This window comes from Bradyrhizobium sp. LLZ17 (genome assembly GCF_041200145.1).
Classification (GTDB): domain Bacteria; phylum Pseudomonadota; class Alphaproteobacteria; order Rhizobiales; family Xanthobacteraceae; genus Bradyrhizobium.
Window position 1 is genome coordinate 4,390,150 of sequence record NZ_CP165734.1, and the last position, 55,705, is coordinate 4,445,854.

The 55,705-nt window shown below is 64.5% G+C and carries 52 protein-coding genes, 1 tRNA gene and 3 pseudogenes (3 of these 56 only partly in view); 29 read left to right on the forward strand and 27 right to left on the reverse strand.

All coding sequences use genetic code 11. The features are described from left to right. On the forward strand, nt 1–18 hold the 3' end of the coding sequence (locus AB8Z38_RS21160; RefSeq protein WP_369719774.1) for a hypothetical protein. It extends 663 nt beyond the left edge of the window; only the last 18 of its 681 coding nucleotides appear in the window; its start codon lies beyond the left edge, outside the window; its stop codon occupies nt 16–18. On the opposite strand, the gene AB8Z38_RS21165 is transcribed toward AB8Z38_RS21160, so the two are convergent. Continuing rightward, on the reverse strand, nt 1–2,395 hold the 5' portion of the coding sequence (locus AB8Z38_RS21165) for a ThiF family adenylyltransferase (RefSeq protein WP_369719775.1). 11 nt of this gene lie to the left of the window's left edge; the window shows 2,395 of its 2,406 coding nt (coding positions 1–2,395); it begins with the start codon at nt 2,393–2,395; the stop codon falls past the left edge of the window. The genes AB8Z38_RS21160 and AB8Z38_RS21165 overlap by 29 nt on opposite strands. After that, on the reverse strand, nt 2,388–3,530 hold the full coding sequence (locus tag AB8Z38_RS21170; RefSeq protein ID WP_369719776.1) for a hypothetical protein: 1,143 nt from the start codon (nt 3,528–3,530) through the stop codon (nt 2,388–2,390). The genes AB8Z38_RS21165 and AB8Z38_RS21170 overlap by 8 nt, the downstream gene beginning before the upstream one ends. Before the next feature lie 260 nt (nt 3,531–3,790). On the opposite strand from AB8Z38_RS21170, the gene AB8Z38_RS21175 reads away from it, so the two are divergent. Beyond that, a complete protein-coding gene (locus tag AB8Z38_RS21175) occupies nt 3,791–4,924 on the forward strand; it encodes a DUF2235 domain-containing protein (RefSeq protein WP_369719777.1) in 1,134 nt (377 codons plus the stop codon). A gap of 157 nt (nt 4,925–5,081) precedes the next feature. Here the strand turns inward: AB8Z38_RS21175 and AB8Z38_RS21180 are convergent. The 3 genes from AB8Z38_RS21180 to AB8Z38_RS21190 all read right to left on the reverse strand — a co-directional run bounded on the left by AB8Z38_RS21180 (nt 5,082) and on the right by AB8Z38_RS21190 (nt 6,946). Further along, nucleotides 5,082–5,158: transfer RNA gene (locus AB8Z38_RS21180), tRNA-Arg, on the reverse strand. A 95-nt stretch (nt 5,159–5,253) separates the two neighbouring features. Further along, nucleotides 5,254–5,892, reverse strand: coding sequence for an RraA family protein (locus AB8Z38_RS21185; protein ID WP_369719778.1), 639 nt, complete (start codon nt 5,890–5,892; stop codon nt 5,254–5,256). 25 nt (nt 5,893–5,917) lie between these two features. Next, on the reverse strand, nt 5,918–6,946 hold the full coding sequence (locus AB8Z38_RS21190; protein WP_369726558.1) for an alpha/beta hydrolase: 1,029 nt from the start codon (nt 6,944–6,946) through the stop codon (nt 5,918–5,920). Nucleotides 6,947–7,150: 204 nt separating this feature from the next. Here AB8Z38_RS21190 and AB8Z38_RS21195 point away from each other — a divergent pair, with 204 nt between their 5' ends. Next, nucleotides 7,151–7,765 carry a hypothetical protein gene (locus AB8Z38_RS21195; RefSeq protein WP_369719779.1) on the forward strand — a complete coding sequence of 205 codons (615 nt, stop codon included), beginning with the start codon at nt 7,151–7,153 and terminating at the stop codon, nt 7,763–7,765. A gap of 237 nt (nt 7,766–8,002) precedes the next feature. Here the strand turns inward: AB8Z38_RS21195 and AB8Z38_RS21200 are convergent, their stop codons facing one another. Together AB8Z38_RS21200 and AB8Z38_RS21205 are read right to left on the reverse strand one after the other, a co-directional pair. Next, nucleotides 8,003–8,218 carry a hypothetical protein gene (locus AB8Z38_RS21200; protein ID WP_369719780.1) on the reverse strand — a complete coding sequence of 72 codons (216 nt, stop codon included), beginning with the start codon at nt 8,216–8,218 and terminating at the stop codon, nt 8,003–8,005. A gap of 27 nt (nt 8,219–8,245) precedes the next feature. Then, nucleotides 8,246–9,247, reverse strand: a complete 1,002-nt coding sequence (locus tag AB8Z38_RS21205; RefSeq protein ID WP_369719781.1) for a 2-dehydropantoate 2-reductase — start codon at nt 9,245–9,247, stop codon at nt 8,246–8,248. Between the two features lie 144 nt (nt 9,248–9,391). Between AB8Z38_RS21205 and AB8Z38_RS21210 the strand changes: the two genes are divergently transcribed. Both AB8Z38_RS21210 and AB8Z38_RS21215 read left to right on the forward strand, forming a co-directional pair. Then, a complete protein-coding gene (locus tag AB8Z38_RS21210; RefSeq protein ID WP_369719782.1) occupies nt 9,392–9,967 on the forward strand; it encodes a YidB family protein in 576 nt (191 codons plus the stop codon). Between the two features lie 28 nt (nt 9,968–9,995). Continuing rightward, nucleotides 9,996–10,268, forward strand: coding sequence for a GlsB/YeaQ/YmgE family stress response membrane protein (locus AB8Z38_RS21215; protein ID WP_197087151.1), 273 nt, complete (start codon nt 9,996–9,998; stop codon nt 10,266–10,268). 193 nt (nt 10,269–10,461) lie between these two features. Here the strand turns inward: AB8Z38_RS21215 and AB8Z38_RS21220 are convergent, their stop codons facing one another. After that, nucleotides 10,462–11,247, reverse strand: a complete 786-nt coding sequence (locus tag AB8Z38_RS21220; protein ID WP_369719783.1) for an SDR family NAD(P)-dependent oxidoreductase — start codon at nt 11,245–11,247, stop codon at nt 10,462–10,464. A 277-nt stretch (nt 11,248–11,524) separates the two neighbouring features. On the opposite strand from AB8Z38_RS21220, the gene AB8Z38_RS21225 reads away from it, so the two are divergent. From AB8Z38_RS21225 to AB8Z38_RS21235, 3 genes are all read left to right on the forward strand, one after another. Next, the gene (locus tag AB8Z38_RS21225; RefSeq protein WP_369719784.1) at nt 11,525–12,589 is read left to right on the forward strand and encodes an acyl-CoA dehydrogenase family protein; all 1,065 of its coding nucleotides are present in this window, start codon (nt 11,525–11,527) and stop codon (nt 12,587–12,589) included. Nucleotides 12,590–12,605: 16 nt separating this feature from the next. Beyond that, nucleotides 12,606–13,766, forward strand: a complete 1,161-nt coding sequence (locus tag AB8Z38_RS21230; protein ID WP_369719785.1) for an acyl-CoA dehydrogenase family protein — start codon at nt 12,606–12,608, stop codon at nt 13,764–13,766. Between the two features lie 90 nt (nt 13,767–13,856). After that, on the forward strand, nt 13,857–14,675 hold the full coding sequence (locus tag AB8Z38_RS21235; RefSeq protein WP_369719786.1) for an enoyl-CoA hydratase/isomerase family protein: 819 nt from the start codon (nt 13,857–13,859) through the stop codon (nt 14,673–14,675). 279 nt (nt 14,676–14,954) lie between these two features. Here AB8Z38_RS21235 and AB8Z38_RS21240 read toward each other — a convergent pair whose 3' ends face one another. The 3 genes from AB8Z38_RS21240 to AB8Z38_RS21250 form a co-directional block, all read right to left on the reverse strand. After that, a complete protein-coding gene (locus AB8Z38_RS21240; protein ID WP_369726560.1) occupies nt 14,955–15,719 on the reverse strand; it encodes a hypothetical protein in 765 nt (254 codons plus the stop codon). 2 nt (nt 15,720–15,721) lie between these two features. Beyond that, nucleotides 15,722–16,513: an enoyl-CoA hydratase gene (locus tag AB8Z38_RS21245; RefSeq protein WP_369719787.1), complete on the reverse strand. Its 792-nt coding sequence runs from the start codon at nt 16,511–16,513 to the stop codon at nt 15,722–15,724. A gap of 124 nt (nt 16,514–16,637) precedes the next feature. Further along, on the reverse strand, nt 16,638–17,843 hold the full coding sequence (locus tag AB8Z38_RS21250) for an ABC transporter substrate-binding protein (protein ID WP_369719788.1): 1,206 nt from the start codon (nt 17,841–17,843) through the stop codon (nt 16,638–16,640). A 254-nt stretch (nt 17,844–18,097) separates the two neighbouring features. On the opposite strand from AB8Z38_RS21250, the gene AB8Z38_RS21255 reads away from it, so the two are divergent. Together AB8Z38_RS21255 and AB8Z38_RS21260 are read left to right on the forward strand one after the other, a co-directional pair. Then, on the forward strand, nt 18,098–18,949 hold the full coding sequence (locus tag AB8Z38_RS21255) for a thermonuclease family protein (RefSeq protein WP_369726561.1): 852 nt from the start codon (nt 18,098–18,100) through the stop codon (nt 18,947–18,949). 131 nt (nt 18,950–19,080) lie between these two features. Further along, complete coding sequence (locus AB8Z38_RS21260; protein ID WP_369726562.1) at nt 19,081–20,472, forward strand: M48 family metalloprotease; 1,392 nt, start codon at nt 19,081–19,083, stop codon at nt 20,470–20,472. Between the two features lie 177 nt (nt 20,473–20,649). Here AB8Z38_RS21260 and AB8Z38_RS21265 read toward each other — a convergent pair whose 3' ends face one another. Beyond that, nucleotides 20,650–21,978: an MFS transporter gene (locus tag AB8Z38_RS21265; protein ID WP_369719789.1), complete on the reverse strand. Its 1,329-nt coding sequence runs from the start codon at nt 21,976–21,978 to the stop codon at nt 20,650–20,652. 182 nt (nt 21,979–22,160) lie between these two features. On the opposite strand from AB8Z38_RS21265, the gene cyoA reads away from it, so the two are divergent. From cyoA to AB8Z38_RS21305, 8 genes are all read left to right on the forward strand, one after another. Beyond that, nucleotides 22,161–23,321 (forward strand): ubiquinol oxidase subunit II, encoded by a 1,161-nt coding sequence (cyoA, locus tag AB8Z38_RS21270; RefSeq protein ID WP_369719790.1) that lies wholly within the window; start codon nt 22,161–22,163, stop codon nt 23,319–23,321. A gap of 25 nt (nt 23,322–23,346) precedes the next feature. Further along, nucleotides 23,347–25,344: a cytochrome o ubiquinol oxidase subunit I gene (gene cyoB / locus AB8Z38_RS21275; RefSeq protein WP_369719791.1), complete on the forward strand. Its 1,998-nt coding sequence runs from the start codon at nt 23,347–23,349 to the stop codon at nt 25,342–25,344. After that, nucleotides 25,345–25,974, forward strand: coding sequence for a cytochrome o ubiquinol oxidase subunit III (gene cyoC, locus AB8Z38_RS21280; RefSeq protein ID WP_369719792.1), 630 nt, complete (start codon nt 25,345–25,347; stop codon nt 25,972–25,974). It abuts the gene before it with no gap. Further along, nucleotides 25,971–26,345 carry a cytochrome o ubiquinol oxidase subunit IV gene (gene cyoD, locus AB8Z38_RS21285; protein WP_369719793.1) on the forward strand — a complete coding sequence of 125 codons (375 nt, stop codon included), beginning with the start codon at nt 25,971–25,973 and terminating at the stop codon, nt 26,343–26,345. Before cyoC ends, cyoD begins: the two co-directional genes overlap by 4 nt. Further along, nucleotides 26,342–27,190: an SURF1 family protein gene (locus AB8Z38_RS21290; RefSeq protein ID WP_369719794.1), complete on the forward strand. Its 849-nt coding sequence runs from the start codon at nt 26,342–26,344 to the stop codon at nt 27,188–27,190. Before cyoD ends, AB8Z38_RS21290 begins: the two co-directional genes overlap by 4 nt. Beyond that, nucleotides 27,162–28,577 (forward strand): ATP-binding protein, encoded by a 1,416-nt coding sequence (locus AB8Z38_RS21295; protein ID WP_369719795.1) that lies wholly within the window; start codon nt 27,162–27,164, stop codon nt 28,575–28,577. Before AB8Z38_RS21290 ends, AB8Z38_RS21295 begins: the two co-directional genes overlap by 29 nt. After that, nucleotides 28,567–29,100: a response regulator transcription factor gene (locus tag AB8Z38_RS21300; protein ID WP_369719796.1), complete on the forward strand. Its 534-nt coding sequence runs from the start codon at nt 28,567–28,569 to the stop codon at nt 29,098–29,100. The genes AB8Z38_RS21295 and AB8Z38_RS21300 overlap by 11 nt, the downstream gene beginning before the upstream one ends. 138 nt (nt 29,101–29,238) lie before the next feature. Then, nucleotides 29,239–30,630, forward strand: coding sequence for an adenylate/guanylate cyclase domain-containing protein (locus AB8Z38_RS21305; RefSeq protein WP_369726563.1), 1,392 nt, complete (start codon nt 29,239–29,241; stop codon nt 30,628–30,630). A gap of 88 nt (nt 30,631–30,718) precedes the next feature. On the opposite strand, the gene AB8Z38_RS21310 is transcribed toward AB8Z38_RS21305, so the two are convergent. The 5 genes and pseudogenes from AB8Z38_RS21310 to AB8Z38_RS21330 form a co-directional block, all read right to left on the reverse strand. Next, complete coding sequence (locus tag AB8Z38_RS21310; RefSeq protein WP_369719797.1) at nt 30,719–31,558, reverse strand: CarD family transcriptional regulator; 840 nt, start codon at nt 31,556–31,558, stop codon at nt 30,719–30,721. 344 nt (nt 31,559–31,902) lie between these two features. After that, nucleotides 31,903–32,241, reverse strand: a complete 339-nt coding sequence (gene fdxA, locus AB8Z38_RS21315; RefSeq protein ID WP_369719798.1) for a ferredoxin FdxA — start codon at nt 32,239–32,241, stop codon at nt 31,903–31,905. 136 nt (nt 32,242–32,377) lie between these two features. Continuing rightward, nucleotides 32,378–32,644: pseudogene (locus AB8Z38_RS21320) on the reverse strand (RNA-binding S4 domain-containing protein); the annotation flags it as partial. A 24-nt stretch (nt 32,645–32,668) separates the two neighbouring features. Further along, nucleotides 32,669–36,082, reverse strand: coding sequence for a helicase-related protein (locus AB8Z38_RS21325; protein ID WP_369719799.1), 3,414 nt, complete (start codon nt 36,080–36,082; stop codon nt 32,669–32,671). A gap of 741 nt (nt 36,083–36,823) precedes the next feature. Continuing rightward, nucleotides 36,824–37,633 carry a DUF3108 domain-containing protein gene (locus AB8Z38_RS21330; protein WP_369726564.1) on the reverse strand — a complete coding sequence of 270 codons (810 nt, stop codon included), beginning with the start codon at nt 37,631–37,633 and terminating at the stop codon, nt 36,824–36,826. Nucleotides 37,634–38,174: 541 nt separating this feature from the next. On the opposite strand from AB8Z38_RS21330, the gene rpmB reads away from it, so the two are divergent. The 3 genes and pseudogenes from rpmB (at nt 38,175) to AB8Z38_RS21345 (ending at nt 40,020) form a co-directional block, all read left to right on the forward strand. Further along, the gene (gene rpmB, locus AB8Z38_RS21335) at nt 38,175–38,486 is read left to right on the forward strand and encodes a 50S ribosomal protein L28 (RefSeq protein WP_369719800.1); all 312 of its coding nucleotides are present in this window, start codon (nt 38,175–38,177) and stop codon (nt 38,484–38,486) included. 220 nt (nt 38,487–38,706) lie between these two features. Beyond that, nucleotides 38,707–39,144: pseudogene (locus AB8Z38_RS21340) on the forward strand (lysozyme inhibitor LprI family protein); the annotation flags it as partial. A 189-nt stretch (nt 39,145–39,333) separates the two neighbouring features. After that, nucleotides 39,334–40,020, forward strand: a complete 687-nt coding sequence (locus AB8Z38_RS21345) for a hypothetical protein (protein ID WP_369726801.1) — start codon at nt 39,334–39,336, stop codon at nt 40,018–40,020. A gap of 87 nt (nt 40,021–40,107) precedes the next feature. Here AB8Z38_RS21345 and AB8Z38_RS21350 read toward each other — a convergent pair whose 3' ends face one another. The 3 genes and pseudogenes from AB8Z38_RS21350 to AB8Z38_RS21360 all read right to left on the reverse strand — a co-directional run bounded on the left by AB8Z38_RS21350 (nt 40,108) and on the right by AB8Z38_RS21360 (nt 41,109). Further along, on the reverse strand, nt 40,108–40,386 hold the full coding sequence (locus AB8Z38_RS21350) for a DUF1488 family protein (RefSeq protein WP_369719801.1): 279 nt from the start codon (nt 40,384–40,386) through the stop codon (nt 40,108–40,110). A gap of 167 nt (nt 40,387–40,553) precedes the next feature. Continuing rightward, a pseudogene (locus AB8Z38_RS21355) lies at nt 40,554–40,849 on the reverse strand (hypothetical protein). Next, nucleotides 40,846–41,109 (reverse strand): hypothetical protein, encoded by a 264-nt coding sequence (locus AB8Z38_RS21360; protein WP_369719802.1) that lies wholly within the window; start codon nt 41,107–41,109, stop codon nt 40,846–40,848. Before AB8Z38_RS21360 ends, AB8Z38_RS21355 begins: the two are co-directional and overlap by 4 nt. A gap of 345 nt (nt 41,110–41,454) precedes the next feature. Here AB8Z38_RS21360 and AB8Z38_RS21365 point away from each other — a divergent pair, with 345 nt between their 5' ends. The 3 genes from AB8Z38_RS21365 (at nt 41,455) to AB8Z38_RS21375 (ending at nt 43,717) form a co-directional block, all read left to right on the forward strand. Then, a complete protein-coding gene (locus AB8Z38_RS21365; protein ID WP_369719803.1) occupies nt 41,455–41,589 on the forward strand; it encodes a hypothetical protein in 135 nt (44 codons plus the stop codon). A 250-nt stretch (nt 41,590–41,839) separates the two neighbouring features. Then, a complete protein-coding gene (locus AB8Z38_RS21370; protein WP_369719804.1) occupies nt 41,840–43,165 on the forward strand; it encodes a DUF2235 domain-containing protein in 1,326 nt (441 codons plus the stop codon). A gap of 306 nt (nt 43,166–43,471) precedes the next feature. Further along, nucleotides 43,472–43,717 carry a PilZ domain-containing protein gene (locus tag AB8Z38_RS21375; protein ID WP_369719805.1) on the forward strand — a complete coding sequence of 82 codons (246 nt, stop codon included), beginning with the start codon at nt 43,472–43,474 and terminating at the stop codon, nt 43,715–43,717. Between the two features lie 203 nt (nt 43,718–43,920). Here AB8Z38_RS21375 and AB8Z38_RS21380 read toward each other — a convergent pair whose 3' ends face one another. The 5 genes from AB8Z38_RS21380 to cobS form a co-directional block, all read right to left on the reverse strand. Continuing rightward, on the reverse strand, nt 43,921–44,328 hold the full coding sequence (locus tag AB8Z38_RS21380) for a hypothetical protein (protein ID WP_369719806.1): 408 nt from the start codon (nt 44,326–44,328) through the stop codon (nt 43,921–43,923). A gap of 276 nt (nt 44,329–44,604) precedes the next feature. Next, on the reverse strand, nt 44,605–45,717 hold the full coding sequence (locus AB8Z38_RS21385) for an NADH:flavin oxidoreductase/NADH oxidase (RefSeq protein WP_369719807.1): 1,113 nt from the start codon (nt 45,715–45,717) through the stop codon (nt 44,605–44,607). 298 nt (nt 45,718–46,015) lie between these two features. Beyond that, on the reverse strand, nt 46,016–47,077 hold the full coding sequence (locus tag AB8Z38_RS21390) for an esterase-like activity of phytase family protein (RefSeq protein WP_369719808.1): 1,062 nt from the start codon (nt 47,075–47,077) through the stop codon (nt 46,016–46,018). Next, complete coding sequence (gene cobT, locus AB8Z38_RS21395; RefSeq protein ID WP_369719809.1) at nt 47,074–48,978, reverse strand: cobaltochelatase subunit CobT; 1,905 nt, start codon at nt 48,976–48,978, stop codon at nt 47,074–47,076. The genes AB8Z38_RS21390 and cobT overlap by 4 nt, the downstream gene beginning before the upstream one ends. A 145-nt stretch (nt 48,979–49,123) precedes the next feature. Further along, entirely contained in the window at nt 49,124–50,122 is a 999-nt protein-coding gene (gene cobS, locus AB8Z38_RS21400; protein WP_369719810.1) for a cobaltochelatase subunit CobS, read from the reverse strand. A 297-nt stretch (nt 50,123–50,419) separates the two neighbouring features. Between cobS and AB8Z38_RS21405 the strand changes: the two genes are divergently transcribed. From AB8Z38_RS21405 to AB8Z38_RS21420, 4 genes are all read left to right on the forward strand, one after another. Continuing rightward, entirely contained in the window at nt 50,420–51,079 is a 660-nt protein-coding gene (locus AB8Z38_RS21405; RefSeq protein WP_369719811.1) for a DedA family protein, read from the forward strand. Nucleotides 51,080–51,291: 212 nt separating this feature from the next. Then, nucleotides 51,292–52,287 carry an NrtA/SsuA/CpmA family ABC transporter substrate-binding protein gene (locus AB8Z38_RS21410; RefSeq protein ID WP_369719812.1) on the forward strand — a complete coding sequence of 332 codons (996 nt, stop codon included), beginning with the start codon at nt 51,292–51,294 and terminating at the stop codon, nt 52,285–52,287. Nucleotides 52,288–52,325: 38 nt separating this feature from the next. Beyond that, nucleotides 52,326–53,063: an ABC transporter permease gene (locus tag AB8Z38_RS21415; RefSeq protein ID WP_369719813.1), complete on the forward strand. Its 738-nt coding sequence runs from the start codon at nt 52,326–52,328 to the stop codon at nt 53,061–53,063. After that, nucleotides 53,051–53,929 (forward strand): ABC transporter ATP-binding protein, encoded by an 879-nt coding sequence (locus AB8Z38_RS21420; RefSeq protein WP_369719814.1) that lies wholly within the window; start codon nt 53,051–53,053, stop codon nt 53,927–53,929. The genes AB8Z38_RS21415 and AB8Z38_RS21420 overlap by 13 nt, the downstream gene beginning before the upstream one ends. Here the strand turns inward: AB8Z38_RS21420 and AB8Z38_RS21425 are convergent. Further along, nucleotides 53,856–54,560, reverse strand: coding sequence for a lipocalin-like domain-containing protein (locus tag AB8Z38_RS21425; protein WP_369719815.1), 705 nt, complete (start codon nt 54,558–54,560; stop codon nt 53,856–53,858). The genes AB8Z38_RS21420 and AB8Z38_RS21425 overlap by 74 nt on opposite strands. Before the next feature lie 228 nt (nt 54,561–54,788). Between AB8Z38_RS21425 and AB8Z38_RS21430 the strand changes: the two genes are divergently transcribed. Then, entirely contained in the window at nt 54,789–55,511 is a 723-nt protein-coding gene (locus AB8Z38_RS21430; protein ID WP_369719816.1) for a Crp/Fnr family transcriptional regulator, read from the forward strand. On the opposite strand, the gene AB8Z38_RS21435 is transcribed toward AB8Z38_RS21430, so the two are convergent. Continuing rightward, on the reverse strand, nt 55,508–55,705 hold the 3' end of the coding sequence (locus tag AB8Z38_RS21435; RefSeq protein WP_369719817.1) for an amidase family protein. 717 nt of this gene lie beyond the right edge of the window; 198 of the gene's 915 nt are visible here — the last part of the coding sequence; its start codon lies off the right edge, out of view; it ends in the stop codon at nt 55,508–55,510. The two genes, AB8Z38_RS21430 and AB8Z38_RS21435, sit on opposite strands and share 4 nt — an antisense overlap.

Here is a 55,705-nt window from a genome sequence, read left to right on the forward strand (position 1 = left end):
AAAAAATCACCCGCATGAAGCGGGGCCGGCGTCGCGGCGGATCGATCACGACCGGCGGGCTCGTCGACTCGAAGAGGTGAGGCCGGATCTCCTCCGGCGTCACGATGGTCACCAGAGTAGGCTTGTCGACGCGGTCGAGAACTGATCGCAAGCCGATGACCGCGGTCTTGTCCGTATCGCTGAGATCCGATCCGCCCGCGGGATGCGTGTGCCACTCGCCGACGTAGGTCAGCAGACCGCCGGTCCGGCGCTCGATCCGGGCGAGAGCCTCTGGCAGCTTCTCCGTGCCCCGTTCGAAGACCCAGGGCGTGCCGCGGCTGTCGGGCGGGGCCGGCACCAAGCGAGTCACGTAGATCGTCTTCATGGTCGCGGCCACCCTCCCGACCAGGATGCCGCCGGTCTCGCTCGGACTGTGTCGCCGCATCAATCCCAACATCTCCTCCGCGACAGCCGCCGCGATCCGGATCTGCCATCCGTAGTCGGCGCCGAGCACGATCGTGGGCTTGACGGGCCGCGCGCTCGCGCGAGCGTCACCTTCCTCGCCTAGGAAGCTAAGGTTGACGAGGCCCTCCGTCCGCGCTGGACCGCCCTTGGCCAAATAGGGCCGCAGCCGGCGGGTCACCGCCGCGGCGTGGAACGACACCACCTCATCGGCCAGCCGCATGGTTGCCGAACTGCAACTCAATCCGACCTGGATGTCCTCGAGGCCGCCGGACCCGACGCGATCGTCCCGCGTCGACCTGACCTCCTCCAGCCAGGCAGCGACCGCGTCGTCCTCCATCGCGGAGTCGTAGATCAGCGCCTGGAGATCGTCGATCCGGGGATTGCGCCCGGTCCCCTCGATCGACAACAGGCCGAGCATGCCGCGGTGGGCGATCTCGGCGCGGTGAACGCGCAGCGTGTCCGGAAGCGCAGCGTCGCGTAGCCCGTTGAACACGATATTGGACGCCGTCATGTCGACCAGGTTGGCGTAACCGTCGAAGAAGGCGGGGCTGCGCAGCCTGGAAAGAGCGGACGTGTTTTTGGCTTCGATGGGAAGGTCGCCTTGACCGGGATAGAGCCCGACCAGTTCGTCCTTGAGAGCTTCCGCCTTTGACTTACCCACGGTGCGGCCGCCCAACGCGTGGCGGACCAGATTGTGAGGCGCGATTTTCGCGTTGTCGGCGATCTTCAGGGCGACGCTGCCGCTACGGGCGAGATGGCTCGCCACCTTCGAGCCCAGCGCGCCGGCGCCGAACACGACCGTCGGCTCAGCGACACGGTCGGCGGGCAGCGCCGAGATCTCGCGGGCGAATTCGGGCGTCAGCGGCGTGCGATGATCGGCGAACCGGAGGCGCGCCGCCGGATCCCATGCGCCGTCCTTCGGCCAGTGATCTCCGCCGGCCAGTATCAGGAAGTTCAGCAGTTCGACGTCCGACGTCCTGCCCAGAACCTGCTGGGGGCGCCTGACGGCAAGCACGATCGGCACGCCGCTGAACAGCTGCAGGCCGTTCGCTAGATACGACGTCAGAGCGGCCCGCAACTGAAAACCGAGCTCCTCCGCCCAGACCTCGAGGTCGCCGAGCGTCTCCGGTAAGTCGCCGAAATACCGGCTGCAGACATCGGTTTCCGGCGTCCATAGCAGCAGGCCGAAGAGGCGGCGCTGGAATTGCCCCTTGTATTCCGGCTTCTCGGCGAACTCGTTCAGGAGGCCGGCGATGACCTGGTGCGCCTCGAGAGTGTCGTCGGTGACGAAGGCTGCCTGCCTGACGGTATATTCCTTCTCGCCGATCTCGGCTTTGCTCTCGTCGTCGAGCAGATCGTAAGCGACGAGGGCGCTGCCGGCGGTTCCGCCCTGCGCGGCACGGAGCCCTGCCGCTTTCGCGATGAACACCTCCGGCGGGTATACGAACGTGCCGGACGTGTCGGGCGAACGGGTGGGCTCGAAGGCGTCCCCTTCGGGGATCAACCGATTGCGCGCGGCATCGCGCAGCCAACCGCGCGCGCGTTCGACCAGGTCGCTCACCGTGTGCTCCGCGAACCAGGCGTCGATCGAACCGCGATGTAGGCAGAGCGACGCCGGCAGCTTGGGGCCCGTCGGATTGAGGTGGGGGAAGGCCTTCGAGAAGTCGCGACGGTCCGAATAGACCCTCGGCGCAAGATAGGGAAACGACCTGATGGGAAACAGCAGCAGCAGCGGCTCGCGCTTGCGGATGTCGACCCCGCCGACGGGCCCCCGCCCGGGCAGTTCGACGTCGACCGCGAGGGGCACGGCGACGTAGTTGTCGTTCCACTTCAGGACCGGAGCGGCCTGAGCGGGGTACTTGGCGCGCAATTCCGCCACCGCCGATCGGATCGCCGGCGACAGGCTATCTTCGTCCTCCTTTTCCTGTGGAGTGGAGTGCAGTTCATCCATAGGTCTGCGGCGTGCTCGCGACCTTTTTGACGGTGTCGTCGACGTGATCGAGGTCCTCTGGATCCAGCAGCACCGGCCCGTTTTCGCTCATTTCGAACGTGGTCGGCAGCGCGCGCTTTTGGTCTCCAACCTCAGCAAGGCTGATGAAATTCTCCTCGCCGACGACGTCTTCGTACTCCTCCTTGGCCGCAAAATGTGGAGGATTGTCGTCGTCGTCCTTGATCGGCTTGCACGATGCGATCACACGCGCGCCGTCTAGTCCCTTGCCGAGGATGGCGAGCGAGTCCTCGGCAGGCACCTTGTTGTACTTGTACTCTTCCTCGCTGAAGAAGGTCCACGAACAGTGGTGTGGCGCGAGGAACAGATCGAACGCCAGCTTGTCGTCGTCGCTGAGTTCCAGAATCTTCGACCAGATCGCGGCACCGGCGTCGCCGCCGAACATCGCGAGGCCGGCGTTTTTGGTTCCGCCTACGTCGAAGCAGGCCTGCAGCACCACGCTGGTGTCGTTGCGATCGGCCAGCTTGTCGTCGACCTCCTTGCGGAACGGCGCATGGACGAAGAAGCGGAAGTCCTTTTTCGTCTTGCGGTCGATGACGTCGATGTAGTTGCCCGGCGTAATGACGAGATCGCCGAGCCCCTTGTAGGCCGGGTTATTGCTGTGACCGACGACGCGGATCCGGTTGCCGGCATCGTTGCGCACGGACGACTTCGCGAGATGGAGATCGATGCGGCGTTGCGCTTCCTTCTTGAACGCCTTCGCCCACTTCGACAGCTCGCCCTCATGGTTGGCGAAGATTCGGTGGGTGAACCAGAGCTCGTCGATGAGTATCAGGTCTTCCTTGGAGTGCTTCACCGTGTATTTGGACGGGTCGCCCGTGTAGAACATCGTGTCGAAGCCGCGGCAGTGATCCTGATCAGCATGGGTCAGGATAAACACGTCAACGTGGGGAATCTTGCCGTCGAGCTTCTTGCCGAAATCGAGTAGATGCTGATGAACGTCGTAGCGGCTGGGGTCGTCCTCGTCGCTGGCTTCCTGAGTGGTGTTGCAGTCGATAATGATCTGGGTGTTGTCGCTGAGGGTGATCAGCGAGCAATCGCCGTTGCCGACGGGGAAATAGGTGATACGCGGGTCCATTGCATCTTCCCGAATCTTGTAGGAATAAATAAAACTGGCGGTTGAGCACGTGGTGGCGACGCGTCGGTTCGACAAGGTTCGGTGAATGCACTTTCCTTCGGGAAATCGACTTTTTTTCGTTGACTCCCGTTCCGCTCGATCGCCCGCGCCGATTTGATTCGGCGGCCGGTGGCTGTCGGCAATCGAAGCGCTCGATGGCACGGGCGATGATGAAGCCGTCCTGGGGCTCGATTTCAGCAGGATATTATCGGAGAGATCTCATGAAGCGTCTCGCGATCTTCCTCGACGGTACCTGGAACACGTTGAACAACAACACGAACGTCTGGAGGTTGAAGTCCCTGACCGCCGAGACCGCCGATCAACGCGTCTACTATTCGCAGGGGGTCGGCACCCGGCGCGGTGAATCGGCGCGAGGCGGCGTCACCGGGTGGGGCATCGACGACGAGATCATCGAAGCCTACACGTGGCTCATCCAGAATTTCGACGACGGTGACCAGATCTTCATCTTCGGCTTCAGTCGCGGCGCGTACACGGCGCGCAGCCTGTCTGGGCTGATCTGCAAGTGCGGTGTTATCAAGCTTGGCGCGCCGCTCTCCATCGAGCAGCTTTACGCGCGGTATCGGATCTACGATGCACCGACGATCAGGTCGCTGCTGGGCAAGCCGCTGCCGGACGGTGTCCCGCTCGAAGAGCGCTGGCTGACGACCTATTCGCGACCCACGAATGTCAAGTTCGTCGGCGTGTGGGACACCGTCGGTTCGCTCGGCCTTCCCGTGTGGAGGATGGCGGACAAGGTCCGCAAATATCGGTTTCTCGACACACATCTGCGGCTCGACAACGAGTACGCCTTCCATGCGCTGGCGCTGGACGAACACCGAAAGAATTTCGAACCCACGTTCTGGACCAGGACGGATAGGGCCGGGCACGAAGGAGCCGCCGAACGGCAAATCGACAAGGTCGAGCAGCGTTGGTTCGTAGGCGCGCATGCCAACGTCGGCGGCGGTTACGCGAGCGATCCCCTGGCGCAGCGACCGCTGAAGTGGCTAATGGAGAAGGCGGCCAGTTTGGGGCTGGTCTTGCGCAACGAAGTCTTTCTCGACCTCTCGCAGGTCGCGCCGCCGGTCACGGATTCGTACCGCGAGTTCGCTTGGGGCCTTTATCGCTTCGTCTCGCGACCATTCTACCGGCCCGTCGGCTTGCCGCCGGACAAGGGAACGCAGGCCACGACCTCGCGCATCAACGAGTCCGTTGACGGTTCGGTCTTCGACCGTTGGCGTGCTGATGGGTCGTACCGCCCGGAGAACCTGGCGTCGTGGGCGAAGACGAAGGGCGTCGATCCCGCGAAGCTCGTCGGCGCCGTCATGACCACCGATCCCAAGGTCGCCGCCTTATGACTGACGCCTAGCTTATCGATCCGAACAAACGCGCGAGGCATCCTCACTGCGGCCGACGCGCATCGACGATGCGCTGTAATGTTACCCTGGCGGTTACCCCGTGGGGACCAACAAGCCGATACGGTGGGATATCTGCAGTCCAAGCTATTGATTTTCTTGGCGATCCCGGCATGACTCGAACATGCGACCTACGGTTTAGGAAACCGTCGCTCTATCCGGCTGAGCTACGGGACCGCGGAACCCACCGAGCGGCGGGTTACTGGCGCCGTTCATATCAAAGCGGTGGCGGGACAGGAAGCCTTCAGTTTGCACGGACCGGCAGGGTCTGATCAGGACTTGCCGTACGAGCCCTGGTAGCGGCCCTCGCGAATCGCCTTCAGCGTCTCCTCCTCACGGGTGATCTGGACACGCACCACTTCGAGCAGCGCTGCTGCGCCGGCGGCGGGAAACGACACCACGCCGTCCTCGTCGCCGACCACGATGTCGCCGGGCGAGATCACGCTACCCCCGATCGAGACCGGCACGTTGATCTCGCCGGGGCCGTTCTTGTAGGGGCCGCGGTGGATCACCGCACGGGCGAAGCAGGGAAAGTCGTCCCCGGCGAAGGACGCGACGTCGCGGATCGCGCCGTCGATCACGTAGCCTTCGGCTTTGCGCCACTGCGCGATGTTCTTCATGATCTCCCCGACCAGCGCCCGGGTCTCGTCGCCACCGCCATCGACCACGATGACGTCGCCGGGTCCGACCAGCTCGAGCGCACGGTGGATCGCGAGATTGTCGCCTGGCCGCGTGCGCACCGTGAACGCCGTCCCCACCAGCTTGCCGCCGCGATGATAGGGCTTGAGCCCGACCGCGCCCGGCAGCCGACCGAGATTATCAGAGATGATCGAGGTCGGCGCCACCCTGAAACCCGCGATGATATCGGCCGGCGGTTTCGGCACGCTGTTGGCAGCGATGGTGATGGTCATCAAAGTCCAGTCCTTCTCATCCGCGTCAGCGCTCCGCCCCGCAACCAGGACTATCGAACAGCGCGGCAAGCCCGCATTTCGAGGTCAGCATCTTGTCGCCGTCATGGCCGACGCCGGCGACGTCCCACACCCGGTGATTGGGCGTGCCATGGTCACGCTTTGCCATCGCCTCCACATAGGCGTGACCGCGGGCGTAGCGATAAGGGCCTTGCGCCTTCGCCATGCAGCTCTTGTCGAGCGCCGGGTGCTCCGGATTGGTGTCGAGCGTGCCGAGCAGGTAGATCACGTCACGCTCGACATAGCGCTGCTCGAGCGCGGCCGGTGTGGCGTCGGCGAGGTAAAGCGGGCGCTCGTCCATGCCGTATTTCCACTTGTTGTAGCCCGGGCAAGATGCGGCAATAGCGGGCACGGGCCGATCCGCGCTGAAATAGGCGTAGGAGGACGGGTTGGCGACGACGTAGCGGACGTCGATGTGCTGGCGCGACAGCATCGCCTCGCCCTTGCCCGCAATGGCATAGCGCTGCGCGACCTGCCCGCCGCCGGAATGACCGGCAACCACGACCTGCTTCAGATTCGGGAAGATGCGACGATCGGAGAGCTTTGCGAGGATCGCATCCAGTGCCTCGAAAGAAGAAACCGGATTCGGCGCCAGCGCAGCGTCGCCGCCCTCCCATCCTTCCAGCGACCAGCGCAGCGTATCCGCGGGCAGTTTGTGCGCTTCGATGTCGATCTCCGCCAGGAACTGCGGCACGATCATGAGCGCGCTCTTGCCGTCGTCGCCGGCTGCGAGCTGCGCGGTGTGCGCTGACAAATAATATTCGGCGGCGTTGCGCAGGCGCCCGTGCAGAACAATGATCGCGCGCGAGATCACCGGCATCGGCAGCGACCAGTCGCTGGAGAGATAGAGCGGCAACATCCCCTGACCGCCGATGGAGAGCCTCGCGTCGGCGATCACCTTCACCGGCTTGCGGTTGGGTGCATCCTCGTCGGCTGCGAACGCATGGCCGGACACCAGCGCCAACGCAATTGCGGCGAGACAGGCCAGCGCTCTCATGGTGGTCATTCCCCTTCAAATTCAAGCCGAACTCTAAGCGCATCACCTGCCGTACGGCTGTGACTCCAGCGCCACGTCAAGCAAAAAATGTCAGCACCCCAGCCATGAAATTCCCGGGTTCCATGGGTGACAAGCCGGCAATAAAGGGGCAAAAATTCGTCCGACTCAGTTCGGGTTGAGTTTTGCAAGGAATGCTCTCGTAGAATGTCGGACGTAGTTGCATCGCGTCGTGCGGCGCTTGTCATTGCCACAGCAGGATTTTCTCTGCTGATGCCGTCGCATGCCCAGGCGCAATGGTGGAAGCACGCCCCCGTCGATTTCGAGGAATGCGCCGATGCGGCCGAGAAGGCCGCGACCAAGGCCGAGAAAACGGCGGCGCTTGCCGATTGCAACGCCAAATTCGCCGGCCGCCGCAAGACCGGTGGTGGCTATTCCTATTATGACTTCCTGCAGGACCGCACCTTCGACATCGCCGGACCAAATCCGACGCCGGAGGAGCAGAAGAAGATCGACCAATCCTATACCGCCTATCTCGCCAACCAGCGCCGCAGCACCGTTGCGGCCGAAGCCATCGCGCACCAGCAGCAGGAACAAGAGGTCCACGAGGTCGCGCTGCGAACCGAGATCGAGCGTGTGCCCGTTCCGGTCGAGCGGCCAAAGGTCCAGCAGGCGGTCGGCGCCGATCCGCGGGCGCGGCCGAAGGGCGGCAATTGCGCAAAGAGCTCGTTCTCCTGCGAATGGCCGCGCCTGTCGGAGGGCCTGAGCGAGCTCAAGAAGCTGTTCAGCCCGACGCCGAGCAAGCCGGCGAAGAAGGGCTAAGCCAGCGGCAATCCAGAGCGCCCGCCGGCCGAATGAAACTCCGCTGTCGTCCCGGACAAGCGAGCGAAGCGGAGCGCCGATCCGGGATCCATAGCCACCAAATTGAGTTTGGCGCGAGCCTCGTAACCACGAGTCTTCGCAACACCACTCGCTGTGGTTATGGGTCCCGGATCTACGCGCGCCTTGGGCGCGCTTGTCCGGGACGACAGCGGTAAATGTCGCGTCGAGCGGCGCGCGTCAGTTCGTATGCTTCTTCTTGCTGCGCCTGGGCGTCACCACCGGCGCCGTTACCGGCGCTGTTGTCGTCGGCGGGTTGCTCAATGCCTTGCGGCTCTCCTGCAGTCGCGCGTCGTAGCCGGGAGAGTTCATGACGGTCGGCGGCCTTGCCGCCGCGAAGGTGGAAGCGCCGCAGAGGGCGGCCAAAGCGAGCCCGATCAGCAAACAACACCTCATTGCGTTCTCTCCCATCGCACTCAAGCCCTAGCCGCGGATCTGCTGCGGCGTCAGCCCGGGCGGACCCTTGCCCGCGACTTCCGCTTCCTTGATCAGCGCAACAATGCGGCGCATCAGCGGCACAGCGACGCCATGTTGCTCGGCAAGCGCAATGACCGCGCCCTGGAGATAGTCGATCTCGGTCCGGCGCCCCTGCTTCAAGTCCTGCCACATCGAGGAACGCGCCTCGGGATCGATCTTCATGGTGCGCCCCAGGATCAGGTTGAAAATCGCATCGGGCAACCTCAGCAGGGTCGGTGTCCAGTTTGCAGGGACCGGCGTCGCCGACACCGGATTGATGCCGGCGGCCTTGATCACAGCCAGCCCCTCCGCCATCTGGTCGGCGAACAATTTTCGCCATTCGCGGTTCGCCAATTGCGCCGCCAGCGGCAGGTCCGACAAGGCGCTGAGCGCGTTGTTCAAATTGATGATCAGCTTGCCCCATTGCACGCCGGTGATGTCGCGGCTGGCACGGACGGCAAGCCCCGGCACCGACAGCGCGGCGGCGGTGTTGTCCGCATCTTCGCCGAGATGAATGTCACCCGACGTCGAACGATGGAAGCGGCCCTCGCCCATCGCGATCACGTTGAACGGCACCATGCCGGCGAGCACGCGCCGGCTGCCGAGGCGCTCATGCAGGACGGCGACATTGCCGACGCCGTTCTGCAAGGACACGATGACGGCATCCTGCGGGGCGTGCTGCGCGATCAGCTCCGCGACCGCAGCTGTGTCCGCACTCTTCACCGTGACCAGCACGATCCCGGCGCTGTGCAAGATCGCGGGGTCCTCCGACAGCGCCAGCTGGCCCGCACCGAGCTTGTTCTCGGCGCCGTCGAAACCGGTCAACCGCAGCCCGAACCGCTCGATCTCCGCCTTCATCCGCGGCCGCACCAAAAGCCCGACGCGGCGATTGGCGACGGCCAGCATGCCGCCGACAAAGCAGCCGATCGCGCCCGCTCCGGCCACCACGATCGATCGATCCGTATTCACCTGGCCGCGCTCCCACAAATGAGTCGCCCTCGATAGCAGAGGCGAGGTCTGCTGCCCATCGCGCGGTTACGCCGCATTCGCCTTGTAACCGTCATGAGAGCCTCATATGTTTTCGAACGGGGCTTGTACCGGCAGGAGACGGCCATGGGTTTACTCGACGTCCTCAATGGCATGCAGAACGGCCCGCGCGGCCCCAGCGCGCCGAGCTCGCAATCCTCATCGAGCGGCGGCATGTCGCCCATGACCATGGCGATCCTCGGCCTGCTCGCCTGGAAGGCATTCAAGCATTTGAGCGGCAACCAATCCGGCAGCGCGCCGCAGCCCGCCCCGGGACCGACGCAGCTTCCCCCGGCGGCGAATGCGGGTGCTGGCGGCGGCCTCGGTGACATTCTCAAGGGCAGCCTCGGCGGCCTGCTCGCGGGAGGCGCGGCTGGCAGCGTGCTCAGCGGTGGGCTCGGCGATCTCCTCAATCAGCTTCAGCAGAGCGGTCACGGCGAGACCGCGAACTCCTGGGTCGGCAAAGGCGACAACAAGCCGATCGCCCCTGGCGATCTCGCCAACGCACTCGGCGCCGACCAGATCCAAAGCCTGTCGGCCCAGAGCGGGCTGTCGCGCGACGAGCTGCTGTCAGGCCTGAGCCAGTATCTGCCGCAGGTGGTCGATCACCTGACGCCGGACGGCCGGCTGCCGACCGACAACGAGATCGCGGGTCGAGTCTGATTGCGGTCTAACCGAGGGGAGCACGGACATGAGTATGGGCGGCATCTTGTGGATCATCGTCGTCGGCTTCGTCGCCGGCCTCATCGCGCGTTGGCTGGCGCCGGGGCCGAACAACCCGTCGGGTTTCATCCTCACCACCATCCTCGGCATCGTCGGCGCGTTTCTCGCGACCTTCATCGGCCAGGCCATCGGCCATTATGGTCCGGACCAGGGCGCCGGCTTCATCATGGCCACCATCGGCGCCGTGGTGGTGCTGTTCATCTGGCACCGGCTGGTCGCGAGCGGCGTGATCAAGGGGTAGCCCACGGTTCCTTTGCGCTGTGGCCTATCAATAAGTTCGGTGTCGTCCCGGCGAAGGCCGGGACCCATAGCCACCGAATTTGGTTTGGCGAAGATTGGTAGTTGCCGACTTCGCGCGACAACGACTGCCTGTGGATATGGGTCCCGGCCTTCGCCGGGACGACCGCAATTTATGACGCGCGAAGCGGCGTCAACTAAGTCACCAAATGCATCCCCGCATCCATCCGCACGACTTCGCCGGTCATGTTGCTCGACGCCGGCATCGCGAGGAAACAGACCAGCTGCGCGATGTCCTCCGCTGATGATGCGACCTTGAGCGGCACCTTCGCCACGACGCTGTCGCGCACCTGCTTGGCGCCCGCCTCGCCGCGGCCCTTGGTGAACCAGGGCGTGTCGATATAGCCGGGGCACACCGTGTTGACGCGGATCAGCGGCGCCAGCGCACGTGACAGCGACAGCGTCATCGTGTTCAGCGCGCCCTTGCTCGCGGCGTACGCAATCGACGAGCCGATTCCACTGATCCCCGCGACCGACGACACGTTCACCACCGCGGACGGTCGCCCCGAAGCCTTGGCGCCGGCCTCCAGCAGGCTGCGCGCCGCGCGGACCATCTGGAACGGGCCGATGGTGTTGACGCCGTACAAGCGCTGGAAATCCTCCGCCGACAATCCGTCGAGGTCTGCATGGGCGACATGCTTGGTGGTGCCAGCATTGTTGACGAGTGCGTCGAGGCGGCCCCAGCCGCCGGCCGCCGCGACGATCTTGCGGCAGTCTTCGTCGCGCGACACGTCGCCTTGCGCGATCACGACCTCCGCGGCGCCCGCCTTGCGGCAGGCCTCGGCGGTGGCCTCGGCTTCCCTCTCGCTCGAGGAATAGTTGATGACGAGCCGCGCCCCGCTGCGCGCGAGAATTTCCGCGGTCGCCGCGCCGAGGCCGGACGCGGACCCCGTCACGATTGCGCACAAGCCGTCCTTTGCCATCCGGATGTCCTTCCCCGTTTGTTGAATTGCAGGCTCTTTGGATTTGGCCGGCCCTGTTTAGCGAGTTTGCGGCGCCCTGCAAATCGAGCAAACTCCGCTAAGCGGAATTAGTCCAGTTCGGTTCTTGCGCCCATGCCCGCGCCGCAGGTTGACCTGCGATCAACGCTTGTCAGGGCCATGGCTTTTTCGGATCATCGGGCGCAAGAAGAACCTGCGCGCCCGCCCAACGGCCGGACGCGCCAATGGCAAAACACGGGGCAGAAACACGGGGAACGCTGTGGCGGAGAGTGACAATATCGTCGTCGAGACCGCGGAGAGAATCTTCGCCGATCTCGCCGATCCGCAAACCATCAACAACGACAAGAAGAATTCGTGGCAGGCGCCGCTGTGGCAGGCGCTGAGCGACGCCGGGCTGCCATTGTCCTGGGTGCCTGACGATTTCGGCGGCTCCGGCGCGAGCCTGGCTGATGGCTTTGCGCTTCTCAACGCCGCCGGACGATTTGCGGTGTCGGTTCCGCTCGCCGAAACCATGCTCGCAGGCTGGCTGCTTGCGCAGGCAAAGATCGCCTCGCCCGAGGGCGAGATGACGGTGATACCTGCTTCGCCGAAGGATCGCATCACGCTCGACACTGACGGCTCGCTCTCCGGCCGCGCGCGCGGCGTTCCCTTCGCCAAGGCGGCGAAGCATATTGCGGTGCTTGCGCACGGCAAGGACGGCGTCTCGATTGCACTGGTCGAGGCAACCAGGGCGCGGATCGAATCCGGACTCAATGTTGGTTATGACCACAGCGACACCGTCACACTCGACAAGGTCCAGCCCATCACCGTCAAGCCGGCGCCAAAGGGATTTGACCAGACCACGATGATGCTGATGGGCGGCGTTGCGCGCAGCCTCCAGATCGCGGGCGCGCTGGAAGCGATGCTCGACATCTCCGTGCGCTATTCCAACGAACGTGTCGCCTTCGAGAAGAAGATCTCGAAATTCCAGGCGGTGCAGCACAATCTCGCCCGCCTTGCCGGCGAGTCCGCCGCAGCGCTGGCGGCTGCGACGTCGGCAGCCGATGCGATCGCAAACGCAGAGTCGTTCGACGACGAGGTCTATCTCGAAGCCGCTGCCGCCAAGATCCGTTGCGCAGAAGCTGCGGAAAAGGGCGGCGCCATCGCGCATCAGGTCCATGGCGCGATCGGCTTCACCCTGGAGCACATCCTGCACCGCTATTCGCTGCGGGCACTGGCCTGGCGCGACGATTTCGGCTCGGAAAGCCACTGGGCCGTCGAGCTCGGCAAGCTGGTTGCGAAGCGTGGCGCCGACGAATTGTGGCCGCTCGTGGCCGCGCGCTGATCAGGGAGAGAAACACATGACCGCCGCTCTCCGTTTCGATCCGATCCGCCTTCCGGCTGAATGCGAGCAATTGCGCAAGGAAGTGCGCGCCTTTCTCGCCGAGGAAATTGCCGCCGGCACTTTCGATCCGCACAAGCCCAACCGCGAGGACACCGACGCGCCGGAATTCTCCCGCCGGGTCGGCGCCAAAGGCTGGCTCGGCATGACCTGGCCGAAGAAATATGGCGGCCAGGAGCGCTCGTTCCTCGAGCGCTATGTGGTGACAGAAGAGATGCGCGTGGCGAACGCGCCGACGCGGCGCTTCTTCGTCGCCGACCGCCAGAGCGGACCGGTGCTTCTCAAATACGCTCCCGAGCACATCAAGATGGAGATCTTACCGCGGATCTGCCGCGGCGAGATCTGTTTTGCCATCGGCATGAGCGAGCCGAACTCCGGCTCCGACCTGTTCGCGGCGAAAACGCGCGCGACCAAGACCGACGGCGGCTATCTCATCAACGGCACCAAGATCTGGACCTCGTCGGCGCACATCGCCGACTACATGATCGCGATTTTCCGCACCTCGCCACCGACCAAGGAAAACCGCCGCCACGGCCTGACCCAGTTCCTGGTCAAGATGAAGCAGCCGGGCATAAAGGTGAATCCGATCGGCCAGATCACCGGCCAGTACGAGTTCAACGAAGTCGTCTTCACCGACTTCTTCGTCCCCGACGATCACGTGCTCGGCGAGGTCGACGGTGCCTGGAAACAGGCGACATCGGAGCTTGCCTATGAGCGCTCGGGTCCCGAGCGCTTCCTGGAAACCTACTACGTGCTGACCGAGCTGGTCCGCGCGGTCGGACCCAATCCGGATACGCGCAGCGCCGAAGGCATCGGAAGGCTGGTGGCGCAGCTCCACACCATGCGGCGCATGTCGGTCTCGGTCGCCGGCATGCTGCAAGCCGGCAAGGAACCCGTGGTCGAGGCCTCCATCGTCAAGGACATCGGCACGGTGTGGGAGCAGCAGCTGCCGCATCGGGTGCGCGATCTCGCCGCCTTCGTCGAGGAGACCGCGACCAACCGCGAGACGCTGGAACGGCAACTCGACTTCGCCATCAAGACCGCGCCGAAACTCACCATCCAGGGCGGCACCACCGAAGTGCTGCGCGGCATCATCGCGCGCGGGCTGGGACTTCGATAGTCAGATGCGAGCGACGCTCTCGCACCGCGCGCTCTTCACCTCCTCCATCGGGAGAGGTGGTTCTTCGCTACCGAGATACTGGAGACTAGAATGACCATCTACAAGGACATCGGCGTCGAGAAGGTCGGGCATGTCGGGAGCATCGAGATCCGCCGCCCGCCGCTCAATTTCTTCGACATCTCGCTGATCAACCAGATCGCGGACGCGCTCGACGAGTTCGATCGCGATATCGAAATCCGCAGCTCGGTCTTGTCGGCGCAAGGCAAGGCGTTCTGCGCCGGCGCAAACTTCGGCGATCCGGCACGACAGGCGCAGGAAGCGCGCGAGGCCGAGAAGACGGCCAAGGGCGATCCCGCCGACAGCCTTGGCCCGATCAACCATCTCTACATCCAGGCCGTGCGCATCTTCCGCGCCAAGAAGCCGATCGTCGCCGCTGTACAGGGCGCCGCCATCGGCGGCGGACTGGGTCTCGCGGTCTCGGCGGACTTCCGCGTCACCTGCCCCGAAGCGCGCTTCTCCGCCAACTTTACCAAGCTGGGCTTCCATCCCGGCTTCGGCCTGACGGTGACGCTGCCCGAGCTGATCGGGAAGAACAATGCGGAATTGATGTTCTACACCAGCCGCCGCGTCACCGGCGAGGAAGCCTACAAATGGGGCCTCGCCAACGAGCTGGTGCCGCAGGACCAGGTGAAAGCCGCAGCGCTGAAGCTCGCCGGCGAAATCGCCGAATGCTCCCCGCTCGGCCTCGTCTCCACCCGCGCCACCATGCGCGCCGGCCTCGCCGACCGCGTCATGGCTGCGACTAACCACGAGCTCGAGGAACAGACACGCCTGCGCGCGACGGAGGATTTCAAGGAAGGCGTGAAAGCCACGGAAGAGCGACGCGTAGCGAATTTCAGGGGGCAGTGACTCACGCTTCTCGCCTCCCGCCGCCATCGCCACATACTCGGGTGTCGTCCCGGCGAAGGCCGGGACCCATAACCCCAGGGAGTAGTCTAGCGAAGAGCGGTCGTTCGGGAATTGGCAGCATCCGCAACCGTTAGATCACGCGGTATGGGTCCCGGCCTTCGCCGGGACGACGCTGGTGTTTTGCGTGCTACTTCCGCCTCACCACCAGCGCATCCACGATCGTCATGCCCTGTCGTTCTGGATGCGCAACACAGGGTTGTGCACCGAGAAGGCAAGACCTCAGGCTACGAGCCGGAACGTTACCCCACCTAACAAGAACTCATTCCCAGCAACCGCGTGGCCCTTTTGCCTGGCCGCGTGCAGCACGCGCGTCACATCAGCCACCTGAAACTCCAGCGCGCTCATGATTTCGCTCGCCCCTTTTACGAAGCGAAAGCTGGCGTTGGGCAGCTTTAGCTCGGCCTCGCCACCGCACGTCGTGCCCGGCACAACACCGATGATCTTGCCCCAGTGCTCTGCAAGCCCCTGCGGGTCGGGGCTCTGCATCTCCACGGCGGTCAACGCCTGCGTCACATCCGTGCGGATGAACTTTTGCCAGTCCGGCCCCGCTGGTGGGTACGTGCCCAGAATATCGTCGCTGCCCTCGGTGTGGTTGAACTCGATGAAGGCGGCGCGGCAGTCGCGGGGGTGGAGCTGAACGCCGTGATACGGCGCATGGTCGATGACGTTGGCGGTCCGCACGCCCATGGCGTTGGCGTTGCGGCCGCGTTCGTCCGGATCGTTGCAGCAGAAGATCGCCATGTAGCCGCCGCGACCGCCGCTCTTCTCGATGAAGCGGCCGGCCGTGGTGCCGTCCCTGAACGGCGCCACCACTTCCAGCAAAATCGTGTCGACCGGGAGCAGCGCGTTCTCCAAGCCGTATTTTGCGACATTGCCGTCGCGGTAGCAGACGGCGAGGCCCATGATCTCGGCAATGTCGGAGATGACAGGCGCGAGCTGCGGCGCGACCAGGCAGATCTGTCGCAGCCGCATATAGGGCACCATCGTCATGCGCCCTTGAACGCCGGCTTGCGCTTCTCGACGAAGGCCTTGGCGGCCTCCTTGTGGTCCTCGGTGTCGCCGCAGCGGGTGTGATGGATCGCCTCGCCGTCGAAGCAGTCTTCCAGCGCCAGGTGCTCGGCATTGTTGATGTTGCGCTTGATGAATCCGAGCGCGATCGACGGCCCCTGCGCCAGCGACAGCGCGAGCTCGTGCGCGGCGGTGTCGATCTCCGCATCGGGCACGACCCTGGTCACCATGCCGATCGCATGCGCCTCCCTGGCCGTGAGCACCGGCGAGGTCAGATAGAGGTCGCGCGCCCGCGCGCTGCCGAGCAGTTGCGTCAGGAAATAGGTGCCGCCGTAATCGCCGGAGAAGCCGACCTTGGCGAAGGCGGTCGTGATCTTGCAGGATTCGCTGGCGACGCGCAGGTCGCAGGACAGTGCCATCGACAGCCCGGCGCCGGCCGCGGCGCCATCGAGCTGTGCCACCACGGGTTTCGGCATCTGGTGCAGGATGCGAGACACCTCCATGCCGCGGCGCAGGTTTGCAAGCTTCTGCTCGAACGGCAGCGGCGCGCGGCCCTCCGCCATCGACTTGACGTCGCCACCGACGCAGAAGCTGCCCCCGGCGCCCTTGAACAGCACCGCGCGCACCTCCGGATCGTCGGCCGCGCGCCGCGCGGCCTCGACCAGCCCGCGCACCATGTCGGGGTTGAGCGCGTTCTTCCGCTCGGGGCGGTTCATGGTGATGGTGAGCAGCCCGCCTTCGAGCTTTTGCAGAACCATGTCGTTGCTCATGGGTGTCTCCCTTGTTGTTGTTTTGTATCTCCGTCGTTCCGGGGCTCGCGAAGCGAGAACCCGGAACCTCGAGATCCCGGGTTCGCTTCGCGCCCCGGGATGACGGCGCGACTTCGTCACGCCGTCATTTCTTCACCAGCGGGCAGCGCGACTGCTCCAGCGACTGGAACGCCTCGTTGCCGGGCACGGTGGCGAGCAGCTTGTAATCGTCCCAGCGGCCTTTTGACTCCGACGGCTTCTTCACTTCGAACAGGTACATGTCGTGCACCATGCGTCCGTCCTCGCGGATCTTGCCGTTCTTGGCGAAGAAGTCGTTGATCGGCATCTCTTTCATCAGTTTCATGACCGCGGCGGAATCGGTCGTACCGGCCGCCTTCACGGCCTGCAGGTAGTGCATGACCGATGAATATACGCCGGCCTGCGCCGAGGTCGGCGGCCGCTTCATGCGCTCGCTGAAACGCTTGGAGAATGCGCGCGTGTCGTCGTTGAGGTCCCAATAAAACGCCTCCGCGAGCAGCAGGCCTTGCGCCGTCTCCAGTCCGATCGAGTCGATATCGGTGACGAAGGCGAGCAGCGGCGAGATCTTCTGGCCGCCTTTCATGATCCCGAACTCGGCCGACTGCTTGATGGCATTGACGGTGTCGCCGCCGGCATTGGCAAGCCCGATCACTTTGGCCTTGGAAGCCTGGGCCTGGAGCAGGAAGGACGAGAAATCCGAGGTGTTGAGCGGGTGCCGGACATTGCCCAGCACCTTGCCGCCGGTCTTCACGACGACATTGCTGGTGTCCTTCTCGAGATCCTGCCCGAAGGCATAGTCGGCGGTGAGGAAGAACCAGGTGTCGAGACCCGACTTCACCGCAGCAAGGCCGGTCACGTTGGCCTGGCCGAACGTGTCGAACACGTAGTGCACGGTGGTGGGACCGCAGGCCTCGTTGGAGAGGCGGATCGAGCCGGGTCCGTTGAAGATGATGATCTTGTTGCGCGCCTTGGCGATCTCGCCGGCGGCCAGCGCGGTCGCGGAGGCCGCGACATCGTAGATCATCTCGACGCCCTGATTGTCGAGCATGTCGCGGGCGATGCTGGCGGAGAGATCGGCCTTGTTGAGATGGTCGGCCGCCAGCACCTGGATCTTGCGTCCCAGCACCTCGCCGCCGAAATCCTCGACCGCCATCTTGGCCGCGGTCTCGCTGCCCAGGCCGGTGATGTCGGCATAGAGGCTCGACATGTCGAGGATGCCGCCGATCTTCAGCGGCGGCTTGTCCTGTGCCTGCGCCGCGCTCGCGCTCAGGGCGAACGACGCGGCAAAAATGCCCGACAAAATTCTGTTCATTGAAGATAGACCTCCCTTATCGTGCCGTGCTCTGATGGCGGCTTGCTTATTGCTCTTGGTAGAACTTGTTGCTGCAATCATGCCGCATGCGCGACAGCGCAGCAAGCGCAGCTGCACTGTCAATCTCGCGTGCGGCCTTCCGTTTTCCGCAAAACGGAATGGTCAGGGTCGGATCGATCTTTCCACGTCATTGCGAGGAAAGCGAAGCAATCCAGTCTGTCGCCACCGGAAGACTCTGGATTGGTGTTGCCCGCATGACGGAGTGTGACGAAGCCACTTCGCGACCTGCTACGCTTCAGTTAAGGTCGGCACGCAACGCAACCTCTACGGGTCACGTGACACGACCGTTTCACCTCATCGCCGCATTCCTTCTCGCCGCGAGTCACACCGCGCACGCGAGCCCGTGTCAGTTCGAGTCCCAAGGCGAGGGCCGTGTTGCCGCCATCGTCGACGCACGCAGCGTGCGCCTCGGCGACGGCCGCGAGATCCGTCTGACCGGAATCGAGACAACTGCAACGACGAAACAAGCGCTGACATCGCAGCTCGTCGGCCGCGATGTGAGCCTGCGTGGCACCGACGACACGCCCGACCGTTACGGCCGCCAATCGGCCCTCCTGTTTATCGGCGACAGCGACACCTCCGTGCAGGCCATGCTGCTGGCCCAGGGCGACGCGCTCGTCTCCGCCGAGATTGCGGACAAGGACTGCGCGGCCGCCCTGATGGGGGCCGAGGCCGAGGCGCGGCGCCAAAAAAAGGGCAATTGGGCTGACCCGTCGGCCATAAAAAACGCGGAAAGTCCGGACGATATTTTGGCCGGGATCGGGCGCTTTATGGTGGTCGAGGGCAAAGTCCTGTCGGTCCGGCAAGCTGGGGCAACGACCTACCTCAACTTCGGTCGAAACTGGACACGCGGCTTTGCCGTGACTATTTCAAGGCGCATGGTGCCGGCGTTTGAAAGCGCCGGAATGACTCTTAAGTCCCTGGAAAGTAGACGTATTCGCGTTCGGGGCTGGGTTGAGGGGACGGCGGGGCCGCGGATCGACGTGCGCCTCGTGGCACAGGTCGAGTTGCTGGGCGCAAACGAGCCGACAGGGGTAAGGCCCTAAGGGCCAGGCACGGGTTAAGCGACGTGAATGGGGTGCTAGAACGGCACGGACGAGGTCATGGCCGCAGCCTGCGGGCGGCGTCGGCTGTGCTTTGCCTCGTGCTGGGCACAGCCCTCGCCGGCTGCGGCGATATGGGCCGGTTCCAGACCGCTGCGATGCCCCCGACGATCGCGATGCCCAAGCCAAAGCCGGCCGTGGCCCAGACCCCCGCCACCGAAAAGGAGCACGAGCGCATCCTGGCGAGCTATGGCGGCACGTATGACGACCCCAGGCTCGAATCACTGGTCAGCAAGACCGTCGATCGGCTCGTCGCGGCGTCCGATCGCCCCGACCAAGGCTACAGGGTCACCATCCTCAATTCCGGTGCGGTGAACGCGTTCGCGCTGCCGAACGGCCAGCTCTATGTCACGCGCGGACTTCTTGCTCTCGCGAGCGATACCTCGGAATTGTCCTCGGTGCTGAGCCACGAGATGGCGCATGTGCTGTCGAAGCACGCCGCGATGCGCGAGGACCAGGCCCGCCAGGCCGCGATCGTCACCCGCGTCGTGACCGACATGAGCACCGATCCCGATCTCACTGCGCTTGCGCTCGCCAAGACCAAGCTCACGATGGCGAGCTTCTCGCGCAATCAGGAATTCGAGGCCGACGGCATCGGCGTCGGCATTTCCGCCAAGGCACATTTCGACCCTTATGGTGCCGCACGCTTCCTCTCGGCGATGGAGCGTAATGCGGAGCTGAAAGTCGGCAAGACCTCGCTCGATCCGCGCGCGCAGGATTTCACCTCCTCGCATCCGGCAACGCCCGAGCGGGTGCAGAACGCGCAGACCATCGCGCGGCAATATGCTGCGCCGGAGGGTGGCGAGCGCGACCGCGAGACCTATCTCGCCGCGATCGACAACCTCGTCTACGGCGAGGACCCCAGCGAAGGTTTTGTCCGCGGCCGGCGCTTCCTGCATCCGAAGCTCGGCTTCACCTTCCAGGCACCGGACAATTTTACGCTCGACAATACCGCGCAGGCGGTGATCGGCGTGCGCGAGGGCGGCTCGCAGGCGATGCGCTTCGACGTCGTGCGCGTGCCGGCCGAGCAGTCGCTCGGCGACTACCTCAATTCAGGCTGGATGGAGGGCGTCGAGAAGGCGTCCACCGAGGATATCACCATCAACGGCTTCCCGGCGGCCTCCGCCACCGCCAAGGGCGACCAGTGGCAGTTCAAGGTCTATGCGCTGCGCTTCGGCAGCGACGTCTATCGCTTCATCTTCGCCACACGGCAGAAATCGACCGAGAGCGAACGCAACGCGCGCGAGACCGTCAATTCATTCCGCCGCCTGACGCTCGAGGAGATCCAGGCCGCTCGCCCCCTGCGCATCAAGGTGATCACCGTGCAGCCGGGCGATACTGCGGAGTCGCTCTCGCACCGGATGGCCGGCGTCGATCATCCCGCCGAACGTTTTCGCGTGCTCAACGGCCTCGATGCACATGCGCAGGTGAAGGTGCGCGACCGCGTCAAGATCGTGACGGATTGAAGCGCGGCCTCAAACTCCGCTGTCGTCCCGGCGTAGGCCGGGACCCATAACCACAGGGAGCAGTTTGGCGGATGCTCGTCGTTCGGGACGAAGAACACCCGCGTTCGATAGATCACGCGGTATGGGTCCCGGCCTTCGCCGGGACGACATTTCCGTTGGTCTTACAACTGAAAGGCCCTACCCGCCCGCGTCCATATCGCCGGCCTCGCGCTGACCGCTGAGCCAGAGCGCCAGCAGGGTCCAGAACGCACCCGACAGCAGATAGGCACCGGAGGCGATGACGCCGAGATTGGTGGCGAGCAGGAGCGCTGCGAGCGGAGCAAAACCGGCGCCGAGCAGCCACGCCATGTCCGACGTCAGCGCCGAGGCCGTATAGCGATACATCTGCTTGAAGTTCGAAGCGATCGCGCCGGACGACTGGCCGAACGAGAGGCCGAGCAGGATGAAGCCGATCACCATGTAGATGGTTTCGCCGAACGCGCCGGCATCGAGCAGCTGCGGCGCAAAGCCGCTATAGATCGCGATCGCGATCGCCGAGCCCATCAGCAGCGACTTGCGGCCGACGCGGTCGGCAATCACGCCGGACAGCACGATCGCGCCGACACCGAACACGGCGGCGACGATCTCGATGATCAGAAAGCGCACCGGGCTTTCGCGGGTGAACAGGAACACCCAGGACAGCGGAAACACCGTGACCATGTGGAACAGCGCGAAGCTTGCCAGCGGCGCGAACGCGCCGAGCATGATGTTGTGGCCCTCGCGCGCGACGGTGTCTGAGATGCGCGACGGCTGCAAATCACGGGTCTCGAACAGCGAGGAATATTCCTCCGTCGAGACCATGCGCAGGCGCGCGAACAGCGCCACCACGTTGATGGCGAAGGCGACGAAGAACGGATAGCGCCAGCCCCAGTCGAAGAAGTCTTCCGCCGACAGGTTGCCGGCGAAATAGGCGAACAGCCCGCTCGCCACGATCAGCCCGAGCGGGGCGCCGAGCTGCGGCACCATCGCGTACCAGCCGCGCTTCGGGGGCGGCGCATTCAACGCGAGCAGCGAGGCCAGACCGTCCCAGGCGCCGCCCCAGGCCAGACCTTGCGCGATGCGCGCCAGCGCCAGCAGCCAGATCGCAGAGGCGCCGATGTCGTGATAGCCGGGCAGGAACGCGATTGCGACGGTCGCGGTGCCGAGCAGGAACAGCGCGGCGACCAGCTTGGCCGTCTTGCCGTACTCCCGGTCGACCGTCATGAAGATCACGGTGCCGAGCGGGCGCGCGATGAACGCCAGCGCGAAGATCGTGAACGAATAGAGGGTGCCCGTCAGTTCGTTCGCGAACGGGAAGACCAGGCGCGGAAACACGATCACCGAGGCGATCGCGTAGACGAAGAAGTCGAAGAATTCCGAGGTGCGGCCGATGATGACGCCGATGGCGATCTCGCCGGGACTCGCCTGGTCGTGGCCGTGCTCGCCCGAGTGGATGTCTGCCATTGCGGGGGTCTGTGCCGTGGCCATGCGTTCGCCCTTAACGTCCTGGAGAACCAATGCCGATCCGCCCGGCGGGCGCCGGGCGATCTGGCCCTGTTTGACGCAACCTTTCGCACTGCAACATTGGACAAATTGTCCAATGTCCGGATTGCTGCGCCGCAGCTACCCCTTGGTCCCGCAAAAGAAACTCATTCTCAAAGGCTCGGCCCGTGTCCCGTCTCAAGATCCTGGCGCTGCTACCACTGGCCGTCGCGCTCAGCGGCTGCAACTACGTCGTGCTGGCGCCGGCCGGCGACATCGCCGCCCAGCAGCGCGACCTCGTCATCATCTCCACCGTCCTGATGCTCCTGATCGTCGTGCCGGTGATGGCGCTAACGGTGCTGTTCGCCTGGCGCTACCGCCAGTCCAACACATCGGCGCGCTACGAGCCGGATTGGGATCATTCGACCAGCCTCGAGCTCGTGATCTGGTCGGCCCCGCTTCTGATCATCGTCTGCCTCGGCGCCCTGACCTGGATGGGCACGCATCTGCTCGATCCGTATCGCACGCTCGGCCGCATCAACGCGGAGCGCGCCGTGGACCAGGCCAAGGCGCCGCTCGAGGTCGACGTCGTCGCGCTCGATTGGAAGTGGCTCTTCATCTATCCGGATTACGGTGTCGCCACCGTCAACGAGTTGGCCGCGCCGGTCGATCGCCCGATCAACTTCCGCATCACCGCGTCCTCGGTGATGAACTCGTTCTACATCCCCGCGCTGGCCGGCCAGATCTACGCGATGCCGGGCATGGAGACGAAGCTCCACGCCGTCGTCAACCGTTCCGGCACGTATAAGGGCTTTTCGGCGAACTACAGCGGCGCCGGCTTCTCCGGCATGCACTTCGCCTTCCACGCCCTCGACGACAAGGGCTTTGACGGCTGGATCGCCAGCGCCAAATCGGCCGGCGGGGCGCTCGGCCGCGGCGAATATCTTAAGCTTGAGAAGCCCAGCCAGAACGAGCCGGTGCGGCGCTACGGCAGCGTCGATTCCGATCTCTACCGCCTGATCCTCAACATGTGCGTCGAGACCGGCAAGATGTGCCAGAGCGAGATGATGGCGATCGACGCCAAGGGCGGTCTCGGCCATGAGGGCCTGAACAACACCCTGCCGCTGGCCTACGACAAATACGCGCGTCGCGGCACCGCGTTCGGTCCCGAGCCGGCCTTCGTCGCCGGGACCTGCACGCCGGATGCACCGCAGGGCCAGACGACGGCGGCCATCAAGGCCCCCAGCGACCCCGCGCCGCTGCTCGGCGCCGGCCTGAAGCGGCCGAGTTTCACGCCGCTGAAGTCCTCGTCTTTCTTCCTCGGACAACGTCCCAAATCAGACTCCTGACGTCAGACTCCCAAAGAGAACTCGCATGTCTCCTGATCTTCTCAAGCTCATCTTCGGCCGGCTCACGATCGAGTCACTGCCCCTTCACGAACCGATCGTCGTCGGCACCTTCGCGGTGGTGGCGACCGGCGGGCTCGTGATGTTCGCCGGCCTCACCTACTTCCGGGTCTGGGGCTATTTGTGGCGCGAGTGGTTCACCAGCGTCGACCACAAGCGCATCGGCATCATGTACATGATCCTCGGCATCGTCATGCTGCTGCGCGGTTTCGCCGACGCGCTGATGATGCGGTTGCAGCAGGCGCTCGCCTTTGGCGGCTCCGAAGGCTATCTCAACGCCCATCATTACGACCAGGTCTTCACCGCCCACGGCGTGATCATGATCTTCTTCGTGGCGATGCCGCTGGTCACCGGCCTGATGAACTTCGTCGTGCCGCTCCAGATCGGCGCACGCGACGTGTCGTTCCCGTTCCTGAACAATTTCAGCTTCTGGATGACGGTCGGCGGTGCGGTGCTGGTGATGGCCTCGCTGTTCATCGGCGAATTCGCCCGCACCGGCTGGCTGGCTTATCCGCCGCTATCGAATATCGGCTACAGTCCCGACGTCGGCGTCGACTATTACATATGGGGACTACAGGTCGCCGGCGTGGGAACGACGCTGTCTGGCATCAACCTGATCTGCACCATCGTCAAGCTTCGCTGCCCCGGCATGACCATGATGCGGATGCCGGTGTTCACCTGGACCTCGCTCTGCACCAACGTGCTGATCGTCGCGTCGTTTCCGGTCCTGACCGTGGTGCTCGCGCTGCTGACCCTCGACCGCTATGTCGGCACCAATTTCTTCACCAATGATTTCGGCGGCAGCCCGATGATGTATGTGAACCTGATCTGGATCTGGGGCCATCCCGAGGTCTACATCCTGGTTCTCCCGGCGTTCGGCATCTTCTCGGAAGTGACCTCGACCTTCTCCGGCAAGAGGCTGTTCGGCTATACCTCGATGGTCTACGCCACGGTCGTCATCACCATCCTGTCGTACCTGGTCTGGCTGCACCACTTCTTCACGATGGGGTCGGGCGCCAGCGTCAACTCGTTCTTCGGCATCACCACGATGATCATCTCGATCCCGACGGGCGCGAAGATGTTCAACTGGCTGTTCACGATGTATCGCGGCCGGATCCGCTTCGAATTGCCGATGATGTGGACGATCGCCTTCATGCTGACTTTCGTGCTCGGTGGCATGACCGGCGTGCTGCTGGCGGTGCCGCCGGCCGATTTCGTCCTGCACAACAGCTTGTTCCTGATCGCACACTTCCACAACGTGATCATCGGCGGCGTGGTGTTCGGCGCATTCGCCGGCATCAATTACTGGTTCCCGAAGGCGTTCGGCTTCAAGCTCGATCCGTTCTGGGGCAAGCTGTCGTTCTGGTTCTGGGTCACCGGCTTCTATCTCGCTTTCATGCCGCTCTATGTGCTCGGCCTGATGGGCGTGACCCGCCGGCTTCGCGTGTTCGACGATCCGTCGTTGCAGATCTGGTTCATCATCGCCGGCATCGGCGCCTTCCTGGTGTTCCTCGGCATCCTCAGCATGCTGATGCAGTTCGCCGTCAGCTTCCTCAAGCGCGAGCAGTTCAAGGACGTCACCGGCGATCCCTGGGACGGACGCACGCTGGAATGGGCAACCTCGTCGCCGCCGCCGGCCTACAATTTCGCCTTCACGCCCGTCGTTCACGACAACGACGCGTGGTGGGACATGAAGCGCCGCGGCTACGTTCGTCCGCTGGCCGGGTTCAAGCCGATCCACATGCCGAGCAACACCGGCACCGGCATCATCCTCGCCGGCTTCGCCACCGCGATGGGATTCGGCCTGATCTGGTACATCTGGTGGCTCGCGGCTGCGAGCTTCATCGCGATGCTCGCGGTCGGGATCGGTCACACCTTCAACTACCACCGCGACTTCGACATTCCGGCCGACGATGTCGTGCGGGCCGAAGCCGCGCGCACCCAACTGCTCGCCGGAGCCAAGTAAATGACGGTCACTGTCAATCCTGCCCAAACCGGCGAGCCGCTGTTCTATCTCGCTGACGAGCACCCGCATCCGGAAGGCTACAGCACCTCGCTCGGCTTCTGGATCTACCTGATGAGCGATTGTCTCATCTTCGCGATCCTGTTCGCCACTTTCGGCGTGCTCGGCAGCAACTACGCCGCCGGTCCCGCGCCGAAAGACCTGTTCGACCTGTCGCTGGTCGCAGTGAACACCTCGATGCTGCTGCTGTCGTCGATCACCTACGGCTTCGCCATGCTGACGATGGCGCAGAACCGCATCGGCCAGACCCAGATGTGGCTGGCGATCACCGGCCTGTTCGGGCTCGCCTTCATCGGCATCGAGCTCACCGAGTTCGCCCACATGATCCATGAAGGCGCGACGCCGCAGCGCAGCGCCTTCCTGTCCGCCTTCTTCACGCTGGTCGGCACCCATGGCCTGCACGTCTCCTGCGGCCTGATCTGGCTGGTGACCTTGATGGTGCAGGTCTGGAAGTTCGGCCTGATCGAGGCCAACCGCCGTCGCCTGATGTGCCTGTCGATGTTCTGGCACTTCCTCGACGTGGTCTGGATCGGCGTCTTCACCTTCGTCTATCTCCTGGGAGTTCTGCGATGAACACCGACATCCACGCCGCGACGGCCGACCATCATCACGACGACCATTCGCACGGCTCGCTCTCGACCTATCTGCTCGGCTTCGTGCTCTCGGTGGTGCTTACCGCGATCCCGTTCTGGCTGGTGATGAGCGGCACGCTGCCAAGCAAGCAGGTCACCGCACTCGTCATCATGGCCTTCGCGGTGGTCCAGATCGTCGTGCACATGATCTACTTCCTGCACATGAACACCAAGTCCGAGAACGGCTGGAGCATGATGGCGCTGATCTTCACCATCGTCATGGTGGTGATCGCGCTGTCCGGTTCGCTGTGGGTGATGAACCACCTCAACAGCAACATGATGCCGATCCACGAGATGACCGGGATGAAGTGAGCGAGAACGACGCCGTGGCAAGCGAGGCGACCAAAACGCGTGGGAGGACCGCGCGGCCGTCCCTGTGGGTCACGATCCTCTCGCTTGCCGCCTTCGTTCTCCTCATTGCTCTCGGCGTCTGGCAGGTCGAGCGCCGCACCTGGAAGCTGGCGCTGATCGACCGCGTCGAGCAGCGCGTTCATGCTGAGGCCCAGCCGATCCCCTCGCCGGCATCATGGCCCGCGGTCACCGCCGCCAACGACGAGTACAGGCATGTCACCGTTTCCGGCCGCTTCCTACACGACCGCGAAACGCTGGTTCAGGCCGTCACCGAGGAAGGCCCCGGCTATTGGGTGCTGACGCCGCTTCAGCGCGGCGACGGCACGCTGGTCCTGATCAACCGCGGCTTCGTGCCGAGCGAGCGGCGCGACGTCTCGACGCGGCGGGATGGCAATCCGCAAGGCGAGGTCGCGATCACCGGTCTGTTGCGCGTCACCGAGCCAAAAGGCGGATTCCTCCGGAATAACGTTCCCCAGCACAACCGCTGGTACTCGCGGGATGTGGCCGCGATTGCGGCGGAGCGCGGTCTCGACGAGGTCGCCCCGTTCTTCATCGATGCCGACGCCGGATCACAAACCGCCGGCGGGCCGATCGGCGGATTGACCGTGGTCCGCTTTCCCAATAACCACCTGATCTACGCGCTGACGTGGTTTGCCCTTGCTTTCATGCTAGCTGGCAGGCTTTTCGTCACCTTCGGCGGCGGGCTGGTCCGCCGCAAGCGCTTCGTCCACGAACCGGCCGGCGGATCTGATGCCGCCGCGCACAGGACGGGATCAGATGCTGGAACGACCGTCGAACCGACCTGACGAGGGGAAAACGCTACCCCAAGCGCTTGCCCAGACGTTCGCCCCTGGCGAGCTGGCCGTCACGCTGCAATCGCAGGCGGACGCGCGCAGCGAGCTGATCGGCGCGGCTCCGACCGACGACGAGACCAACCGCAAGAACATGGCGCTGCTGATCCAGCTGCGCTGGACCGCGGTGGTCGGTCAGATCGTCACCATTGGCGGCGTGCACTTCTGGCTCGGCATTCCCCTGCCTCTCACCCGGATGGGCGCCGTGATCGGCGCGCTGGTCTTGCTCAATGTCTCGAGCCTGGTCTGGGTGCGCCACCGCGCCGCGATCACCAACAACGAGCTGCTTGTCGCGCTGATGCTCGATGTCGCGGCCCTGACCGCGCAGCTCTATCTCAGCGGCGGCGCCACCAATCCCTTCACCTCGCTCTTCCTGCTCCAGGTGACCTTGGGGGCGGTGCTGCTCGATGCCCGCTCGACCTGGTCGCTGGTGGCGCTGACTTGCGCGAGCTTCGTCTGGCTGACGCTGGCCTATCGGCCGCTCGACCTGCCGCCGAATCCTCTGAGCGAGACCTACACGCTCACCGTCACGGGCATGCTGCTGGGCTTCGTGCTCAACGCCGTGCTGCTGGTCGTGTTCGTCACCCGCATCAACAGGAATTTGCGCGAGCGCGATGCGCATCTGGCGGCACTGCGCCAGCACGCCGCCGAGCAAGACCACATCGTCCGCATGGGCCTGCTGGCTTCGGGCGCGGCGCATGAACTCGGCACGCCGCTGGCCTCGCTCTCCGTCATTCTCAGCGACTGGCGCCGCATGCCGGATCTCGCTGCCGACCAGGAGCTCGCCGAGGACCTCGCGGAAATGGAAACGTCGCTGCAGCGATGCAAGAGCATCGTGACGGGCATTCTGGTGTCGGCGGGCGAGGCCCGCGGCGAGGGATCGTCGCCGACGACGGTGGCGGCCTTCGTCACGGCGCTGGTCGAGGAATGGCGCAACGCCCGCTCGGCGCGCACGCTCTATTTCGTCAACACGTTTGGCGAGGACGTCGCGATCGTCTCGGATGTCGCGCTGAAGCAGGTGATCTTCAACGTGCTCGACAACGCCTATGAAGTCTCGCGCGACTGGGTCGAGCTGCTCGCCGAACGCGAGGGCGACAATCTCGTGCTCTCGGTCAGCGACCGCGGCCCCGGCTTTGCGCCGGAAATCCTGGCGCAGCTCGGAAAGCCCTATCAGTCGAGCAAAGGCCGCGCCGGCGGCGGGCTCGGTCTGTTCCTTGTGGTCAACGTGGTGCGCAAGCTGGGCGGCCGCGTCACCGCCGAGAACCACAGGAAGCGCGGCGCCACCGTCCGCCTCACGCTGCCGCTCGCAACGCTCGCGATCGGAGGCAGCTTTGACGCCTGACCGCTCGCTTATCGTCGTCGAGGACGATGCCGGCTTCGCTCGCACGCTGAAACGCTCGTTCGAGCGCCGCGGCTACGAGGTCGTGCTTGCAGCCTCGATCGAAGAGGTGCGGAACGTCCTGGAGGAGCGATCCTTTGGCTACGCCGTGGTCGATCTCAAGCTCGGCGGCGCCTCGGGGCTTACCTGCGTCGAGCTCCTGCACGCGCATGATGACGAGATGCTGATCGTGGTGCTCACCGGATTTGCCAGCATCTCGACCGCGGTCGAGGCGATCAAGCTGGGCGCCTGCCATTATCTGGCGAAACCCTCCAACACCGACGACATCGAAGCCGCCTTCAACAAGGCCGAAGGCAACGCCGAGGTCGCGCTGGACGTGCGGCCGACATCGATCAAGACGCTGGAATGGGAACGCATCCACCAGACGCTGATCGAGACGGATTTCAACATCTCGGAAGCCGCGCGGCGACTGGGAATGCACCGGCGCACGCTGGCAAGGAAGCTCGAGAAGCGGCCGGTGAAGTAAGCGGTTCGCCGCCCCGGGACGGAAAACACTCCCCCGAGCTGATGACCTCGCGGCCATGCCTCACTAGACTGTCCGATGCGGCGGCTGAGGGCCGCCGCTCTGCTGCAACGGTCCAACTGAGGAGATCGCCGCGTGACAATGCTGATCGAGCGCCTCGACTCGTCTGCCGCGCTGGCGCGTGCGCGCAGCGAACGCGACACCGAAACCGTTCAGTTTGCACAGGCGGCACTCGAAGCCGGCAAGAAGGAGGGCCTACGACTGGCCGTCCAGGCGCGCTATGTCGCTCTCGCCGTCATCGCCTGCCTGCTGCTGGCCATCAACCCGGTTTGGGAGCAACTCTATTACGTGGCGTTGCTCGGCATGTTCGCACTGATCGGCTGGGCCCAGGTCAGGGTGGGGCGGCTCGGCGTGTCGCGGGCCGAACTGGCGCTTATGTTCTGCGACCTGGCGCTGCTCACATTCGTCATCCTCGTCCCGAACCCATTCGTTACGACGCACTGGCCAATGGCGATGCAATACCATTTCGGCAACTTCATCTACTTCTTCGTGCTGCTCTCGGGCGCCACGCTGGCCTATTCCTGGCGAACCGTGGTTGCGGTCGGAACATGGACCGCGGCGCTTTGGGTGATCGGCGTTGCCTGGGTGTGGTGGCAGCCTGATCGCGACCCCGCATTGACCGCCCGCATTGCAGAGGCGGTGGGGAGCGATCACAGGCTGTTCGCGCTGATCTCGCCTGCTGCGATCGGATTCGGCCTCCGCATCCAGGAACTCGTCGTGTTCATGATCGTGGCTTTGACGCTGGCGCTCGCGACTCGCCGCAGCAATGATTTGCTGATCCGGCACGCCGCGGTGGAACGGGAACGCGGCAATCTGGCGCGCTACTTCTCGCCCAATGTCGTCGCGGAATTGTCGAAGCACGACGAGCCCTTGAAGCAGGTGCGCACGCAAGACGTCGCGGTGCTGTTCGTGGACATCGTCGGCTTCACCGCCTTCGCCGATGTGCGCACCCCGGAGGAAGTGGTGCGGACGTTGCGCGAATTCCACGGATTGATGGAGCAGGAGGTTTTCCGGCACGACGGCACGTTGGACAAATATCTGGGCGATGGATTGATGGCGACATTCGGCACGCCCTTCGCGGGCGCGCGCGACGCCAGCAACGCGTTGCGCTGCGCCCAGGCCATGATCGCGGCCGCGGACCGCTGGAACGCGCGGCGAACAGCCTCCGCCGAGCCACCGATGCGCGTCAGCTTTGGCCTGCACTACGGGCCGGTGGTGCTCGGCGATATCGGGCACACCTGTCTGGAATTTGCCGTGATCGGCGCGACCGTCAATGCCGCAAGCCGTCTCGAAGCACTGACGCGCACGCTCGATTGCGCGTTGGTGGCAAGCAACGATCTCGTCAGTCGCGCCAGGCTGGAGCTCGGCGGCACAGCCGAAACATTTGCGTCGTTGGTCGCCCTGGATCCCCAAGCGATCCGCGGTCTCGAGCGGCCGATCGCGATCTGGGCCCAGCCGCGCGCGACGCTGTAGACGACGCTCGACCGCCGCGGCATCACGCGTCCAAACAAAAAGCCCGGCCAATCGGCCGGGCTTTTGATTTGTTGGACGGGAGAGGCGCTTACGCGGCCTCGTCGGCAACGGCAGTGCCGTCGCCATCGGTCTCGTCGGTCTCGCCCTCGGCATCCGCCTCGCCGTCAGCGGCTTCGGTCTTGGCACCGGTGCGGCGCGGGCTCTTGGCAAGCTGCGCCTCGATTTCCTTGACCGCTTCGGTCTCGGTCGAGTGCTGCACCACCGCGATCTCGCGGGAGAGACGATCGAGCGCCGCTTCATAGAGCTGGCGTTCCGAGTAGGACTGCTCGGGCTGCGACTCGGAGCGATAGAGGTCGCGCACGACTTCCGCGATCGCGACGATGTCGCCCGAATTGATCTTTGCTTCGTATTCCTGGGCGCGACGCGACCACATGGTGCGCTTGACGCGGGCACGGCCCTTCAGCGTTTCGAGCGCCTTCTTCACCAGCGCCGGGTCGGACAGCTTGCGCATGCCGACATTGGCGACCTTGGCGGTCGGAACGCGCAGCGTCATCTTGTCCTTGATGAAGTTGATGACGAACAGCTCGAGCTTCGCACCGGCGATCTCCTGCTCCTCGATCGCCAGGATCTGGCCGACGCCGTGAGCGGGATAGACCACGAATTCATTGGCCTTGAAGCCCTGGCGCTGGGTCACGACCTTCTTTTCCTCGACCTTCGGCGCCGGTGCAGCGGCCTTCACGGCCGGCTTCGCAGCAACAACGGGGGCCTTGGCAGGAGCGGCAGCAACGGGCGCCTTTGCAGCAACGGGCTTGGCAGCGGGAGCCTTGGCAGCAGCAGGCTTGGCCGCGGGAGCCTTGACAGCAGGCTTCGCAGCAGCAGGCTTGGAAACGGTCGCTTTCGCGGCAGTTTTGGCAGTCTTGTTAGGCATTGCGCTTCTTTTGTTCTTGGAGGACTTTGCAGCCGGAGCCTTGGTCGCGGCACGGCCCTTGGATGCGCTACGGCTGGCCGCGGCGACTTTCTTGGCCTCCTTATGAGAAGCCTTTGCAGAAGCACTCTTTTTACGCGTTTTCTGTGACACAGCCTGCGCGCGGAAACTGCCACGCCCCTGTTCGACATTTGGTTTCACGGGAACCCAGAGGGGCCAAGGGGGCTGACGGGGTTCAGCTCAATGTGCCCAATATAGCACATTTCCCGCAAAAATCAATGATTTAGGGGTTGTAAGGGCTGGTTTTCGGCGCGTTTGAAGCTAACAGGGTTAAGTTTGGCCCCGAATTAGTCTCCCGAGCCAGGGTTCGGAGAGAAATATTTCTCGAACTTGCCCTCCTGGCCGTCGAATTCCTTGGCGTCCTCGGGTGATTCTTTCTTCTGGGTGATGTTCGGCCAGCTCTTGGCATAGTCGGCGTTGACCTGGAGCCACTTTTCCAGGCCCGGTTCCGTGTCCGGCTTGATGGCGTCGGCGGGACATTCCGGCTCGCACACGCCGCAGTCGATGCACTCGTCAGGATGGATGACGAGCATGTTCTCGCCCTCGTAGAAACAGTCGACCGGGCAGACCTCGACGCAGTCGGTGTACTTGCACTTGATGCAGGCTTCAGTGACGACGTAAGTCATCCAACGCTCCGAAAAGCTCTTTTAAAAGTCGCGGCTTGCGTAGCGCGGATGGCCCGGCGCTGCAAGGTCGGGAAGCTCCGATCATGACGGCTTTCCGCGTTTGATCGGCCAAGAAATGAACGTCTTGCGCAATTAATTACTCTTTGCGTTCGGAGACCTCTTCGTAGAGCACGCGCGCCGATGACGCATCGCCGCGGCGCTCGTTGAAGGCGGCGACTTTCAAGACGCGTACGCTGCGATCGAGCGCAATCGTCAGCACGTCGCCGATCTTGACCGCATGCCCGGGCGATTTCTCGCGCACCCCGTTGATGCGGACGTGGCCGGACTCCACGAGCTCAGCCGCCGAGGTGCGCGCCTTCACCACCCGCGCATGCCATAGCCATTTGTCGAGCCGCTGCCGTTCGGTCGTGGGCGTTGTTCCTCTTGGCTATTCCTTGCGCCCCGCCAGCTGCTCCTTCAGCGCGGCGAGCTTGGCGAAGGGCGAGTTCGGATCGACCGGACGATCGCGCTCACGCGGGTTCGCGCTCGAGGCGTAGGGACGCAGCGACGGGCCGCCCTGGCGGTCACGGCCCTTGTCGCGGTCGCGGCCGCGATTGTCGCGGCCCTTGTCGCGATCGCCGCCGAACTTGCCCTTGTTGCGATCGCGATCCTTGTTGTCGCGATCCTTGCCCTCAAACCGGCGGTTCTTGTCGTCGCGTCCCTCGGGACGCGGCGCGCCTTCGGCGCCATTTTCGCGCGGCTTGCGGAAATCCCTGCTGCCATCGCGACGATGGCCGCCATGGCGATGCCGCTGCTCGCCGCGCTTCTCGCCGTCGGCTGCCTGCGCCGCTTCGCCTTCGGCAGGCACGGCGCCTGCTTCAGCGCCAGCTTGCGGACGCGGCTGGTTGTTGTGACGCTGGTGGCGATGGCGCTCGTGGCGCGGCTTGCGATCCTCGTGACGGCCGCCGGGACGCCAGACCTCGATGAGTTCGGGCTCGGCGGGCGCAGCCGCTTCCGCAGGCGCGGCGGCATCGGCTGATGCAGCAGCTTCGGTCGCCAATGCTTCGGCTGGAGCCGCCTCGGCGGGTGCAACGGCTTCTTCCGGCGGAGCGATGCCGGGCGCATCTTCAGGCGTCACAGGCGTTTCAGGCAGGGCTTCCAGCGCAGGCGCGGCCTCTTCGGCCGGCTCGTCATGCTGCTCCAGGCCGGGTGCGTCTTCGACGGTGACCGGCTCGGCGACGGCTTCGATCGCGGCCTCCACGGGCGCTGCGGCGGTCTCAACGGGAGTGTCGGTCGCCGGAGTCTCGGTGACGGCCGCCTCTGCCGAAGTCTCGACGCTCGCCTCCGCGGGCGGCGTCTCCGCGGCAGCGGCATCCGCGACGACCGGCTTCGGCGGCAGCGGCGCGCGCTTCTCCATGCGATAGCCGAGCGCGCGCAGCACCGAGGCGAAATCCTCGCCCGCGGATCCCGTCAGCGAGGTCATCGCCTGGGTCACGACAAAGCCGCGGCCGTCGAACGCGCCGGCGGGCTTCTCACCGGACGCGTTTTCGCGCCACGCCAGCGCCGGACGAATCAAATCGGCAAGACGCTCCAGAATGTCGACGCGCACGGCGCGCTCGCCAGCCTGCTTGTAGCCGAGCACGCGATAGGCATCGCGCGGCAGCTGCTTGTCGACCGGGAAAGAAGTGCGACCCGAGCTTGCCAGATGCTGCGCGCCCGACAGTGCCGAGAGATCGACATTGTCCTGCTTCAGCGCCCACAGCAGCGCTGCGAGCGCACGCGCGGCGGGCTTGAGCAGGCCGGGGAAATAAAGGTGATAGGCGCCGAAGCGGACGCCGTATTTACGCAAGGTCGCGCGCGAGGCCTGGTCGAGGTCCTTCAGCTCGTTGGCGATCCTGGGACGCTCGAGCACGCCGAGCGCCTCGACCAGCTGATAGGCGATGCCGCGCGCAATGCCGGTGACGTCCTCGGCCTTGCTGAGCTCGAACATCGGCCCGAGCAGCTTTTCGATATGGGTCTTGAGCCAGAGGTCGAGCCGGGCCTGCACCTTCTCGCGCGGCGCGCCGGTCAGGCGCTCGTCGGAGATGATGCGGATGCGCGGATGCAGCGCCTCGTCCGCGGCGGTCAGTCGCGCCACGGCGTCGCCGGTCCAGCGGATGGTGCCGTCCGAGGTCAGCACGAACTGATCGTCGGGCGCGTTGCCGAGTTTCTCGGCGCGCGCGTTGATCTCGCCGGCGAGCACCGCTTGGGCGGCAGCCTGCAAGGCTTTCGCATCGGAGCCAGCTTCCGCCGCATCCGGTGCAAAGGTGAAGCCATCGAGGCGGCCGATGACATGGCCTTCGACGATGACTTCGCCGGTCTTGCCGATTTCCGTATTCAAGCTCGTGTTCTCCCGCAGGCGGCGCATCAATACACTGGTCCGGCGATCAACGAAACGCTCAGTCAAGCGTTCATGGAGCGCATCCGATAATTTATTTTCGACCTCCCGCGCGATCCCCTGCCAATGTTCGGGGTCGGCGAGCCAGTCCGGCCGGTTGGCAACGAAGGTCCAGGTGCGGACCTGCGCGATCCGGGCCGACAGCGTGTCGATGTCGCCGTCGGTGCGGTTGGCCTGGTCGATCTGGGTCGCAATCCAGGCATCGGGAATGCGGCCCTTTTGCATCAGGAAGCCGTACAGCGTGGTGACGAGCTCGGCATGGGCGGCCGGCGACAGCTTTCTGTAGTCCGGGACCTGGCAGGCTTCCCACAGCCGTTCCACCGCTTGCTTGCCATGCGCGACATCGCGCACCTCGACGTCGCGGGCGGCGTGGTCGAGCACGCGCATGTCTTCCGCGATCGGCGCCCGCGTCAGCGCCTCGTGGCCGGGGGCCAGGTTCAGGGAGACCTGGAGCGCGCCGAGCGAGGAGAAATCCAGCTTCGAATTGCGCCATTGCAGCACCTTCACGGGATCGAAGGTGTGGTTCTGGAGCGCATTGACCAGCTCGGGCTCGAACGGGCCGCAGCGGCCCGTGGTGCCGAACGTGCCGTTGCGGGTGGCGCGGCCGGCGCGGCCGGCGATCTGCGCGAATTCGACCGGCGTCAGGCGGCGGAACTGGTAGCCGTCGAACTTGCGGTCGGAGGCAAAGGCGACGTGGTCGACGTCGAGATTGAGGCCCATGCCGACGGCATCGGTGGCGACGAGGTAGTCGACGTCGCCGTTCTGGAACATCGCCACCTGCGCATTGCGCGTGCGCGGCGACAGCGAGCCGAGCACGACGGCGGCGCCGCCATGCTGGCGGCGGATCAGCTCGGCGATGGCGTAGACCTCGTCGGCGGAGAACGCCACGATCGCGGTGCGCCGCGGCTGGCGCGTGATCTTGCGGTCGCCGGCGAATTCGAGCTGCGACAGCCGCGGCCTGGTGATCATGGAGACGCCGGGCAAGAGCCGCTCGATGATCGGACGCATGGTCGCGGCGCCCAGCAGCAGCGTCTCGTCGCGGCCGCGGCGGTTGAGGATGCGGTCGGTGAAGACGTGGCCGCGTTCGAGATCGGAGGCGATCTGGACCTCGTCGACGGCGAGGAAGGAGACGTCGAGATCCCGCGGCATCGCCTCGACGGTCGAGACCCAGTAGCGCGGCGATTTCGGCTTGATCTTCTCCTCGCCGGTGATCAGCGCGACGGCTTCGGGGCCGGCCCGATCGGCGATCTTGTTGTAGACCTCGCGCGCGAGCAGCCGCAGCGGCAGCCCGATCATGCCCGAGGAATGCGCGAGCATCCGTTCGATGGCCAGATGGGTCTTGCCGGTGTTGGTGGGCCCGAGCACCGCAGTGACGCCAGCGCCAGGGGCGCGCTCGGAGGCGAAGGGGGAAGAAGAAAAGGGCATCTGGGGGATTAGGTAATGGCGATTGGGGCGAATGTCAGTGCTGTTTGGGGCGGGGGGCGCCGAAGGGGCTGGAATCACCCTTGCCTCGCTTTCTCCGCTGTCATGCCCCGGCTCGACCGGGGCATCCAGTACGCCGCGACCTCTCCGCTCAACCACGGCCGTCTCGGCGTACTGGATCGCCCGGTCAAGCCGGGCGATGACACATTGGGTGTGGGAGCCGCTTCCCCAATCCTCGCGCAACTGTCTCACTTTGCGACGCTTTTCCCGCTGGTCTTAAGCTTCGGAACGAGGTGGGAACGAATCGCGGCCGAATCGCTGACTCCCAGGAGAGTCCCGTTCCGTTCACGCAACATGTCGCGGGACCCTCTGTTTGCTGCACTAGATGGAGTTTTGCGCCGCCGCACAAGCGGCGTTGCGAGGGCGGATTCGTTAAAGCTGGGGACGGCGCGGAGTCGAATCAGAATCGGGGAGGAGTCAAATGGATTCGGAGATGCGGGGCCGGCCAAAGCAAAAAGGGCGAAAACAACCCCATGCACAGTAGGTAAGTTGTTGAAACAGAACACTTTCGTACCCTCCCCTGGAGGGGGAGGGTCGGCGCTCGTTGAGCGTAGCGAAACGAGCGACGGGGTGGGGTGATCTCTCCACGCGGGCACCTGCCCAAGAGGAGAGATCACCCCACCCCGCTCGCGCTGCGCGCGATCGACCCTCCCCTCCAGGGGAGGGTAAGAGAGAGGACGCCCCCTACTGCGTCTTCGCGAGCCGGGGCGGCTGGGGGACGGTGATGAAGCTGGTGGCTTCCAGCATGGCGGGGCCGAGCGGGGTCGGCACTTTCAGCCAGAACGGCACCAGGATGCGGGTGCCGGCGACGGGCGCGAAGGCGATCTCGATGTTGCGCTGGGCGGCAAGGTATTTGATCACGGGGCGGTCGGGGATGTAGCCGGCGACCGGCACGAAGAACAGCGAGCAGACCACGACCGGGCCGTGATAGCCCTTTTCCGCCTTGACGCTTTCCATGCGCTTGAAATCGAGCTTGAGCTCGTAGCGCATGCGGCCGTCGAACACGGCGGCGCTGCTGTGGCAGGCGTCGGGCGTCAGCACGTCGCCGGTGCCCGGCACGCGCAGCAGCGAGGCCGTCATCGGATCCCAGACGCCGCGGCGATGCGCCTCGGTGACGACGATGCGGTCGGCATCGACCGGCGGCTCCGGCACGATGCCGAACTCCTTCACATTGCCCTTGTCGAGCGTGATGTGGATCTCTTCGGTCTTCTTCGAGGTGGTGGTGGTGGCCTGATAGGCGGTCGCCACCAGCGCGCCGTTGACGACGCGCCCCTGCGAGGCGCCGGTGCCGGATCCGTTGGCGATGGTTTTCAGCAGGCCCGAGGTGCCGCCGGAGGCCGCGGCCGAGAACACGTCCTCCTGGATGTCGATGGTCCAGGCGCCCTTGCCGACGGGAATGCCTGCCAGCGTCGCCTCATACTGCGCCTCGAGCTTGCCCTGCGCCGCCGCCGGCTTCGCCCCCCAAGCCACAACGAGCCCGAAAAGGGCCGCCAGGGCCAGCCGGCCAGCGGACCGCAGCCGGGGCAGATGAGGGGTCAGGGTGTGCACGAAGCCATCCAGTGGACGTCAGTTTGCTAGGTAAGCCAAAAATCACAGGAAGCAATGCGTCCGGGCGCAAGGCCCGGTGTCCGGGCCAAAGGCCTTACGGAACTTGGGCGCACTTTTCACGGCCGATTACGCCCTTTATGTGATGGTAAGCGGTTTTAAACACTGCCGTTTTGGTGATGAGGAACGGGATCTCCATCGACATATTCCGCTGTCATGCCCCGCGAAGGCGGGGCATCCAGTACGCCGCGGCGTCTCGCTTCCAGCCGCGCGGTCTCTGGAATACTGGATCGCCCGGTCAAGCCGGGCGATGACACCTGATATGAGGCCTGAGATCTCTGCGCCGACGGCGGAAAAAGGCCCGTCGTCTTGACGTCCCGCCGCTTCCCCCCTATACGTCCGCCGCTCCCTGCAAGGACAGAGAATTTGCCCCCGTGGCGCCCCGGATGGCGGCCGCACATCGTTGGGGGGAAAGATAGAGGATTTTGACATGTCTCGCCGCTGCGAACTGACGGCCAAGGGCCCCCTAGTCGGCCACAAGGTCAGCCACTCCAACATCAAGACCAAGCGCCGCTTCCTGCCGAACCTGGTCAACGTGACCTTCATCAGCGAAGCGCTGGGCCGCAACGTGCGCCTGCGCGTCTCCACCAACGCGGTCAAGAGCGTCGACCACAATGGCGGCCTCGACGCCTACATGCTCAAGGCCAAGGCCGACACCCTGTCGCCCCGCGCCCTCGAGCTGAAGCGCGCCATCCAGAAGAAGGTCGGCCCTTCTCCCGCGCCGGAGAAGAAGGCGAGCTGAGATTTTCGACTTGGGCGGGGGCTAGGTTGCGTCGCGTGGCGTAGGCTTAGCCGAGTAGAGTTTTGTGTAGCGGCCGGATCGGAAGATCCGGCCGTTTTTGTTTTGAAGGTACGAAAATAGCATATGTCGCAACGCCTCCCTTTGGATAAGGTAGACCGAACTACAAGCAATAGTTGCTAGGCGGGGGCTGGCCACGGGCAGACTGCGACACCACGCAATTGTGCGTTCAGTTATCGGGGGAGCGACGCTCTTCACCGCGCTCAGCAGTAGTGCCATTTCACAAAACCAGAACGCCGTCGCACACCACTGTCTAGCGATCACAGACGTAGACCGACGCGTTGACTGCTTAGAGACCGGCATCCTGCCGGAAGCACGATCCACAATCTCGCCCCAACAGGCGCCGGCGACTCAACCCAATCCAAGCTTCGACTGTCGAGCGGCCAAATCCCCCATGGAGCGCGCCATATCCAGCGACACCACCTTAGCTCAACGGGACGCGGTCATGGGGCGCACCTATCTACAAGCATTGAGAGTCTCCAAAGATCGCCAAGGTCTACTAGAAAGCCAACGAAACTGGCTGACACAACGGGACACGGCCTGCTCATCCGTCGTAGGTACCTCGACCTGGTCATGCATTCTCGACTCTACGAGATCCCGCATCACTGCGCTGGGCAAGATCGTCGCCTCGAGCTCCGAACAAATTCCCGCGCCCCAAATCTCCAATTCTATCTCCTCGAGCCCAACTCAAGCGCGCTCAGAGACCGCTACGGAAAACACCTCAACTATTTCCACGACAAGTTCCTACGACTCTCAAAGGTCAGCCGTCGCCTCTAATGAGGGATCCTCGTTGATCGTAGGGCTTGCTCTTGTCATCGGAGCCTTCGTCGGCCTCAAGATTGTTCGCCACGTTTGGCGGCGACGCTATTTGACAAAGAAATACGGCCCCCACGAAGCCGCTCAAATCATGGCTCGCGAGGTATGGCAAGGGATGACGGCAGAACAGCTAACTGAATCCCTGGGCCGCCCGTCGGACATCGGACGCGAGATCATACGTGCGCGCAGTAAGGAAACGTGGAAGTACGGCCAGACCGGTAAGAACCGATTTCGGAATCGCATCTATTTGGAAGACGGCATTGTGATTGGTTGGCGAGTTTACACGTTCGATAGCGCTTCAAAAGGAAAAGCCCATATCCAATTTCTGAGCCCCGATTCCGCCGAGGGAAAGACCATTCAAAATGTTCTACAAAAGTTTAAGATCGCAGATGAGCTGTATCGATATAAGCCAGCGGACGTCGTAAAGATTGTACGAGATGCGACATCAAAGCCATTTTCAATGGCCGACCACACTAGAGCTTGGCAGAAGCACAAAGCGCGACCTCTGAAGGGATCCAAAGCTCCAGAGAAGACGAACCGAGGGTATTGCATCTATCACGCAGCTCACAAGGATTACACCTACAATGACGAGTGGATTGCGCTGTTGGTGGGTGCACTCGGCGGAGAGATTGTGATCGATGCATCTCCTCAACCCGGTTAGAAATCCTGCCCTTGGTGCATGCGGTTGGCATGCTCCCTCAGGTAGACCTCTGGAGCCCGCCATGTGTGCGGTCGCACCGGCCTCCCCCTACCCCCGAAAATCAATGCTCCGCAGCACGATCCCGGGCGGCGTCCCCTCGAACTCGGTGGCCTGATACTTCCGTTCCACGCAGGCCTCGATGCGCTCGCGCAGGCGGGTGAACTGGGCTTCGCGCTCGCTCGGCCTCGCGCGCGGGCCGCGCTCGAGGTCGTCCATGGCGGAGGTCGAGATCGCGCAGGCGATCTCCTTCGTGCCGTCCTGCATCGAGAACTGGACGATGCCGCGGTCTTGCTCGTGGCCGATGAAGCGGGTGGTGGTGAGGGTCATGGGGGTGGTCCTTTGCGATTGGTTTCGTGGAGCGGCCGCCGCAGGCGACACTCCCGATGAGGAGAGAGCCCTCACCCGCTGCGCTCGGGACGATGCTCCGCATCGCCCGGAGCGCATCGGCCTCTCCCGCAAGCGGGAGAGGCAGAGACCGAGCCCGCGGCCCGTCTTCAGCTCTCGGCGCCTAGTCTGGCGAAATCGTCGAACAGCGCGGTGACGAGGGCGCGGTGGCGGGTGTCTTCGGCTGGGAGGCTGGCGGCGTAGAGGTTGAGCAGATGGCGCGCCTTGACGGCGGCCTCGGGCCAGGAGGCGGCGGGCACCGTCATCATGCGGTTTTCGAGATCGGCCTCGCGCTCGCGCAGCTCCTGACCTGGGCCTCGACCTCGGCCAGCGCGCGGCGCAGGTCGGTCGCCTTCTGGGCGGCCATGCCGCGATGCTTGTCGAGATCGACGGGATATTCACTCATGTGGCGGCGCTCGCGTCCAGGCGTTGGGCATCGGCAAGATCGACCGAGCCGATCGACAGCATCTCCATCGCACCGCGCACGCCCTCGGCGGGCACCGTGATCATGGTGGCGACGCGGCGATAGGACGCGAACGACAGGCCTTCGATCATCTCCTCGTCGGTGACGACCTCATAGGCGCCGGCCGGCAATTCACGCGCGATGCCGCGGATATGGAAGGGATGCTTGAAGGTGATGGTTTCTCGCCGCGAGCGGATGGACATGCACGCCTGCCTTTCGCAAAGAAGGGGCCCCAACCGACGCCAGCTACGAGCGACCATGCGCCGGTTGCCCGGCAATAGCCAGCTTTATGTCAGCGCGACCCGGCACTTGAGCCGCAATGCCGCAGCTCGCGCGCGCGGCTTTTTAGCGCTCGCGTTCGGCGGGGCGCGGGCGTAGGCTTGTCTCGATCACCGCGCCTCGGAGTGGATCGTGCCGCACGCCGACGTTCCGCCGCTTGTTCTGCCGCGCTGCGGCCGGCCGCTGTCGCGCGACGGCGCAGCACAGGTGTGTGGTTCAAGCAGAGCAAATTTCGCGAAGTCCAACCCTTCAATCAGGAGAGCGACGTCGTGGCCAAGGGACAGCAACGCAGCAATCGCGAAACCAAGAAACCGAAAAAAGACAAGACCAAGGTGATCGCCGCCGCACCCAGCCGCAAGGAAGCCGGCTGGCAGCCGGATTTCGGCCCGGCGAAGAAGAAGTAGCGGGCGGGACGCTTACCCTCCCCTGGAGGGGGAGGGTCGGCTCACATGAAGCGTAGCGGAATGTGAGACGGGGTGGGGTGACGGTCTCTCCGCATCCACACTGCCCGTGTTGAGAGATCACCCCACCCCGCTCGCGCTGCGCGATCGACCCCTCCCCTCCAGGGGAGGGTAAGCGGACTCGCACCATCTCCTCCCCGCCGCAGTTCTGGGCTATACTCGCCCCGGTAGCATCAGCGGGAGGGGTCATCCTGTGGAGCATGAGCACGCGAGCGCGAAGAATCTCGTTGTCTGCTGCGATGGCACCGGCAACGAGATCTCGGAGAACATCTCCAACGTCCTGAAGCTGTATCGCTGCCTGCGCAAGACCGAGAAGACGCAGCCGCGGCAGATGGTGTTCTATGATCCCGGCGTCGGCACGGTGACGGAGCCGTCGACGTGGAATCGCTGGAAGGCCGATATCAATCTGGTGCTGGGGCTCGCCACCGGCTACGGGCTCGACGACAATGTGCTCGCGGCCTATCGCTTCCTGGTCGAGCATTACGCGCCCGGCGACAAGATCTATCTGTTCGGTTTTTCGCGCGGCGCCTACACGGTGCGGGTGCTGGCGGGGCTGATCCACAAGATCGGGCTGATCTCGCCGGAGCAGGTCAATCTCGCGGGCTCAGGGCTGGTCGCCTACAAGCAATATTCCGGCACCGGGCGCGGCAACGACATCGAGGACCTCAAGGATATCGCCGTCGACGCCGACGGGCCGCTGCCGAAGGACCCGTTCGACCTCGCCGCGCAATTCGCGCGCATCACCTCGACGCGCTGGCCGACCATCCACTTCATCGGCGTCTGGGACACCGTGGCGAGCGTGATCGTGCCGCGGCGCGACAATTTCTTCTACGTGTTCAGCCTGGAGGAGCTCGCCTTCACGCTGCGCAATCCCAGCGTCAACATCTTCCGGCAGGCGATCGCGATCGACGAGCGGCGCTGCATGTTCCGCCTCAAAGAGTATGAGGAGCCGCAGGAGTTCTGGAGCCACCGCTACGTGCCCGACGAGAAGAAGGTGCCGCAGGACATTCTCCAGGTGTGGTTCGCCGGCGTGCATTGCGACGTCGGCGGCGGCTATCCGGAGGCCGAGAGCGGGGACTCGAAATATCCGCTGCTCTGGATGATCGAGGAGGCGACCAAGGCCGGCCTCAACTTCAACCCGCGCACGGTGAACCAGCTGGCCTGGGGCATCCAGCGCAGGAACAGCCCATTCAGTTACGTCGCGCCGTGCTACACTGGCACGGCGGGCGCGCTGCACGATTCCATGAGCGCGGCCTGGCGCCTGCTGGAATATCTGCCGAAGAGCGCGAGCTACAAGGAATGGCCGGACCGCAAGGTGGTGCTCGGCTTCTACATCCCCGACTGCGAACCGCGCGTCATTCCCGACGGCGCGCATGTGCATGAGAGCGTGCTGAAGCGGATGGCGGTGGAGCCGGCGTATCGGCCGGTGAATCTGCCGAAGGATTATGTGACGGTGCCGATGCCGGTGGCGCCGGGGGTGGAGGTGGGCGAGGTGCCGGCGGAAGTTGTGACGGGGTGAGGTGGCCTTCCCTTCTCCCCTTGTGGGAGAAGGTGGCGCGAAGCGCCGGATGAGGGGTTTGCTTCAGCGAGTTCAGCAGCAAGAGATGTGATTGCGGAGAGAACCCCTCACCCGTCTCGCCGCTACGCGGCGATCCACCCTCTCCCACAGGGGGAGAGGGGCTAGCCCCCACCCGGCTACCTCGGCTTTCCTCGCGCGCCGTCACATTTCGTTAAAATTCTCACCGCGACCTTAGCCGTATCGCATCATCTTTCGTGCATCATTGGAACTCACCGCCGCCAGTCGCGGAGTTGGAGGAGAGTGCCAATGCATCCGCGCCGACATACACGGGTGAAACCCGTCGGCCTGGTGTCCCGCCAGGCCAAGATCATCACCGACCCGCGCGCGCCGGTGATCCCGTGCACGCTGATCGACTATTCCGCCGGCGGCGCCTGCGTCGATCTCGGCGGCCAGGTGAAGATCCCCGACCGCTTCGAGCTGCTGCACGTCAACACCAAGAAACGCTGCCGCATCGCGTGGAAGCGCGGGACCAGGATCGGCGTGGTGTTTTAGCGGGCGCGATTGCTTACCCTCCCCTGGAGGGGTCCGAGACGAGCGTAGCTCGCTCGTGGGTCGGCTCACATGAAGCGTAGCGGAATGTGAGACGGGGTGGGGTGACGGTCTCTCCGCATCCAACAGTGCCCGAGTGGAGAGATCACCCCACCCCGCTCGCGCTCCGCGCGATCGACCCTCCCCTTCAGGGGAGGGTAAGCAGGCTACTTCCGCATCCGGGCTTTCGCGCCGGCGATGATCTGCATGGCTACTCCCGCGATCCAGGCCAGCAGCACGAGCCAGGTCAGCGCGCTGTGCGGCTCGAGCCGCAGCACGATAACGGCGACGGAGGCGAGTGAGGCAATCGTTGCGAGGAAGGTGCCGGCGGAGCTCAGCAATTCCGCGGCGTCGATCCGGCTGTGCGCTTCGTCGAACGGAAGCTGCGGCGTGTCGATGCCGATATAGAAGCCGACGACGCCGAGCAGCATCATCAGCATCAGAAAGCCTTGCGTGGTGAGCTGCGGGATCGCCGAGCCGACATGGGCGCCGACGAACAGCCCGCACGCGGCCCCGGCCATCGCAAGGCCGATCCGCTCCAGCACATGGGCCGCTTTCCGGAAACGAAATCGCATGGCGGGCCTCCCGCGGCGTCTGATGCGCAACAGGTTAGGCCTGTTTTGCCGCCGGTGGAAGCTGAGGGGAGTTACGGATGCGTGAGGGGCGGCGTGGTCATGCTACATTCTCAGCCGTCGTCCCGGCGAAGGCCGGGACCCATAACCACAGGGAGTGGTTTGACGAAGACTCGTCGTTCGGTACGCCTACGGCCCGCAATCGATAGATCACGCGGTATGGGTCCCGGCCTTCGCCGGGACGACAGCGGAGTTTGGCTCGCGCCGCACTCACATCCCTCACCGTGCCCCAAACGTGGTCTTGCCGAACAGCTCCTTCTGCGTCGAGGGCTGCGAGCGCCAGTATTGCGGCGGGGCTTCGACCTGGCCGCCGAGTTCGGCCGCGGCGTGCCAGCCCCAGCGCGGGTCGTAGAGCATGCCGCGGGCGAGCGCGACCATGTCGGCCTTGCCGCTCGCCACGATCTCTTCCGCCTGCCTGGCGTCCGTGATCAGGCCGACGGCGATGGTCGGCAATCCCGTCTCGCGCTTGATGGCGTCCGCGAACTGCACCTGGTAGCCGGGCCCGAGCGCGATCTTCTGCAGCGGCGAGACGCCGCCGGACGAGGCATCGATCCAGTCGACGCCGCGCGCCTTGAGCGCCCTGGCGAAGGCGATGGTCTGCGCCAGGTCCCAGCCGCCCTCGACCCAATCGGTCGACGACACCCGCATGCCGACCGGCTTGTCGTGCGGGACCACGGCGCGCACCGCGTCGAACACCTCGAGCGGAAAGCGCATGCGGTTCTCAAGCGAGCCGCCATATTCGTCGGTGCGCCTGTTGGAGATCGGCGAGAGGAACTGATGCAGGAGATAGCCGTGCGCGCCGTGCAGCTCGATGGCGTCGATGCCGATCCGCATCGCCCGCGTCGCGCTGTCGACGAAGGCATCGCGGATGCGCGTCAGCCCGGCGGCGTCGAGCGCGAGCGGCGCGGCCTCGCCCTCCTTGTGCGGCAGCGCCGATGGCGCCACCGCCTGCCAGCCGCCTTCACTCACCGGAATCTGCTGCCCGCCGTCCCAGGGCCGCGCGCTCGACGCTTTGCGGCCCGCATGCGCGAGCTGCATTCCGATCGCGGTGGAGGAATGTTTTCGTACGGAGGTGAGGATCTGCTTCAGCGCCGCCTCGCAGGCATCGCTGTAGAGCCCGAGGCAGCCCGGCGTGATGCGGCCGATCGCCTCGACATGGGTCGCCTCGATGCAGAACATCGCCGCGCCCGACAGCGCGAGATTGTTGATGTGGGTGAAATGCCAGTCATTGGCGACGCCGTCGTCGGCCGAATACTGGCACATCGGCGACACCACGACACGATTCTTCAGCGTCAGGCCGCGCAGCTTGATCGGGGAAAACAGGGCGCTCATGCGGGGAGTTCCGGAGATGGGAGGGCGGGAGTTGGAGAGAGTGTAGTGAGCGACGCGCCGATTGCCAGCCGCGCGACCGACATGGCGGCTCGCGGCGGGATGCATTGCGGTGCGGCTTTGGCGCAAGGCCACACACTCCGCCGTCGTCCTGGCGAAAGCCAGGACCCATACCGCGAGGTCTGTCGATGGCGGATGGTGCCGATCCCGAACGACAAATCTTCGCCAAACGTCTCCCTGGGGTATCGCGACGAGCGCAAGGGCGCTCGCGCGGGGGTCCCGGCCTTCGCCGGGACGACGATCACTCCACTAGCGTGAACTGCAGCAGCAGGGTGCGCTGGAGCAGGGAGAAATTGTCGTCCGAGACCATTGTCAGCACGGTCTCGCCCTCGGCCGTGACGTGGGCGTCGATGCCTTCCATGTTGTCGACCTCGTGGCCGAGATCGGCGTTGAACAGCACGGGCCCGTCGACCAGCGCGCCCGGCGCGATCGCGTTCAGCGGGATCGAGCGGATGCGGATGTTGATGCCGGTGAACCAGGAGAATTTGCGTTCGAGAATCAGAAGCTCGCCGGACGGCAGCAGCACCGCGTCGCTGATGAACTGCTGCTCGGTGCGGCGGATGCTGAACTGGCCCGGCGACGGGCCGCCGATCAAGAATCCGATCAGATTGCCGTCGGCATCGAAGCCGCCTTCCGACAGCGCGATCAGCGTGCCCGCGAGCGGCTGGCCTTTTGGGACGAACACCAGCGCCTCGAGCCCCTTGTTGTAGGGGAGCTTGCGCAAAGCCGGCGGCGTCGGCAGCACCTCGCCGCGCGCGCGGATGCCGCCCTTCGACAAATCGAACCGCATGATCTGGTTGACGCGCTCGAGCCCGACATAGACGACATCGCCGTCGCGCGCGAGCGACTCGGTGTCGTACCAGAGCCGTTTCTCGGTGATCGGCCGCCCCTCGGCATTGAGCATGGGTGCGGCCTCGACGTCGTCGAGCCCGACCATCCTGCCGCCGGAATAGCGGATGCTGCCGGTGAACCAGCTGCCCTGGTCGGACAACGCGAGGAAGCGCTCGCCCTTGCTGTCGAGGAAGCGGAAGCCGGACAGGCCGCCGAAGCCGCGATGCGGCGAGGTCAACACGAGACCGCTGCGATATTGCAGCGAGCCGAAGCGCGTCCGCGCACGATCGCGCGGCTCGAAATCCGGAATTGCCCGCGCGTTGACGTCAATGCCGACCGGCGCGGTGACGGCATGCTCGACAAGCGCCGGCTTCGACGCCGTTTGCGCCTGTGCCAACCGAGGCGTCAAGAGAGTGGAAAATCCCGCCGCCGCATGGCCGAGAAAGCTGCGGCGGGATTGTTGCGTGCTCACGAATGCAGTTTGCGTCGCGGGCGGTTCGCCGGCTGGCTCGGCGCCGTGTTGGTCTCGCTGAAGAGTTCGGCGAGCTTCTCGGTGATGGCGCCGCCGAGTTCTTCCGCGTCCACGATCGTCACCGCGCGGCGATAATAGCGCGTGACGTCATGGCCGATGCCGATCGCGATCAGCTCGACCGGCGAGCGGGTCTCGATCTCCTCGATGATGTGGCGCAGATGCCGCTCGAGATAATTGCCGGGATTGACCGACAGCGTGGAATCGTCGACCGGCGCACCGTCGGAGATCATCATCAGGATCTTGCGCTGCTCGGGCCGACCGAGCAGGCGCTTGTGCGCCCAGTCCAACGCCTCGCCGTCGATGTTCTCCTTGAGCAGGCCCTCGCGCATCATCAGCCCGAGATTCTTGCGCGCACGGCGCCATGGGGCGTCGGCTGATTTGTAGATGATGTGGCGGAGATCGTTGAGACGGCCGGGACTGGCCGGCTTGCCGGCGGCAAGCCACGCCTCGCGCGACTGCCCGCCCTTCCAGGCGCGGGTGGTGAAGCCGAGAATCTCGACCTTGACGCCGCAACGCTCCAGCGTGCGCGCGAGGATGTCGGCGCAGGTCGCCGCCACCGTGATCGGGCGCCCGCGCATCGAGCCGGAATTGTCGAGCAGCAGCGTCACCACGGTGTCGCGGAACGTCGCCTCCTTCTCGTGCATGAAGGACAGCGGGTGATAGGGATCGGTCACCACGCGCGACAGCCGCGCAGGGTCCAGAATGCCCTCTTCGAGGTCGAACTCCCAGGCGCGGTTCTGCTGCGCCATCAAGCGCCGCTGCAGCCGGTTGGCGAGACGCGCGACGATGCCTTGCAGATGCGCGAGCTGCTTGTCGAGATAGGCGCGCAGCCGCTCCAGCTCGTCATGGTCGCAGAGATCCTCGGCGGCGATGACCTCGTCGAATTTCGGCGCAAAGGCGTGATATTCCGGCCCGCGCGGCTCGTTCTTGCCGTGCGAATTCGGACGCGTCGCCTCGCCCGGGGTCTCGTCGTCGCCGAGCTCGCCGTCGTCGAAGGTATCGGAGGTCGAGGCCTGCGCGCTTTCCATCGCGCTCTCGCTCATCTCCTCGCTCGAGGCCTGCGCCTGGTCGGCGCTCATCTCCTGGGCGGCATCGGAATCGGGCGAACCCTCGGCGCCGGACTGGTCGTTGTCGCCGTCGCGGTTCTCGTCGTTCTCGTCGTTGTCCTCGCTGTCGGCGTTGCGCTCGTCGCCGAGCTCGAGCGCCGAGAGCAGATCATGCACGGCGTCGCCGAACCGGGTCTGGTCCTCGACCACGCCGTCGAGCCGGTCGAGCCGCTTGCCGATCTTGTCTTCGAGAATGGGCCGCCAGAGATCGACGACCTTCCTGGCCGCCGTCGGCGGCGCCATGCCGGTCAGCCGCTCGCGCACCAGCATCGCCAGCGCGTCGGCCAGCGGCGCATCGGCGCGGTCGGTGATCTCGTCGAACTTGCCGCGATGGAAGTGATCGTCGAGCATCGCGGTGAGGTTTTTCGCAACGCCAGCCATGCGGCGCGCGCCGATCGCCTCGACGCGGGCCTGCTCGACCGCCTCGAACACGCCGCGCGCCTGCGGATTGCCGGGCATCAGCTTGCGATGCAGCTTCGGATCGTGACAGGCGAGCTTCAGCGCGATGGAATCGGCGTGGCCGCGCACGATCGCGGCATCGCGCTTGGTCATCTTGCGCGCGGGCTCGGGCAGCCGCGCCTTGCCGGGCGCAAGGCCCGGCCGCTCGGCCGCGAAGCTGACCTCGAGCTCGGGCGTCTTCGCGATCGCCTTGAGGCACGACGCCACCGACCGCTTGAACGGCTCGGTCGGGGCTTCCTTGGTGTTGCGGAATTTGCTGTTGGAGGTGGTGCTCATGTCGCCTTTACCCGTCGTCCCGGCGAAGGTCGGGACCCATAACCACCGGTAGTCATTGCGTCAGGAGAAACGACCCGCGTCGATTCAATCGAGACATCCCGCGGTATGGGTCCCGGCCTTCGCCGGGACGACACACCGCAAGGGCTCAGCTCAGCGCCACGTTGACGGCCGATTCCGCCAGCTCCGCGTTGAAGCAGCGCTGATAGAACTCGGCGACCAGCGGACGCTCGAGCTCGTCGCATTTGTTGAGGAAGGTGACGCGGAACGCGAAGCCGATATCGCCGAAGATGTCGGCGTTCTCCGCCCAGGTGATCACCGTGCGCGGGCTCATCACCGTCGACAGATCGCCATTGGCGAACGCGTTACGCGAGAGATCGGCCAGCCGCACCATCTTGTTGACGATGTCGCGGCCCTCCTGGGTGCGATAGTGCTTGGCCTTGGCCAGCACGATCTCCACTTCCTCGTCGTGGCTGAGGTAGTTCAGCGTCGTGACGATCGACCAGCGGTCCATCTGGCCCTGGTTGATCTGCTGGGTGCCGTGATAGAGGCCCGAAGTGTCGCCGAGGCCGACGGTGTTGGCGGTCGAAAACATGCGGAACGCCGGGTGCGGCTTGATCACCTTGTTCTGGTCGAGCAGCGTCAGGCGGCCGGACACTTCCAGCACGCGCTGGATCACGAACATCACGTCGGGGCGGCCGGCGTCGTATTCGTCGAACACCAGCGCGATGTTGTGCTGAAGCGCCCAGGGCAGGATGCCGTCGCGGAATTCGGTGACCTGCTTGCCGTCGCGGACCACGATCGAGTCCTTGCCGACGAGGTCGATACGGCTGATGTGGCTGTCGAGGTTGACGCGGACGCAGGGCCAGTTCAGGCGCGCCGCAACCTGCTCGATATGGGTGGATTTGCCGGTGCCGTGATAGCCGGTCACCATGACGCGGCGGTTTTTGGCGAAACCGGCGAGAATGGCAAGCGTGGTAGCGCGGTCGAAGCGGTAGTCGGCATCGACTTCCGGGACGTGAGGATCGACTTCGGAATAGGCCGGCACTTCGAGATCGGTATCGATCCCAAAGACCTGGCGCACCGACACTTTCATGTCGGGCAGACCGGAAACTTCCTCAACTTTGGACAGGGCGGCGGTCGTCATCAATCCTCCGAGGCCCCGGGCGGTCCCGAGACCAGTTATTTGCACGTTGGCTGCGGCTGGGTGCGGCTGCGAACCTATCAGAGACAACGTGCGGGCAGAAGCCCGCGCCCCAATCAAAGTTCCGTTGTCTTTTCATTTAGATAGGCAAGGAGCGCGATTTTGGGAAGGCTGCCCTGCGAATCATGCCGAAATATCATACGGGACGCCTGGCGCTGCCCACGCGAATGGCACTTTTGGCGCCCCCCACTACTTATGTAGGGTCTGAACCCAAATGGCCCCGCCCAGCACAGAGACGACGTGACGTCATTCCTTGATCCCCTCATCTCGTTCGTTTCGGCCCATGCGTGGCTGGCCTATCTGACCCTGTTCCTGGCAGCGCTCCTCGAAGCCGTTCCGGTGGTGGGATCGGTGGTCCCGGGCTCGACCATCATCCTGGCGCTGAGCGCGCTCGTTCCCGGCGACGAGCTCAAGCTGCAATGGGTGCTGCTGGCAGCGGCGCTCGGCGCCGTCCTGGGTGACGGCTCGGCCTATTGGATCGGTCACAAGAGACAACGCGAAATCCTCAACACCTGGCCGCTGACCAATTATCCGCGCGTGGTCGCGGAGAGCGAAAGCTTCTTTCACCGCTTCGGCACCTGGGCGGTGTTCTTCGCCCGCTTCGTGCCGCCGATCCGCGCCTTTGTCCCGGTTACGGCCGGCGCGCTCGACATGCCGCCTGCGCGCTTCTACGCGATCAATATTCCGGCGATTTTGGTGTGGGCGCCTGCGCATGTGCTGCCGGGCGTGCTGGCGGTGTCGGCGCTGCACGAATATGCCGGGGTGCCGGACCACGGGCATCCGTACAAGCACATCTGGATTCTCAGCGTGATCGGCGTGGCCGTCGTCATCGGATTGGCGGTGTGGACCATCCGCCGTCGGCACGGCAGCGGCATCGCGGAAGCCAAGCCGCGGGCTTAGGGCATCAGCTCAGACCTGTGATCCGCCCGCGGGCTCACGGCGGGCCGGAGCGCTCTGTTGCTCAAATTACGGCCTCCTGCACATGGCGATGCGCAAATAGCCGTCAACGGGCGAGCTTGTCGATTAATTGCTTCACGGCGCCTGGCCTTCGGACGACCCTCGGCGATCACAGGCTGGCCGCTGCGGCCGCCAACATTTCCGGGGGTGGTCGCATGCGCTCGACAACAGCTCTTCGCATCGGCTTGTTTGCGATCTCGGCGTGTGCCGGCAGCCTGAATTCCGGCGCCAGGGCCGAAGAGATGCTGAAGGCACGGCTTGCACAGAATCTCGCGCCGATTTCGGGCCTCGCGATCGTCGCCAAGACCAACGGCCTCTTTGCCAAGCAGGGGCTCGATATCTCCGTTTCGAATTTCACCAGCGGAAAGCAGTGCCTCGACACGGTGGTGGGCGGAGGCGCGGACATCGCAACGACCGCCGAAGCCCCGGTCACCGCGGCCGCCATGGCCCAGCAGCCGATCGCCTTCGTGGCCGGCATGGAATACTCCGATCTGAAGACAATGACGGCCGGCTCCGCCGCGATCAGGACGAAGGCCGATTTGCGCGGCAAGCGCATCGGCTTCACGGCCGGGACCGGCAGCGAGGTCTACACGTCGGTCCTGTTGAAGGCGGCGGGGCTCACCGCCAAGGACGTGACGCTGGTCAATCTTCGCCCCCAGGAGATGCTGCCGGCGCTGGCGGCGGGGAGTCTGGATGCGTTCGATACCTGGGAGCCGCATGTAGCGAATGCAAAGAAGGCTCTCGGCGAGGCTGCCGTCCCGCTCGACACCAAAGGGCTCTACTCGGAGAGCTTCAACATTGTCGTGATGCGGTCCTATCTCGACGCCAATCCCGCCATCGTCGGCAAATTCCTGACGGCTCTCATTGAAGCCGAGGGCTGGGTCAAGGCGCATCCGGATGAAGCAATCGACATTGTTGCCACTGCATCCGGCATGAAGCGCGACGACCTGGCGCCGATCTGGCCGGATTACGTCTTTCACGTGCGCCTCGACGACAAGCTGCTCGAGACGCTGAAGACGCACGCCGGCTGGCGGCTTGAAACCGGCAATCATCCGCCGGGGGCGGTCATGCCCGATTTCTCCAAGATCATCGCGACTGCGCCGCTGAAAGCGCTGGATGCCGCACGTGTGACATTGTCGGCCAATCCATGAGCGTCGGCGGACGCAGCGGCTCCAATACGGCCGGACGCGTGAGCGTGCTTGTCGGCGTGCTCTCCGTGCCGGCTTTCGTCGGCGTCTGGGAATTGATTGCACGATTGCGGATCGTCAATGCGGTGCTGTTTCCGCCGCCCTCGACGGTCGCTGTTGCTGTCCTGGACTGGATCCATAGCGGTCAATTCTTCGGCGATCTTGCCGCGAGCCTGTTTCGCGTCACGGCGGGATTCCTGATCGGTGCCGCCGGAGGAATCCTGCTGGGCGTCCTGACCGGTCAGTTCCGGCTGGTCTCGAGCCTGCTCTCGCCCCTGTTCCATATTCTTCGCCCGATCCCGCCAATCGCCTTTGTGCCGATCGTGATCCTGTGGTTCGGGCTGTCGGAGACGGGCAAACTGTTTCTGGTCGTCTGGGGTGTGTTCTTCACCGTGTGGCTCGCGACCCATATCGGCGTGCAGAAGGTCGACCGCGGCCTTATTCGTGCTGCGCTGATGCTCGGCACGCCCCGACGGCAGATGTTGGGCGAGGTCGTGCTTTTGGGCGCGCTACCCTACATCGTCGTCGGTGTGCGCACCGCCGTGAGCATCTCCTTTTACACGCTCGTCGCCGCTGAGCTTGCCGGCGCGTTTTCCGGCATCGTCTACCGGATCGAGATCGCGCAACAGAATATGCAGACCGGACAGGTCATGGGAGGACTTGCCGCGCTCGGACTGCTCTCATTCGTGGCCGATCGTTCCTTCGCGGCGATTGCCGAACGGGCCGTATGGTGGCGATGATGCACAACCCGCTTCGTCCGCCCCCACCGCTGCGATTGGTGGATGCTCCGCCCTCACCTTCCTCGGCAACATCTCAGCCGATCATCCGCGTCGAGGATGTCAGCATCGTCTTCGACGTGCCGCGCGGCCAGTTGATTGCGGTAGACCGGGTGTCACTGGCCGTGGCGTCAGGCGAATTCGTCTCGCTAGTTGGTCCCTCGGGCTGCGGCAAGTCCACGCTCTTGAACGCGATGGCGGGTCTCGAACGGCCGTTCGAAGGCCAGGTGACGGTGGCTGGCAAGCAGATGCTGGCGCCGAGAGCGGATATCGGGATGGTGTTCCAGCAGCCGCATCTATTCCCGTGGAAATCGGTGCGGCGGAATATCGCTCACGGGCCCCGCGCGCTCGGCAAGCCGAAAGCGGAGGCGCTGCGCATTGCGGACCAGCTCATCGACATGATCGGGCTGACAAAATTCGCGGCCGCCTACCCCCACACGCTGTCGGGCGGCATGCAGCAGCGGGTCGCGATTGCACGCGCGCTGGCAAACCAGCCGCGTGTCCTGCTGATGGACGAACCGTTCGGCGCTCTGGACGCGCAGACCCGGGCGGTGATGCAGGACAATCTTCTCGAACTGCGCGACCGCATCAACGCCACCATCGTTTTTGTCACGCACGATATCGACGAAGCCATTCTGCTGTCCGATCGTGTGCTGATCATGAGCGCCGGGCCGGGCCGCATCCTGCGCGATCTTCCGGTCAACCTGCCCCGCCCGCGCTCGAGCGCCATCCTGACCGATCCGGCCTATCTCGCCCTCAAGCGCGACTGCCTCGACCTGATCCGCACCGAAGGCCGCAAGGCGTTCGAGCAAATGGAAACGGTGAGCTAGGAGCGTGTCCCGTAAATCCGATCAGACGCGCGAAGGAAAGCAGGTCCGTTTGCCTTCGAAACCGGAGATGGCCGGTTCGCCTCGGCGGGCCGGTTAACGGGCCACAAGCTGACAAACCGATCAGTTTGCTCGCTTCCAAACCACGTCCACTACGTCTCCACCCGGTGGACGAACGGTCAATGTCAGCTGGTCGCCAGCAATGGTGAAAAAGCGCTTCTGGTCCGTGCCATTCCAGTTTGGAAAGGAACTGCCTTTCGACATGTATTGCGATGCTGCTCTCTGCCTCTCGCAGCGAATAAGTCCCGAAGTAAGTGATCGTGCCGTCCGCCGTTTCTTTGTTTTCTTCAGGGGTAGCCTGCCATAGCGCGTTACTGGCGTATTTGGACCGATCTGATTGCATCACTGTTATGATGTATTTTCCGCCCGCGTCAAAGATCGCCATGCCTGTCGGGCTCGTCCCGTAACGCTCGACTTTGCTACCGTCAGCTTTCTTCTGCTCCCAAGAGAGCAGCATCCACGTACCAACCAGTTGCTCTTTCAACGATTGTTTCTGGCCGAGCGCATCGAAGGGCATCATGGACGATCCAAAAGCTGCAATTATGCATGTGGTAAAAATCACTCGCAAATTCATTTATCTCTCCCGAAGAGAAGAGTGGTCGAGCACGGACAATCCCGGACCTTATCACGCTCGCGGCAAATGAGAATTGCGACCACACTTGAATGGGTCAGAAGGCGAAATGCCGAACTGGTCTGCATACGTCTGCTTTACCCCGAGAAGCGGCACTCCACGCGCCCTCGCCGCAGGGCGAGCTGGCATGGCTCTTGAATAGTTCTGCTCCGACGACAAGGGAGCGGGCAGATGGCAGCGGCAACTCTCAGGGCCACGGCCGGGATCATGCTGGCGGAGTCCGATACCCTGGTCGGCTCGCTGCCAGGCCTGCTCGATCCGCTCAGCGAGGCTGACCGCCGCCGCGTCCTGGCAATCGGACGCAAGGAAGTCCTGCAAACCGGCAAGCATGTCTGGCGCCAGGGCGACACGCAGAACGGCATCTATCTGATCGAATCCGGCCGGATCCGCAGCTATGCAGCCCCCTCCGGGCGCGAGGTGACGCTGGCCTACTGGTTTGCCGGGAATTTCGTCGGCGGGCCGGACCTGTTCGGAGCCGGCGCGCATATGTGGTCTTCCGTTGCAGTCGAACACAGCCGGCTGCTGTTTCTGCCCGGCGCCGCTCTGCGGGAACTTGCGCTTCAGTCGGCGAGCATCGCGGTGGCGCTTCTGGACGCGCTGGCCTTCAAGGCCAGGTGCTACTCCGCGATGGCGCAAATGCTCGGCACGCGGTCGGTGACCGAGCGGCTGCAGCGTCTGCTGATCTTTCTTTCGAACATCTACGGATCGCAGCAGGGCCGCGACATCGTGATCGGCATTCCCTTCACCCACGGCGACCTCGCCAACCTGACCGGCGCGACACGGCAATGGGTGACGGTGCAGCTTTCGCGCATGCAGGCGAGAGGCATCATCCGTTACGACAGGGGCCAGATCGTCATCCTGAACCTGCGCGCCCTCGATCTCGAACTGGTTTAGCCGGCGCCGCGCGAATAGACTTTAAGATCGAAGCGAGCGCCGCCCTGCTCCGGCTGCCATCGTGATGCGAAATCCAGAAGGGCGTGGTCGTGCCATGCAGGTGCCAACAGGGTGACGCCCATGGGCATGCCGGTAGGAAGCGTCGCATTCGGAAGAGCGACCGCGCACAGGTCCAGAAGATTGGCGAAATAGGA

What these genes read in the sequence shown, in the direction of transcription:
- AB8Z38_RS21170 (WP_369719776.1), bottom strand. Translation starts at nt 3,530, where the DNA reads ATGGACCCGCGTATCACCTATTTCCCCGTCGGCAACGGCGATTGCTCG.
- AB8Z38_RS21175 (WP_369719777.1), top strand. Translation starts at nt 3,791, where the DNA reads ATGAAGCGTCTCGCGATCTTCCTCGACGGTACCTGGAACACGTTGAAC.
- AB8Z38_RS21185 (WP_369719778.1), bottom strand. Translation starts at nt 5,892, where the DNA reads ATGACCATCACCATCGCTGCCAACAGCGTGCCGAAACCGCCGGCCGAT.
- AB8Z38_RS21190 (WP_369726558.1), bottom strand. Translation starts at nt 6,946, where the DNA reads ATGAGAGCGCTGGCCTGTCTCGCCGCAATTGCGTTGGCGCTGGTGTCC.
- AB8Z38_RS21195 (WP_369719779.1), top strand. Translation starts at nt 7,151, where the DNA reads ATGTCGGACGTAGTTGCATCGCGTCGTGCGGCGCTTGTCATTGCCACA.
- AB8Z38_RS21200 (WP_369719780.1), bottom strand. Translation starts at nt 8,218, where the DNA reads ATGAGGTGTTGTTTGCTGATCGGGCTCGCTTTGGCCGCCCTCTGCGGC.
- AB8Z38_RS21210 (WP_369719782.1), top strand. Translation starts at nt 9,392, where the DNA reads ATGGGTTTACTCGACGTCCTCAATGGCATGCAGAACGGCCCGCGCGGC.
- AB8Z38_RS21215 (WP_197087151.1), top strand. Translation starts at nt 9,996, where the DNA reads ATGAGTATGGGCGGCATCTTGTGGATCATCGTCGTCGGCTTCGTCGCC.
- AB8Z38_RS21220 (WP_369719783.1), bottom strand. Translation starts at nt 11,247, where the DNA reads ATGGCAAAGGACGGCTTGTGCGCAATCGTGACGGGGTCCGCGTCCGGC.
- AB8Z38_RS21230 (WP_369719785.1), top strand. Translation starts at nt 12,606, where the DNA reads ATGACCGCCGCTCTCCGTTTCGATCCGATCCGCCTTCCGGCTGAATGC.
- AB8Z38_RS21235 (WP_369719786.1), top strand. Translation starts at nt 13,857, where the DNA reads ATGACCATCTACAAGGACATCGGCGTCGAGAAGGTCGGGCATGTCGGG.
- AB8Z38_RS21240 (WP_369726560.1), bottom strand. Translation starts at nt 15,719, where the DNA reads ATGGTGCCCTATATGCGGCTGCGACAGATCTGCCTGGTCGCGCCGCAG.
- AB8Z38_RS21245 (WP_369719787.1), bottom strand. Translation starts at nt 16,513, where the DNA reads ATGAGCAACGACATGGTTCTGCAAAAGCTCGAAGGCGGGCTGCTCACC.
- AB8Z38_RS21250 (WP_369719788.1), bottom strand. Translation starts at nt 17,843, where the DNA reads ATGAACAGAATTTTGTCGGGCATTTTTGCCGCGTCGTTCGCCCTGAGC.
- AB8Z38_RS21255 (WP_369726561.1), top strand. Translation starts at nt 18,098, where the DNA reads ATGACGGAGTGTGACGAAGCCACTTCGCGACCTGCTACGCTTCAGTTA.
- AB8Z38_RS21260 (WP_369726562.1), top strand. Translation starts at nt 19,081, where the DNA reads ATGGGCCGGTTCCAGACCGCTGCGATGCCCCCGACGATCGCGATGCCC.
- AB8Z38_RS21265 (WP_369719789.1), bottom strand. Translation starts at nt 21,978, where the DNA reads ATGGCCACGGCACAGACCCCCGCAATGGCAGACATCCACTCGGGCGAG.
- cyoB (WP_369719791.1), top strand. Translation starts at nt 23,347, where the DNA reads ATGTCTCCTGATCTTCTCAAGCTCATCTTCGGCCGGCTCACGATCGAG.
- cyoC (WP_369719792.1), top strand. Translation starts at nt 25,345, where the DNA reads ATGACGGTCACTGTCAATCCTGCCCAAACCGGCGAGCCGCTGTTCTAT.
- cyoD (WP_369719793.1), top strand. Translation starts at nt 25,971, where the DNA reads ATGAACACCGACATCCACGCCGCGACGGCCGACCATCATCACGACGAC.
- AB8Z38_RS21295 (WP_369719795.1), top strand. Translation starts at nt 27,162, where the DNA reads ATGCTGGAACGACCGTCGAACCGACCTGACGAGGGGAAAACGCTACCC.
- AB8Z38_RS21305 (WP_369726563.1), top strand. Translation starts at nt 29,239, where the DNA reads ATGCTGATCGAGCGCCTCGACTCGTCTGCCGCGCTGGCGCGTGCGCGC.
- AB8Z38_RS21310 (WP_369719797.1), bottom strand. Translation starts at nt 31,558, where the DNA reads ATGCCTAACAAGACTGCCAAAACTGCCGCGAAAGCGACCGTTTCCAAG.
- fdxA (WP_369719798.1), bottom strand. Translation starts at nt 32,241, where the DNA reads ATGACTTACGTCGTCACTGAAGCCTGCATCAAGTGCAAGTACACCGAC.
- AB8Z38_RS21325 (WP_369719799.1), bottom strand. Translation starts at nt 36,082, where the DNA reads ATGCCCTTTTCTTCTTCCCCCTTCGCCTCCGAGCGCGCCCCTGGCGCT.
- rpmB (WP_369719800.1), top strand. Translation starts at nt 38,175, where the DNA reads ATGTCTCGCCGCTGCGAACTGACGGCCAAGGGCCCCCTAGTCGGCCAC.
- AB8Z38_RS21350 (WP_369719801.1), bottom strand. Translation starts at nt 40,386, where the DNA reads ATGACCCTCACCACCACCCGCTTCATCGGCCACGAGCAAGACCGCGGC.
- AB8Z38_RS21360 (WP_369719802.1), bottom strand. Translation starts at nt 41,109, where the DNA reads ATGTCCATCCGCTCGCGGCGAGAAACCATCACCTTCAAGCATCCCTTC.
- AB8Z38_RS21375 (WP_369719805.1), top strand. Translation starts at nt 43,472, where the DNA reads ATGCATCCGCGCCGACATACACGGGTGAAACCCGTCGGCCTGGTGTCC.
- AB8Z38_RS21380 (WP_369719806.1), bottom strand. Translation starts at nt 44,328, where the DNA reads ATGCGATTTCGTTTCCGGAAAGCGGCCCATGTGCTGGAGCGGATCGGC.
- AB8Z38_RS21385 (WP_369719807.1), bottom strand. Translation starts at nt 45,717, where the DNA reads ATGAGCGCCCTGTTTTCCCCGATCAAGCTGCGCGGCCTGACGCTGAAG.
- cobT (WP_369719809.1), bottom strand. Translation starts at nt 48,978, where the DNA reads ATGAGCACCACCTCCAACAGCAAATTCCGCAACACCAAGGAAGCCCCG.
- cobS (WP_369719810.1), bottom strand. Translation starts at nt 50,122, where the DNA reads ATGACGACCGCCGCCCTGTCCAAAGTTGAGGAAGTTTCCGGTCTGCCC.
- AB8Z38_RS21410 (WP_369719812.1), top strand. Translation starts at nt 51,292, where the DNA reads ATGCGCTCGACAACAGCTCTTCGCATCGGCTTGTTTGCGATCTCGGCG.
- AB8Z38_RS21420 (WP_369719814.1), top strand. Translation starts at nt 53,051, where the DNA reads ATGGTGGCGATGATGCACAACCCGCTTCGTCCGCCCCCACCGCTGCGA.
- AB8Z38_RS21425 (WP_369719815.1), bottom strand. Translation starts at nt 54,560, where the DNA reads ATGAATTTGCGAGTGATTTTTACCACATGCATAATTGCAGCTTTTGGA.
- AB8Z38_RS21430 (WP_369719816.1), top strand. Translation starts at nt 54,789, where the DNA reads ATGGCAGCGGCAACTCTCAGGGCCACGGCCGGGATCATGCTGGCGGAG.